The 56,616-nt window shown below is 65.3% G+C and carries 53 protein-coding genes (1 of these 53 cut by a window edge); 19 read left to right on the top strand and 34 right to left on the bottom strand.

Features of this window, described 5'->3' with window-relative positions; all coding sequences use genetic code 11:
• Positions 1-607, top strand: the final stretch of a protein-coding gene (locus B047_RS16240) for an insulinase family protein (RefSeq protein ID WP_018465694.1). The gene continues 2,330 nt to the left of window position 1, outside the view; the window shows 607 of its 2,937 coding nt (coding positions 2,331-2,937); its start codon lies beyond the left edge, outside the window; it ends in the stop codon at positions 605-607.
• On the opposite strand, the gene B047_RS0104135 is transcribed toward B047_RS16240, so the two are convergent.
• From B047_RS0104135 to B047_RS16235, 12 genes are all read right to left on the bottom strand, one after another.
• Positions 604-1,353, bottom strand: coding sequence for an ABC transporter permease (locus B047_RS0104135; RefSeq protein WP_018465693.1), 750 nt, complete (start codon positions 1,351-1,353; stop codon positions 604-606). The genes B047_RS16240 and B047_RS0104135 overlap by 4 nt on opposite strands.
• 2 nt (positions 1,354-1,355) lie before the next feature.
• Positions 1,356-2,294: an ABC transporter ATP-binding protein gene (locus B047_RS0104130; protein WP_018465692.1), complete on the bottom strand. Its 939-nt coding sequence runs from the start codon at positions 2,292-2,294 to the stop codon at positions 1,356-1,358.
• Positions 2,291-3,595: an ABC transporter permease gene (locus B047_RS0104125; RefSeq protein WP_018465691.1), complete on the bottom strand. Its 1,305-nt coding sequence runs from the start codon at positions 3,593-3,595 to the stop codon at positions 2,291-2,293. The genes B047_RS0104130 and B047_RS0104125 overlap by 4 nt, the downstream gene beginning before the upstream one ends.
• A 9-nt stretch (positions 3,596-3,604) precedes the next feature.
• A complete protein-coding gene (locus B047_RS0104120) occupies positions 3,605-4,513 on the bottom strand; it encodes an ABC transporter substrate-binding protein (protein WP_018465690.1) in 909 nt (302 codons plus the stop codon).
• A gap of 129 nt (positions 4,514-4,642) precedes the next feature.
• Positions 4,643-5,713 carry a calcium/proton exchanger gene (gene cax / locus B047_RS0104115; protein WP_018465689.1) on the bottom strand — a complete coding sequence of 357 codons (1,071 nt, stop codon included), beginning with the start codon at positions 5,711-5,713 and terminating at the stop codon, positions 4,643-4,645.
• 69 nt (positions 5,714-5,782) lie between these two features.
• A complete protein-coding gene (locus tag B047_RS0104110) occupies positions 5,783-6,895 on the bottom strand; it encodes a zinc-dependent alcohol dehydrogenase (protein ID WP_026234565.1) in 1,113 nt (370 codons plus the stop codon).
• A 129-nt stretch (positions 6,896-7,024) separates the two neighbouring features.
• On the bottom strand, positions 7,025-7,459 hold the full coding sequence (locus tag B047_RS0104105) for a hypothetical protein (protein WP_018465687.1): 435 nt from the start codon (positions 7,457-7,459) through the stop codon (positions 7,025-7,027).
• Positions 7,460-7,562: 103 nt separating this feature from the next.
• A complete protein-coding gene (locus B047_RS0104100) occupies positions 7,563-8,525 on the bottom strand; it encodes a VWA domain-containing protein (protein ID WP_018465686.1) in 963 nt (320 codons plus the stop codon).
• Positions 8,526-8,597: 72 nt separating this feature from the next.
• Positions 8,598-9,644, bottom strand: a complete 1,047-nt coding sequence (locus tag B047_RS0104095; protein WP_018465685.1) for a VWA domain-containing protein — start codon at positions 9,642-9,644, stop codon at positions 8,598-8,600.
• Positions 9,641-10,561 (bottom strand): DUF58 domain-containing protein, encoded by a 921-nt coding sequence (locus B047_RS0104090; protein ID WP_018465684.1) that lies wholly within the window; start codon positions 10,559-10,561, stop codon positions 9,641-9,643. The genes B047_RS0104095 and B047_RS0104090 overlap by 4 nt, the downstream gene beginning before the upstream one ends.
• Before the next feature lie 59 nt (positions 10,562-10,620).
• Positions 10,621-11,676, bottom strand: a complete 1,056-nt coding sequence (locus B047_RS0104085) for an AAA family ATPase (RefSeq protein ID WP_018465683.1) — start codon at positions 11,674-11,676, stop codon at positions 10,621-10,623.
• Positions 11,677-11,779: 103 nt separating this feature from the next.
• Positions 11,780-12,274, bottom strand: a complete 495-nt coding sequence (locus B047_RS16235) for a hypothetical protein (RefSeq protein WP_018465682.1) — start codon at positions 12,272-12,274, stop codon at positions 11,780-11,782.
• Positions 12,275-12,447: 173 nt separating this feature from the next.
• Between B047_RS16235 and B047_RS0104075 the strand changes: the two genes are divergently transcribed.
• Positions 12,448-14,088 carry an N-acyl-D-amino-acid deacylase family protein gene (locus tag B047_RS0104075; protein WP_018465681.1) on the top strand — a complete coding sequence of 547 codons (1,641 nt, stop codon included), beginning with the start codon at positions 12,448-12,450 and terminating at the stop codon, positions 14,086-14,088.
• Here the strand turns inward: B047_RS0104075 and B047_RS0104070 are convergent.
• From B047_RS0104070 to gmk, 5 genes are all read right to left on the bottom strand, one after another.
• The gene (locus tag B047_RS0104070; RefSeq protein WP_018465680.1) at positions 14,081-14,953 is read right to left on the bottom strand and encodes an NAD(P)-dependent oxidoreductase; all 873 of its coding nucleotides are present in this window, start codon (positions 14,951-14,953) and stop codon (positions 14,081-14,083) included. The genes B047_RS0104075 and B047_RS0104070 overlap by 8 nt on opposite strands.
• A gap of 117 nt (positions 14,954-15,070) precedes the next feature.
• The gene (locus B047_RS0104060) at positions 15,071-15,688 is read right to left on the bottom strand and encodes a MarC family protein (protein ID WP_018465678.1); all 618 of its coding nucleotides are present in this window, start codon (positions 15,686-15,688) and stop codon (positions 15,071-15,073) included.
• Positions 15,689-15,694: 6 nt separating this feature from the next.
• Positions 15,695-16,153, bottom strand: a complete 459-nt coding sequence (gene argR, locus B047_RS0104055; protein WP_018465677.1) for an arginine repressor — start codon at positions 16,151-16,153, stop codon at positions 15,695-15,697.
• A gap of 153 nt (positions 16,154-16,306) precedes the next feature.
• On the bottom strand, positions 16,307-16,630 hold the full coding sequence (rpoZ, locus tag B047_RS0104050; protein WP_018465676.1) for a DNA-directed RNA polymerase subunit omega: 324 nt from the start codon (positions 16,628-16,630) through the stop codon (positions 16,307-16,309).
• A 31-nt stretch (positions 16,631-16,661) separates the two neighbouring features.
• A complete protein-coding gene (gmk, locus tag B047_RS0104045; RefSeq protein WP_026234563.1) occupies positions 16,662-17,330 on the bottom strand; it encodes a guanylate kinase in 669 nt (222 codons plus the stop codon).
• A 182-nt stretch (positions 17,331-17,512) separates the two neighbouring features.
• Here gmk and B047_RS0104040 point away from each other — a divergent pair, with 182 nt between their 5' ends.
• The 3 genes from B047_RS0104040 to lpxA are packed head-to-tail and all read left to right on the top strand — an operon-like array spanning position 17,513 to position 19,723.
• Entirely contained in the window at positions 17,513-18,484 is a 972-nt protein-coding gene (locus B047_RS0104040; RefSeq protein ID WP_040779310.1) for a Gfo/Idh/MocA family protein, read from the top strand.
• 15 nt (positions 18,485-18,499) lie between these two features.
• On the top strand, positions 18,500-18,928 hold the full coding sequence (gene fabZ, locus B047_RS0104035) for a 3-hydroxyacyl-ACP dehydratase FabZ (RefSeq protein ID WP_018465673.1): 429 nt from the start codon (positions 18,500-18,502) through the stop codon (positions 18,926-18,928).
• Positions 18,929-18,934: 6 nt separating this feature from the next.
• The gene (gene lpxA, locus B047_RS0104030; RefSeq protein ID WP_018465672.1) at positions 18,935-19,723 is read left to right on the top strand and encodes an acyl-ACP--UDP-N-acetylglucosamine O-acyltransferase; all 789 of its coding nucleotides are present in this window, start codon (positions 18,935-18,937) and stop codon (positions 19,721-19,723) included.
• Between the two features lie 34 nt (positions 19,724-19,757).
• On the opposite strand, the gene B047_RS0104025 is transcribed toward lpxA, so the two are convergent.
• The 8 genes from B047_RS0104025 to B047_RS0103990 form a co-directional block, all read right to left on the bottom strand.
• Positions 19,758-21,029 carry an NAD(P)/FAD-dependent oxidoreductase gene (locus B047_RS0104025; RefSeq protein ID WP_040779307.1) on the bottom strand — a complete coding sequence of 424 codons (1,272 nt, stop codon included), beginning with the start codon at positions 21,027-21,029 and terminating at the stop codon, positions 19,758-19,760.
• Between the two features lie 122 nt (positions 21,030-21,151).
• The gene (locus B047_RS0104020) at positions 21,152-21,778 is read right to left on the bottom strand and encodes a rhomboid family intramembrane serine protease (RefSeq protein ID WP_018465670.1); all 627 of its coding nucleotides are present in this window, start codon (positions 21,776-21,778) and stop codon (positions 21,152-21,154) included.
• Between the two features lie 78 nt (positions 21,779-21,856).
• Entirely contained in the window at positions 21,857-22,276 is a 420-nt protein-coding gene (locus tag B047_RS0104015; RefSeq protein WP_026234562.1) for an Hsp20/alpha crystallin family protein, read from the bottom strand.
• A 118-nt stretch (positions 22,277-22,394) separates the two neighbouring features.
• On the bottom strand, positions 22,395-23,549 hold the full coding sequence (locus tag B047_RS0104010) for a VLRF1 family aeRF1-type release factor (RefSeq protein WP_026234561.1): 1,155 nt from the start codon (positions 23,547-23,549) through the stop codon (positions 22,395-22,397).
• An 86-nt stretch (positions 23,550-23,635) separates the two neighbouring features.
• Positions 23,636-26,200, bottom strand: a complete 2,565-nt coding sequence (clpB, locus tag B047_RS0104005) for an ATP-dependent chaperone ClpB (RefSeq protein ID WP_018465667.1) — start codon at positions 26,198-26,200, stop codon at positions 23,636-23,638.
• 284 nt (positions 26,201-26,484) lie between these two features.
• Positions 26,485-27,027: a hypothetical protein gene (locus B047_RS0104000; RefSeq protein ID WP_026234560.1), complete on the bottom strand. Its 543-nt coding sequence runs from the start codon at positions 27,025-27,027 to the stop codon at positions 26,485-26,487.
• 43 nt (positions 27,028-27,070) lie between these two features.
• Positions 27,071-27,808, bottom strand: a complete 738-nt coding sequence (mobA, locus tag B047_RS16230) for a molybdenum cofactor guanylyltransferase (protein ID WP_018465665.1) — start codon at positions 27,806-27,808, stop codon at positions 27,071-27,073.
• A 32-nt stretch (positions 27,809-27,840) separates the two neighbouring features.
• Complete coding sequence (locus B047_RS0103990; RefSeq protein ID WP_018465664.1) at positions 27,841-29,349, bottom strand: carboxypeptidase M32; 1,509 nt, start codon at positions 29,347-29,349, stop codon at positions 27,841-27,843.
• A gap of 110 nt (positions 29,350-29,459) precedes the next feature.
• Here B047_RS0103990 and B047_RS0103985 point away from each other — a divergent pair, with 110 nt between their 5' ends.
• Positions 29,460-30,791 carry a cytochrome P450 gene (locus B047_RS0103985; RefSeq protein ID WP_018465663.1) on the top strand — a complete coding sequence of 444 codons (1,332 nt, stop codon included), beginning with the start codon at positions 29,460-29,462 and terminating at the stop codon, positions 30,789-30,791.
• A gap of 48 nt (positions 30,792-30,839) precedes the next feature.
• Here the strand turns inward: B047_RS0103985 and B047_RS0103980 are convergent, their stop codons facing one another.
• Positions 30,840-31,184, bottom strand: coding sequence for a DUF4342 domain-containing protein (locus tag B047_RS0103980; protein WP_018465662.1), 345 nt, complete (start codon positions 31,182-31,184; stop codon positions 30,840-30,842).
• A gap of 80 nt (positions 31,185-31,264) precedes the next feature.
• On the opposite strand from B047_RS0103980, the gene B047_RS17160 reads away from it, so the two are divergent.
• On the top strand, positions 31,265-31,762 hold the full coding sequence (locus tag B047_RS17160; protein WP_018465661.1) for a hypothetical protein: 498 nt from the start codon (positions 31,265-31,267) through the stop codon (positions 31,760-31,762).
• Here the strand turns inward: B047_RS17160 and B047_RS0103970 are convergent.
• Positions 31,755-32,486, bottom strand: a complete 732-nt coding sequence (locus B047_RS0103970; protein WP_018465660.1) for a hypothetical protein — start codon at positions 32,484-32,486, stop codon at positions 31,755-31,757. The genes B047_RS17160 and B047_RS0103970 overlap by 8 nt on opposite strands.
• Positions 32,487-32,637: 151 nt before the next feature.
• Positions 32,638-34,782 carry an ATP-dependent helicase gene (locus B047_RS0103965; RefSeq protein ID WP_018465659.1) on the bottom strand — a complete coding sequence of 715 codons (2,145 nt, stop codon included), beginning with the start codon at positions 34,780-34,782 and terminating at the stop codon, positions 32,638-32,640.
• 184 nt (positions 34,783-34,966) lie between these two features.
• Here B047_RS0103965 and B047_RS0103960 point away from each other — a divergent pair, with 184 nt between their 5' ends.
• The 4 genes from B047_RS0103960 to B047_RS18185 all read left to right on the top strand — a co-directional run bounded on the left by B047_RS0103960 (position 34,967) and on the right by B047_RS18185 (position 38,777).
• A complete protein-coding gene (locus B047_RS0103960) occupies positions 34,967-35,218 on the top strand; it encodes a hypothetical protein (protein ID WP_157205803.1) in 252 nt (83 codons plus the stop codon).
• 12 nt (positions 35,219-35,230) lie between these two features.
• A complete protein-coding gene (locus tag B047_RS0103955) occupies positions 35,231-36,628 on the top strand; it encodes a phosphoglucomutase/phosphomannomutase family protein (RefSeq protein WP_018465657.1) in 1,398 nt (465 codons plus the stop codon).
• 293 nt (positions 36,629-36,921) lie between these two features.
• Complete coding sequence (locus B047_RS16220; RefSeq protein WP_245533693.1) at positions 36,922-37,527, top strand: 3-oxoacyl-[acyl-carrier-protein] synthase III C-terminal domain-containing protein; 606 nt, start codon at positions 36,922-36,924, stop codon at positions 37,525-37,527.
• On the top strand, positions 37,527-38,777 hold the full coding sequence (locus B047_RS18185) for an isoprenylcysteine carboxyl methyltransferase family protein (RefSeq protein ID WP_084784935.1): 1,251 nt from the start codon (positions 37,527-37,529) through the stop codon (positions 38,775-38,777). The genes B047_RS16220 and B047_RS18185 overlap by 1 nt, the downstream gene beginning before the upstream one ends.
• On the opposite strand, the gene B047_RS16210 is transcribed toward B047_RS18185, so the two are convergent.
• Positions 38,753-39,844 (bottom strand): lipocalin family protein, encoded by a 1,092-nt coding sequence (locus B047_RS16210; RefSeq protein WP_018465654.1) that lies wholly within the window; start codon positions 39,842-39,844, stop codon positions 38,753-38,755. The two genes, B047_RS18185 and B047_RS16210, sit on opposite strands and share 25 nt — an antisense overlap.
• An 84-nt stretch (positions 39,845-39,928) precedes the next feature.
• Here B047_RS16210 and B047_RS0103930 point away from each other — a divergent pair, with 84 nt between their 5' ends.
• The 5 genes from B047_RS0103930 to B047_RS0103910 all read left to right on the top strand — a co-directional run bounded on the left by B047_RS0103930 (position 39,929) and on the right by B047_RS0103910 (position 45,574).
• A complete protein-coding gene (locus B047_RS0103930; RefSeq protein ID WP_018465653.1) occupies positions 39,929-40,693 on the top strand; it encodes a TatD family hydrolase in 765 nt (254 codons plus the stop codon).
• A 32-nt stretch (positions 40,694-40,725) separates the two neighbouring features.
• Positions 40,726-41,202 carry an HRDC domain-containing protein gene (locus B047_RS0103925; RefSeq protein WP_018465652.1) on the top strand — a complete coding sequence of 159 codons (477 nt, stop codon included), beginning with the start codon at positions 40,726-40,728 and terminating at the stop codon, positions 41,200-41,202.
• Positions 41,203-41,382: 180 nt separating this feature from the next.
• Positions 41,383-42,654 (top strand): aspartate--tRNA(Asn) ligase, encoded by a 1,272-nt coding sequence (aspS, locus tag B047_RS0103920; RefSeq protein WP_026234559.1) that lies wholly within the window; start codon positions 41,383-41,385, stop codon positions 42,652-42,654.
• A gap of 71 nt (positions 42,655-42,725) precedes the next feature.
• Entirely contained in the window at positions 42,726-45,200 is a 2,475-nt protein-coding gene (locus tag B047_RS0103915) for a hypothetical protein (RefSeq protein WP_018465650.1), read from the top strand.
• 86 nt (positions 45,201-45,286) lie between these two features.
• Positions 45,287-45,574: a hypothetical protein gene (locus tag B047_RS0103910; protein WP_018465649.1), complete on the top strand. Its 288-nt coding sequence runs from the start codon at positions 45,287-45,289 to the stop codon at positions 45,572-45,574.
• Position 45,575: 1 nt separating this feature from the next.
• Here the strand turns inward: B047_RS0103910 and murJ are convergent, their stop codons facing one another.
• The 4 genes from murJ to B047_RS0103890 all read right to left on the bottom strand — a co-directional run bounded on the left by murJ (position 45,576) and on the right by B047_RS0103890 (position 52,081).
• Positions 45,576-47,054: a murein biosynthesis integral membrane protein MurJ gene (gene murJ, locus B047_RS0103905; RefSeq protein WP_018465648.1), complete on the bottom strand. Its 1,479-nt coding sequence runs from the start codon at positions 47,052-47,054 to the stop codon at positions 45,576-45,578.
• A 139-nt stretch (positions 47,055-47,193) separates the two neighbouring features.
• Positions 47,194-49,926, bottom strand: a complete 2,733-nt coding sequence (locus tag B047_RS0103900) for an AAA family ATPase (RefSeq protein WP_018465647.1) — start codon at positions 49,924-49,926, stop codon at positions 47,194-47,196.
• Positions 49,927-49,996: 70 nt separating this feature from the next.
• Positions 49,997-51,151, bottom strand: a complete 1,155-nt coding sequence (locus B047_RS0103895; protein WP_018465646.1) for a metallophosphoesterase family protein — start codon at positions 51,149-51,151, stop codon at positions 49,997-49,999.
• A 201-nt stretch (positions 51,152-51,352) separates the two neighbouring features.
• Positions 51,353-52,081 (bottom strand): hypothetical protein, encoded by a 729-nt coding sequence (locus B047_RS0103890; RefSeq protein ID WP_211209125.1) that lies wholly within the window; start codon positions 52,079-52,081, stop codon positions 51,353-51,355.
• A 130-nt stretch (positions 52,082-52,211) separates the two neighbouring features.
• Here B047_RS0103890 and B047_RS0103885 point away from each other — a divergent pair, with 130 nt between their 5' ends.
• The gene (locus B047_RS0103885) at positions 52,212-52,664 is read left to right on the top strand and encodes a DUF1999 family protein (protein WP_018465644.1); all 453 of its coding nucleotides are present in this window, start codon (positions 52,212-52,214) and stop codon (positions 52,662-52,664) included.
• Between the two features lie 5 nt (positions 52,665-52,669).
• Positions 52,670-52,879, top strand: a complete 210-nt coding sequence (locus B047_RS0103880) for a heavy-metal-associated domain-containing protein (RefSeq protein WP_018465643.1) — start codon at positions 52,670-52,672, stop codon at positions 52,877-52,879.
• Positions 52,880-52,955: 76 nt separating this feature from the next.
• Here B047_RS0103880 and B047_RS0103875 read toward each other — a convergent pair whose 3' ends face one another.
• Positions 52,956-53,468 carry a hypothetical protein gene (locus B047_RS0103875; RefSeq protein WP_018465642.1) on the bottom strand — a complete coding sequence of 171 codons (513 nt, stop codon included), beginning with the start codon at positions 53,466-53,468 and terminating at the stop codon, positions 52,956-52,958.
• 323 nt (positions 53,469-53,791) lie between these two features.
• Between B047_RS0103875 and acnA the strand changes: the two genes are divergently transcribed.
• Positions 53,792-56,530 (top strand): aconitate hydratase AcnA, encoded by a 2,739-nt coding sequence (gene acnA, locus B047_RS0103870; RefSeq protein WP_018465641.1) that lies wholly within the window; start codon positions 53,792-53,794, stop codon positions 56,528-56,530.
• Positions 56,531-56,616: the final 86 nt, after the last annotated feature.

Raw genomic sequence — 56,616 nt, 5'->3', positions numbered from 1 at the left:
AAGCCAGCGCAAGCTGCCGGAGCGTAACCTACTCCCTCAGGCCCGCACCACCGCCGTGGCCGTGGCCTACGACGCCAAGCTCTTCCAAACCGTGCCCTACACTCACCCCGACGCGCCCGCACTGCAAGCTCTGGCCAACTTGCTGCGCTCGGAGTACTTGCACAAGGAAATCCGCGAGAAGGGCGGGGCTTACGGGGGTTTCGCCGTCTTCAACCCCGAGAGCGGCTTGTTCGGCCTGCTCTCCTACCGCGACCCCCACATCGTGCGCACCTTCGAGGTCTTCGCGGGAATCCACGACTTCTTAAACCAGGGCATCGAGGCTGAGAAGGTCAAGGAGGCGATCCTGGCTGCGGCGGGCGATATCGACCCCCTGCTCTCCCCCGACTCCAAGGGCCGCACCCGCTTCTTCGACGACCTGAGCGGGTACACGCTGGAGAAGAAGCGGCAGTACAAGGAGCGGCTTCTGCAGGTGAGGCCGGAGGATTTGCGCCGGGTAGCCCAAGAGTACCTCTCGGGCGAGGCCGCGCTGGCGGTGATCGGCAGCGAGGAAAAGGTTAAGGAAGCCAATCAATCCATGCTGAGGCCCTTCGAAGTGGCGGCAATTTAGGCCCGCCAGGGCGTGAGTATCGCTTCCAGCCGGGCGAAGGTCCAGTCCAGGAGGATCGCCAGCAAGGCCACCGCAATCGCTCCCTCGCTCACGAAAGCCTGGTTGCCAACCGCCAGCCCCGCCACGATAGGCACTCCCAGACCTCCCCCGCCGATCAGCGGAGCCACCGTCGCCGTGGCTAGGACGAGCACCACGCTGGTGCGGATACCGGAGAGGATGACCGGGAGGGCCAGGGGAATTTCGACCCGCCAAAGGCGTTGGAGGGGAGAATAGCCCACGCCGCTGGCCGCCTCGAGCACGTCCTGTGGCACGGCGGCGAGCCCCTCGAGGGTGTTGCGCACCACCGGCAGCAGCCCGTAGAGAAACAGTGCCAGGATCGCTCCGTTGGGGCCGAAGCCCACGAAAGGCAGGGCCAGGGCCAGCACCGCCACCGGAGGAAAGGTCTGGCCTACGGCCACCAAGTTCTCGACCAGGGGCCGAAACGCCGCCCCCGAGGGCCGGGCAACCCAGATCGCCAGCGGCAACCCTACCAGCAGCACCAAGAACCCGGCGGTTGCGGTGATGGCGAGGTGCTCCAACGCCAGAGCCAGCAGGGTCTGGCGCTCAAAGAGCGGGGTCTGGTTGGGAAACAGCGCGGCCAAGGTTTGTTTCCAGAGGTCTTGGTAAGCGAACAACCCCATCGACAGTCCCCAGGCCATCGCCGGGGCGATCAGGGAGGTGATCTTTAGGGGGCGGACCCAGGGCACGCTCAGTCCTCCGAAGCCACCCGCAGCAGGGTCTCCAGCCGCACTTGCCCCACCGCATTGCCTTGCCCATCGGTCACGGCAACGCTGCGGGTTCCCTGGGCCAGCAACGCCGAGAAGGCTTCGCGGGCCATGGCGCCCAGCGGAACCGAGACCGCCGGAACTTGGCCGTTGAAGGGTTCGACCAACCCCTCCAAAGGGATGCGCGAAAGCCGCAGCAGGGTGCGCGAGGGACCGATGAACTCCCGCACGAAGGGGGTCTTGGGATCGCGCAACAGGGCGTCGGGATCGTCGTACTGCTCGACTTTGCCGTGGTTCATCAGACAGATCCGGTCGGCGAGCTTGACCGCCTCCTCGAGGTCGTGCGTTACGAACAGCACGGTCTTCTTGAGGCTGGCCTGGAGCTTGAGGAACTCGTCTTGCAGGCGTTCGCGGGTGGGCGGGTCCACCGCGCCGAAGGGCTCGTCCATCAACAGCACCGCCGGATCTGCCGCCAGCGCCCGCGCCAGCCCCACCCGCTGGGCCTGCCCGCCGGAGAGTTCGCGGGGGTAGCGGCTGGCGAAGACCGCAGGCTCCAGACCCACCAGCCCCAGCATCTCGCGGGCGCGCGCCTCACGCCTCGAGCGCTCCCAACCGAGCAGGCGCGGCACCACCAGCACGTTTTCCAGCACGCTCATGTGGGGGAAGAGCCCGATGCTCTGGATCACGTAGCCGATCCCCCGACGCAGTTCCTCGGGGTTCAGCCGCCGCACGTCCTCCCCACCCAGGTAGACCCTTCCCTCGGTGGGTTCAACCAGGCGGTTGACCGTGCGCAGCAGGGTAGTCTTGCCGCAGCCCGAAGGGCCCAGCAAAACCACGACCTGACCCTGGGCAACCTCGAGGCTCACCCCCCCGAGGGCCTCGAAGTCCCCGTAGCGCTTGACGACCTCCTCAAAGCGAATCATGCCAAAAGCCCCAGACGACGGCGCAGCACCAGCCCGATACCCCGCAAAAGCCCGTCGGCCAGCAGGGCCAGGGCAATCACCGGCAGCGCACCCACCAACACCATGTCGTCGGCTCCGCTCTGCACGCCTTGCAGGATGAAGTAGCCCAGCCCCCGCGCCCCGATCAGCGCGGCCACCGTGGTGATGCCGATGGTGAGCACCAGCGCTCCCCGGATGCCCTCGAGGACCAGCGGCGAGGCCAAGGGCAGCTCTACCCGCCAGAAGAGCTGGCGGCTGCTCATGCCCATGCCCCGGCCCGCGTCGCGCACGGCTTCGGGGACCGCCCGCAGGCCGGTGTAGGTGCTGACCACCACCGGCAGCAGGGCATAGAGGGTGAGGGCCAGCACCGCCGGGGCCGCCCCGATGCCCCGCACCCCGGCAGCGGCCAGGGGCTGAGACAGCGCTAGCCGCAGAGGTTCAGGCCCCAGCAGGTTGAACAGCAGGGTTCCGCCCAGCGCCAAAGCCAGCAGCCCCGCCGGGAAGGCCACCACCAGCCCCAGCGAGGGGCTGACAGCCCACAGCAGGCGGCTGAACAACAACCCCGCCGTGATCACCCCCAGGGCCAGCCCGAGGCTCACCCCCTGCCCGAGCTGAGCCAGGATGGGCAGCAGCAGGCCAAAAAGGGCCAGCGAGGGAATGGTCTGCAAGAAAGCGCTCAGGCTCAGCACCCAGCCGAAGCGGGCGCTGCGGGCAGCCAGGACGCCGAGGGGGATACCCACCAGCAGGGCCTGCAACACCGCGCCCCCAGCCATCGCCAGGTGCCGCCAGGCCTCGAGAGCGAGCTGCTCTCCATAAGCCGCCCCCTCGACCACCGGGGCCAGGGGCTGGAAGCTTCCCGCTAGCAGGGCCATCAGAAGCGCCAGGGGAAGGGTCAGAGGAATCCAGCGCCGGGCTTCAGGGGGCGTGCCCACCGAGGCCGAGTACAGCGCCAGCAAGGTCAGCCAGAAACCCGCGGCCAGGCTGGCCCGCGCCACCCCGGACTCCCCCTCGAGCAAGTCCCTGGCCACCGCCCCACCCAGCACGGCCCAGCCCAGCGTGAGCAGACCCAGCAGCAGCGGATAAGCCACCCGGCGCAGCCAGGGCAGCGCCAGCCAGCCTGCGGCCAGGACCACGGCGAGGCCGGGCTCGAGGCCCCATACCCCCACCCCTGTCCCCTCGAGCAACCGGTTGGGTTTGAGGGCGATCCAGGGCAGCACCAGGGAAAGCAGGCCTAACCCGGCAGCCAGCAGGGCTACCGGATTGGGCTCACGCGAGCACAGCACGCAGCGCTCCTACTTGATCAGGCCCTTTTTCTTGAGGTACTCGGCGGCCACGTCGGCGGCCCTCTTACCCAGGGTCACCTGAGCGTTGAGGTCGGAGAGCACCTCCTCGCTGAGGGAGGCGAAGAGCGGGTTGATCAGGGTGGCGAGTTCAGGGTACTTGTCAAAGATGGCCTTGCGCACGGTGATGGCTGGCTGATAGACCGCAACCGCGCCCTGGGGATCGGTGAGGGCCACCAGGCCCAGCGTGGCGATGGCTCCGTCGGTGCCGTAGGCCATGGCCGCGTTGACGTTGTTGGTGCCCCGTGCTGCCGCGGTCTCGGTCTGGGTAGTGTCGCCGCCGGGCAGGATGAGGAGCTGTTCGGGCTTGAGCTTGAAACCGTAGACCCGCTCGAAGGCTTTGAGTGCATCGTCGCGCTCGACGAACTCCTGGCTGGCGGCGAGCTTGAGTGGCTTGCCGGCGTTGACGTAGCGGGCGAAGTCGGCCATGGTCTTTAGGCCTTCCTTCTCGGCCAGGGTCTTGGGCACGGCAATGGCCCAGGTGTTGTTGGCGGGAGCCGGGTTGAGCCAGACGATGCCATTCTTTGCGTCGAGTTCCTTGACCTTTTCGAAAGCCCTCTTGGCATCACGGGTAAGGGCCGCGTCGATCTGGGCTTCGGGGAAGAATTGCGTCAGGGCAGTGCCGGTGTACTCGGGATAGAGATCGATTTCACCGGAGGTGAGGGCCTTGCGCACGATGTTGGTGGTACCGGTGCGGCAGCGGTCGTTGACCCTGAACCCGGCGGCCTCGAGCCGCAGCTTGACCATCTGGCACAGCACCTCTCCCTCGGTATCGATCTTGGAGCCGATGGTGATGGGGCCCTTCTGGGCCAGCACGAGACCCATCCCCAGAGCGATCAACAACGCGAAGACACCCTTCACTTAAACCTCCTCGAGGTACTGCTTAGGTTTGTAACATAACACTTCAGCCTCAGTAGTATGTCAGCGAGCTTACTCAACAACCGCTTGATGAACAGCCGAATAAGAACGTACCCCTTGTCTCCTGGCTCATTAGTGCGGCGTGAAGAAGAAGGCAAAGCCCAGCAGAGCATAAACACCCAGCAGCAAGAAGCCCTCCAGCCAGTTGCTCTCCCCGTCGCGCACCACCGCGTTGGTTGCCAGGATGCTAGCGGCGAGGGCGGCGAGCTCGAGGGGGTTGTGGAAGACCAAGTCCATGGGCTGCCCGGCGAAGTAGCCCACCAGCACCAGGATGGGGGCCACCAGCAAGGCGATCTGCAGCGAGGAACCCACCGCGATCTGCACCGCCAGGTCCATCTTATTCTTCACGGCGAAGAGCACCGCTGCGAAGTGCTCGGCGGCATTGCCCACCAGGGGAATGAGGATGATGCCCACGAAGAACTCCGAAAGCCCCAGCGCCTCAGTGGCAGCCTCGAGGCTGCCCACCAAAAACTCGGCCATCACCGCCACCCCCACCGTGGCCGCCCCCAGTACGCCGACGGCGAAGGGCGCGCTCCAGGTGGCCTCGTGCTCGAGGTGGGATTCGTCATACCCGCTGAGCAGGTCCTTGTGGGTGCGCAGGGTGAAGTAGATGTTGGCCAGATAGATCAGGATCAGCACCCCCGCCGTGGCCAGGCTGAATAGCTCGTCGGGCAGGCTAGGATCGAGCACTTTGAAGAAAGCGCGCTCGGCAAGGTCGAAGAAGGTGGGCAACATGAAGGCGATGAGGGTGAGGGTCAGCAGCGTGGCGGAGAGCCCGGCGGCATGGGCATTGAAGTTCTGGCGCAGGTAGCGTAGGCCACCCAGGAAGATGGATAACCCCAGCACCAGCAGCAAGTTGGAGAGGATGGAACCGGTGATGCTGGCCTTGACGACCTCGAGCTTGCCCGCCAGCAGGGCTACGACCGCGATGATCAGCTCGGCAGCGTTGCCGAAGGTGGCGTTGAGCAGCCCCCCCACCGTGCTCCCGGCCCGAGCGGCCAGCTCCTCGGTGGCCTGGCCCATCCAGCTCGCCAGGGGCAGCAGCGCCAATGCCGAGACCAAAAAGATCCAGACCGCCGGAGCGTGGGTGAACTCGAGCGCGATGGCCAGGGGAATGAACACCAGCATGCCGTAGCGAAACACGGGCGCATTCTACCCGTTCAGCGTTTCGCATTTTGCATACGACCCGTTTTTGGCTATGCCCTCAACTATTCAAGGCTTAAATACGATCTTGGCCCCCCCACGTCTGGCTGCACGGATGGCCTCGGGCCAGGCCTCGAGGCCGAACTGCCGGCCTACCAGGACTTCAATACCCTCCATCTCGGGCAGCAGTTTGACTGCCGTGGCAAAGGCATCCCAATTGTAGGCGTAGCTGCCCATGAGCCGCACCTCGCGAAACCAATAGGGCGAAAAGTCGTGCAACGCACTAGCGGGTGAGCCCAGGAGCAAGATGCGGCCCCCTTCGGCCACGGCCCAACTCGCCTCCTGCAAGGCCGCAGGGTTGCCGGAAGCCTCGATGACCGCACCGAAGCCGCCGCGCCAACCCCGCCGACCCAGCACTCCCCGATAGCTCTGGTACTTCTGAGCTTTCTGGGCCTCACGCACCGAGAAATAGATCACGCTGGCCCCGAAAGCCCTGGCCCACTGCGCAGCGTGGCTGCGCCGAACCACGGCGTGGATGGGGCCTTCGAAGCCCAGCACCCGCAAAAGCGCAATCGAGAGCAGGCCAATGGTTCCCCCCCCAATCACCAGGATTTCCTCGGGCCAGTCCTTCGCCAGGACCTGCTGGATGCCGTGCACCGCAACCGCGAGCGGCTCTGCCAGCACTGCCCGCTCGTCCGGAACGCTCTCGGCGATGGGGAAAATCCGTTCACGGTGGGCCACGATGCGCTCACTCCAGCCGCCGGGCAAGTCGGAGCAGTAACCCAGCATGCCAGGGCGAAAGTTTCCCTCGCTGAGGTTGCGGCAGCGGTGGTCCTCGCCCTTGGCGCAGGCCGGGCAGTCGGGCAGACCCCGCTCGAGGCAGGTTAGCAGGGGATTGACCACCACCCGCACTCCGCCCAACTCGGCCAGGATCTCATGGCCCAACACCGCCGGGAAGGAGTAGAAGGGCGACAGCGCGGGGGAAGTCCTCCCGTAGATCAGGTCCAAATCGGAAGCGCATATGCCTGCCAGGCGCACCTTAAGCCGCTCGAAGCCCCGCGGAGGAATTGGTTCGGGCAGGTAGACGAGGTGTAGGGGCAGCCCCCGCACGGGATAGCGCCGACCCATGAGCCTGGCAAAGGCGTAGCGGGGAAGCGAAGGGGCAAAACTCAGGGCGCGCATCATGGCCCGGCTGCCACTGGCTAGCTGTGTGGTGGCTCGAGCGGGCAAGGCAGGGGCCTGAAGCATAAACCTGGTTCTAGCTTACCGCTTCCCGCTAAAGGCCAAGCCAAAACCCCAACGCGGCAGGCATCACAGCGCGTAGCGCAGCATGGCCCAAGCTACCAGCAGCCCCCGGGCCGACCAGGCAAAGGTGCGGACCCAGTTGGCCTGTATAAGCAGGCTGAGGTCCCGGGGGTCGAAGCGCCGTGCGAGTCTTTTCTGCAGCGGAGCCTGCACCAGCAGCCCCCACGCCCAGATCAGCGCCAGCAGGGCCATCCCCAGGGCAAACACCCACGATGGAATCCAGCCTGGCGGGAAGATCAGCAAGAAGGCCCCGGTAAGGAGTTCAATCATCATCAGCGTTCCCATCACCTGGGGCAAAAGCACGCTGTGGTTGGCCTCGTAGGCCGAAAAATCGTCCTTGCCTACCTTGGCGAAGAGGGGCAGGTACACGATCTGAAGTACCCAGATCAGACCCACCAGCGCCCAGGTGGCGCAAAAGTGCGAAAGGATGATAAAGCGCATACCCGCAACCCAGTTAAGCTGATTTTCCTTTGCCTGGGGCCCCCGCGGGAAGCGTATCGGGATGGCCGAACTCAACCATGTTGCGAAGCTTCCCGTGGGGTACTTAAATCACCCTTCGCCGCGCCTCGCTCAGCAGCAAGCTCGCCACCAGGCACAGCGCTGCCGCGATGACCGCATAGCCGGTGGCCTCGTCACGGCGGTAATGCCACACCAGCGAATGACTGAGGCTGCTGTAAAGCTGCTTGAGCTTATCGGCGGAATCGACGAAGTAGTAGTTGCCGCCGGTCTTACGGGCGATCGCGCGCAGCGTTTCCTCGTCGAAACGGGCGGCCCACCACAGGCGGGGCTCGATTCCCTCGATTGGCCCGTCGCTGGCCGTACCGACGCCGACGGTGTGCACCACGACCTGTTGCCGCGCGGCCTCATCGGCGGCCTCGAGCGGGTCCATACCGCCAAAGTTGCGCCCGTCGGAGAGCAGGATGATGGTCGTGAGCTTGCGGGGGTCCTCGCCGGTGGCCAGGCGCTCTGCGAGACTGGGCAGGGCGCGCAGGCTCTCCATGATGCCGTCGCCGATGGTGGTGCCGTAATCCATGTTCAACAGGTTGACCGCCTCCATCACCCGGTAGTGCTCGCTGGTGAGCGGAACCACCAAGCGGGCATAGCGGGCGAAGATCACCAGGCCCACCCTCGCCCCCTCGGGCAGCTCCCGCACGAAGGTTTTCACCGCGTTCTGGGCAGCGATGAAGCGGCTGGGCTTGACATCACCTGCCGCCATCGAACGGCTCACGTCGAGGGCGAGCATCACGCCAGCCCTGGGGTCGGCCTGGGGAATGGCCAGGCTGGGACGAGCCAGGGCCACGATCAGCAAGCCCAGCGAGGCCAGGTACAGCAAAGCCGGTAAGTAGCGCGACCACCGGTGACCCTCAGACGAGGCCCGCAACAGCAAGGCCAGGTCGGGGTACAGAGCCACCGTCTCGGCCCTCAGACGCAGGTTGTGACGATAGACCCACACGAACAGCGGCAGCAGCGCCAGCAAGAGCAGTGCCCAGGGCCAGGTCAGGCTCATTCACACCACCCTTCTACGAGAAAACGCCGTCAGGAGCAGTCCCAACGGGTTGAGAAAAGCCATCCCCCACCCCTAGGGCACCCTGCGCTGCCAGTGCAGGTTGAGCGCACCGGCCAGCATCAACAGGACCAGGGCCACCCCCGAGAGCAAGGCCGAGATCTCGGTGCGGGTGGGCTCCCAGCGAATCACCGTGCCCACTTCAGCAAAGACCTCCCGCAGCGCCTCCTGGCTGGGGGCGTAGGTGTATTTGCCATCGGTTTCCTGCGCCAGGGTTTGCAGGGTTCGAGGCTCGAAGGGCACGAAGTAGTTCTGGCCATTGAGCTGCATGATGGCCCCACCCTCGCGCCCTACGCCCACGGTGTAGACCCTCACCTTCCACTGCGAGGCGAAGCGGGTGGCGATGCGCAGCCCGTCGCCAGCCGAGATCTCCGGGTTGGGGCTGGTATTGTTGACCCCGTCGGAGATGATCAGGATGGCTCCCGGCGGCATCTTCTCGGGTTGTGGGGCCGGCGGGGTGGAAGGCTGAGCGTCGGGAAGGCTGAACATGCGCGGGGTGAGCTCTTCGGGGGGCCTGACGTCCTTGCGCCCCGGCAACATGCGCACCCCGGTCACCACCGCCGAGGCCAGCGAGGTGTTCTGGGCGATCTTGAGCTGGGCGATGGCCTCGCGCAAGCGCTCGCGGTCGGTGGTGGGAGGTACCAGCACCGTAGCTACGTCGGAGAAGCTCGCCAGCCCGATCTGGGTGGTTGGAGGGGCCAGTTTGAGGAATTCCAGTGCGATGGCCCGTGCAGCCTCGAGGCGGTTGGGGTTGAGGTCGCTGGCCAGCATTGAGCGGGAGGTATCTATGGCCAGCACCACCGCCGCCTTGTTCACCGGCAGGGGCAGCGGGGCGACGGGGCGGGCTGCCGCGAAGAGCAGCACCCCCAAAGCCAGAAGCTGGAGGGCCAGCGGCCAGCGGCGGTGAGCCCTGGAGGCCGGGCGCAGCACACTCCCCAGCAGATGCGCATCGGCGAAGGCCTGGGCAGTGCGTTCACGGCGGCGCTCGAGGCCCCACAGCACCAGGGCGGTGAGGGGCAACAGCAGCAGCGCCAGCAGCAGCGCAGGCCAGGTGAAGCTCATACGGACCTCCTCCCCTTGCGGCGAAGGGTGAACCTCAGCAGCGGCTGCACCAGTTCCTGGGCCGTGGAAAGCTCGAGGTAATCCACCCGGGCAGCCCTGAAGGCCCGCAGCAGGCCCTCCTCACGCTGCTTGACCAGCGCCGCGTGGGCCGCGCGCACCCTGAGATCGTCGGTGTCGAGCCAGACCTCTTCGCCGCTCTCGGGATCGCGCAGGCGGATCTCGCCCGCTTTGGGCAGCTCCCGCTCGGCAGGATCGAAGATGCGCACCGCGATGGTCTCGTGGCGCTGAGCCAGGCGGCGCAGGGCACTTTCCCAGCTCTTATCCTCGTCGAGGAAGTCGGAGACCACGAAGATCAAAGCCTTCCGCCGCAAGCTCTTGCTGAGGTGCTCGAGCCCCTCGCCCAGGCTCGAGCGCCTTCCCTCGAGGGAGGACATACCCATCAGCGAGTCCAGGATGCGCAAGGTCTGCTGGCGACCACTGCGCGGGGGGATCAGGTGAAGGCGGCCATCGCCCAGGGCCACCGCCCCCACCTTGTCCCCGTGGCGGATCACGATGGAAGCGGCTGTGGCGGCGAATTCCAGCGCCAGCTCGCTCTTGAGCACCCGGCGGGTGCCAAAGCGCATCGAGGCTGAACAGTCCACCACCAGCCAAGCGGTGATCTCACGTTCCTCGCGGTACTGCCGCACGTGCAGGGTACCGGTGCGGGCGGTCACGTTCCAGTCGATCCGGCGCACCTCGTCGCCTGGCTGATACTGCCGTACCTCGGCCAGGTCGAGGCTGGGACCGTAGAACACCCCGCTGTAATCCCCGAACAAGAAGCCATCCAGTCGCCGCAGCACGGTGAACTGCAAGCGCCGCAGCAGCTCGGCGGCCGGCGGCTTCACCCGCAGGCCCGAAGGGGGCGGGGGGCCGGCCATCGGGGGTGGTGGGATAGAAGAGCGTCTGAACCGTCTGAGCATCACGGGACCTCTGGGGCTCAGGCAGTGGGGTTGTTGGGCTGGCCCAGCAGACGCCCGTCGCGGTGGGGATCGCCCAGGTGGACGCGGGGCAGCGGCACGGCGGCGATAAGCTTGGCCAGCAGGGCCTCGAGCTGCACCCCATCGGCTAAGGCTTCGTAGGAGAGGATGATGCGGTGGCGCAGTACCTCGGGAGCCAGGTCACGCACGTCCTCGGGCAAGGCATACTCGCGCCCACGCAGGATGGCTAAAGCCTTGGCCCCCAGGATCAAGTTAACGCTGGCGCGAGGGCTGGCCCCGAAGCTGATGTAGCGACGCTGCTCGGGCTGGCCTACCTCGCCGGGTTCACGGGTCGCCCGCGCCAGGTTGACGGCGTACTCGGTAACCAGCGGGTGCACGTAGACCTGATCGGCCATATTCTGCAGCTCGAGCAGCTCCTGGTGGCTCAGCTGCACCTCGACCGGGGGGAATTTCGCGGAAACCCGCTCGACCACCGTGATCTCCTCGTGCAAGCCGGGATAGCCCACTACCACCTTGAACATGAAGCGGTCTACCTGGGCCTCGGGCAGGAAATAGGTACCCTCCGACTCGATGGGGTTCTGTGTGGCCAGCACCAAAAAGGGGTCGGGGAGCTTGTAGGTCTCCTTGCCGATGGTCACCTGCCGCTCCTGCATGGCCTCCAGCAGCGCGGACTGGATCTTGGCTGGCGCGCGGTTGATCTCGTCGGCCAGGATCAGGTTGGCGAACACCGGCCCCAACTCGACCTCGAAGGCGGCCTCCTTAGGGTTGTAGATGCGGGTGCCGATGAGGTCGGCAGGTACGAGGTCGGGGGTGAACTGGATGCGCTTGAAGCTCGCACCGATGGCTTCGGCCAGGGTCCTGATGGCCAGGGTCTTGGCCAGCCCCGGCACCCCCTCGATGAGGATGTGCCCCCGGGCCAGCAAAGCTACGAGCATGCGCTCGAGCATCAGGTCCTGCCCCACGATGATCTTCTTGACCTCGAAGAGCAGGGTGCGCAGCCTCGACGAGGCGTCTATGACGGCCTGGGGCTCGAGGGGGGTAATCGGCTTATCCATTGAGAATCCTCCTGGAGATCGCGCGAAAGGGGGTGTTTACGCAGAATCTTCGTCCGTGGGGGGCGAGCCAAAGGTGACTCAGGTGTCAATCCCCGAGGCCGCCTCAGGTGCGATTGTTCGGCTGGGGACTGGGGGGCTCGAGTGGCGTGGTCGGGGTGGGGCCAGGGTTGATGGGCTCGAGCGGGATGAGCTCGGGCGAGCCTCCGGGCTGGCCGGGCAGCGGGCCCATGCCGGAGCCGGGCTGCTGCTCCTGCCCCGGACGCGGAAGCTGGTAGAGCCGCCCGTCCTGGTAGATGAAGATGGGGCACTCCTGCGGCTGCTGCCCCTGGCCCGGCTGCGGCTGCTGGCCCTGACCCGGCTGGTTGCCCCGGCCCGGCCCTGGCAGCGGGATCAACTCCTGCGCCCCCTGATCCGGTGGGGTCTGGGGGAACTGGAACTGAACGGGCCGAGCAAATTCGGCAGCAGAAGAGGCAACATTAGACGCGCTCGAGCCCTGCGAAAGACGCCCGGCGAAAAACCCCGTAAGCAGCAGGCCCACTCCAGCCACAACCAGACCGGAGAGCCGGAGCCAAGGAAATTTCCCTGCGATGGTTGCCATGGCTCAGTGTAGGCGCCTTCGAGAGCGGCGATCAACAAAGCAAGGCACAGTGTTTGTGAAGATGCACTGAAGAGCCTCCCAGGCTCGAGGGCTGCCGACTCGGTGGGTATCAGCTTTCAGCGTCTTGCGTTCAGCGCTCTACGGACGACGCAAGGCCCCAATACAATGACCCCGTGCACTTCGACGAACTCATTCGCAAAGCCCGCGTGGTCGATGGCTGCGGCAATCCCTGGTTCTACGGAGACGTGGCCATCGCAGGGGAAAAGATCGCGGCCATCGCTCCGGCAGGACAACTTTCTACCCGTGAAGCCAGGAGGGTGCTCGAGGCCGCGGGCCGGGTACTGGCCCCGGGTTTTATCGACATCCTCTCCCACTCCATCCAGCCCCTCATGCGCGACGGGCGCTGCCTGTCGAAGATCACCCAGGGCGTGACCACCGAGATCATGGGTGAGGCCTGGACTCCGGCCCCCCAAGGCGGGCTCATCGGCTCACGCAAGCTCGCGCCCTACGTACCCGAGGTGTGGAACGAGCGCATGAAGACTTGGAGGCGCTTGGGGGACTGGCTCGAGAGCATGCTCGAGCACGGCGTATCGCCCAACGTGGGCAGCTTTCTGGGCGGGGGCACCCTGCGGGAGTACGCTTGTGGGATGCGGATGGGCAGGGCTGGCCAGGGTGAACTCGAGACCATGCGCCGCGTGGTGCGTGAGGCCATGGAAGACGGAGCCTTCGGGGTGTCTTACGCGCTCATCTATCCGCCAGACGACTACGCCGACACCGAGGAGATCGTGGAGGTCTGCAAGGTCGTGGCCGAACACGGCGGGCTCTACATCACCCATCTGCGCTCGGAGAGCGACCGGCTGCTCGAGGCGCTGGAGGAGGCTTTGGAGATCGGGCAGCGGGCCAATCTGCCGGTGCAGATTTACCACCTCAAGGCTTCCCGCGAGGACAACTGGCCCAAGATGGCCCAGGTGATCGCCCGGATCAACCAGGCCCGGAAGGCCGGGCAGGACGTGAGCGCCGACGTATACCCCTACACCGCCAGCGGCACCGGTCTGACGGCCATGCTGCCCAACTGGGTCGCGGAAGGGGGCGAGCTCTACGAGAAGCTGCGTGAGCCGGGGGTACGGGCGCAAATCCGGGCCGAGCTCGAGGGTCCCAACCCCAACGTGGACACCCGCTCCCGCCCTGAGTCCGTCATGCCCGTGGGCTTCCAGAGGCCTGAGAACCAGGTCTACGTGGGCAAGCGCCTCTCCGAAATCGCGGCCATGCGCGGCCAGGACTGGCTCGAGACCGTCTTCGACCTGCTGGTGTCGGAGGGGCAGCGCATCAGCACCATCTACTTCAGCATGAGCGAGGACAACCTACGGCTCGAGCTTTCCCAGCCCTGGACCATGATCTCCACCGACGCGGGCGGCTTCGACCCTGAGTGGGCCAGCGCCTACGGGCCGGTCCACCCCAGGGCCTATGGCAGCTATCCCCGCGTGTTGGGGCGCTACGTGCGCGAGGAGGGCCTGCTGAGCCTGGAGGAGGCCATCCGCAAGATGACCTCGCTGCCCGCCAACCGCCTGTGCCTGTTCAACCGGGGCCGCATCGCCGTAGGCTGCCAGGCCGATTTGGTGCTCTTCGACCCCGCCGTCATCGCCGACCGGGCCACCTTCGAGGACCCCCACCGGCTCTCGGTGGGCGTGCAGGAGGTGTGGGTCAACGGGGTGCGGGTGCTCGAGGGAGGCCAGCACACCGGAGCCACGCCGGGGCAGGTCGTGCGGGGGCCGGGCTGGAGGGGCGTTCGGCTATCGGCTGGCGAAACTACCTGATCTCTACCCCCGCCCACCGCTCGAGCAGCCTCGCCACCGCCGTATGGTCCACGTCAGCCGAGCCCACCTCGCGTCTGGCGACCTCGAAGAACTCGCGCAGTTGGCGCAGCAGAGGGGCAGGTGTGCCGGCGGCCTCGAGCACCTTCACGCAGATGCCCATGTCCTTCGCCAGCAGCCCCAGGGCAAAGGTGTTGGGGAATTCGCGGCTGAGCACCCGCTGCCCGAAGAGGTTCTCCGAGACATTGGAGCGGCCCGAGGAGGCATTGATGACCTCGAGGGCCAGCTCCAGGTTGATGCCCTGTTTGGCCAGCGCCACCATGCCCTCGCTCAAGGCCCACAGGTTGACCGCCAACAAGCCCTGGTTCACCGCCTTGACCGCGTGACCCGCCCCCAATGGCCCCACGTGCACGATCTTGGCCGCGTAGCTCTGCATGACCGGTTTGGCCCGTTCGAAGTCGGCCTCGGACCCGCCGCACATCACGGTAGCCCTGGCGTTGATGGCCCCAGCCACCCCGCCCGACAGGCAGGCGTCGAGGTAGCTCACGCCCTTGCTCGCCAGCCGGGCTGCGGTCTGCTTGGCCAACTCGGGTTCGCCCGAAGTATGGTCTACCCACAATGTTCCTGGGCGCAAGTGCGGCAAAAGCGCGCAGGCTAGGTCATCGACGTCCTTGGAGACGGGGACGCAGGTGAAGATGATCTCGGCCTCGGCGGTCTGCTCGAGGCCCACCGCTTTGCTGCCGAACTCGAGGGCATGCTGCTGAGCCTTGCTTGGGGTCCGGTTGTAGACCAGGGTCTCATAGCGCTTGGCGAGGTGCCCCGCCATGGGGTAGCCCATCGCGCCCAGACCGATAAATGCCACCTTCATAGCTCCTCCTCAACGATTGCGTCTGTCTTAATCTCCACCGGCGTCTCGGGGTCGATGAGGGCGCTGCCTTGCAGCATGGGGATGTCGTGGCGCATGGAGAGAGAATACAGGATGCAGCTAGCCCTCCAAAAAAGCCCGTGCCCCATCGGCGACGTACTGCACCGCCAGGGCAGCCAGCAGCAGCCCCAGCACCCGTGTGACCACGTTGATTCCGGTGCGACCCAGCAAGAAGCGCAGGCGACTCGAGGCTCGCAGCAGGAAATAGGCGATCACCAGCACCACCGCGGCCATACCCAGCACAATCCACAGCCCGAGTTCGACCCTGCGCGATTCGCCCGCCAGGATCAGCACGCTGGCTAGGGTTCCCGGCCCGGCGATGAGGGGGATGGCCAGCGGGAAGACCGAGACATCGGAGCGTTCCCTGGCCTCGTCCTGCTCTTCCTTGGTCTCGCGCTCCCACTGAGCAAACACCATGTCCACGGCGATGCGGAAAAGCAGGATCCCTCCAGCAATGCGCAGGGCCTCGAGGCTGATCCCCAGGTGCTCGAGCAAAGGCCCTCCGACCAGAGCGAAGAACAAGATCACCCCACCCGCGACCAGGATGGCCTTTCGAGCGATGCGAAGTTGCTCAGAACGGGGGCGGTTTCCCGCCAAGGCCACAAACATCGGCACCATCCCCACCGGGTCGATGACCACGAAGAGCGTCAGAAAAGCCTTGCTCGCCAGCTCCAGCATATGGGCCTACTCGAGGTAGCCCTCGAGGTCGTCCTGAAGCCGCTCGGCGTCTTTGGCGGTGCGGGTTACGATGAAGATGGTATCTTCCCCGGCCAACGTCCCCACAATTTCGTCCCGCGCGAGGCGGTCGAGCAGCAAAGCGATTCCCGTGGCGTGTCCGTCGGCAGTACGCAACACCAGGATGTTCTCCCCCCGGTCCACGTCGTGTACCATCTCGCGAAACATACGCCGCAGCTCCTCCTCCACGTCCTCGGCCAAGGTCACCGCCGCGAGCGCATACTTATGCCGACCCCGGCCCATGGGCATGCGCACCAGCCGCATCTCGTTGATGTCCCGGCTCACGGTAGCCTGGGTCACCGCATAACCACGCTTGCGCAGTCGATCGACCAGTTGAGCTTGGGTAGAGATATTCTCCTGGGAGATGATCTCCTGAATAGCTCGGTGACGCTGTTCTTTGCTCGCCATAACAATCCCTCTGCAGTTTGCGCAGGTGAGTATACATCATTTTTATGCAGGGAGGATGCTTTCCGGGTGCAGAAGGCCAAGCGCCGAGCGCCCTTCGATCACGGTTTTGGGCGCTCAGCGTTTTGCGTATTGCGCTTTTATTCGCAAAAGGCCCTAATCCCGCTCACGCTCAGCGACGGGTTCGGGGACTTCGCGGGGATACATCTGGTCGAGCATGCGCGAAAGGCGGTCCTCGGGTACCAGGCCCTCACCGATGCTCAGGCGACCAGTCCGCAGTTCCTGCATGGCCCAGGTTACCGCGTTGGGGTCGGGTTTCTCCCCCTCCAGGGTGCGCATCTTGGGCCACTCGGGGGGCTCGAGGACGGTGTTCTTGAACTGGTAGCGCAGCAGTTGCTGGGCGCGCTTGGCTACCACGACGGTGAGTCGGTACTTGGAGTCGGTTAGGCTCAGCAGATAATCAATACCAGGTTCGGCCACGCCCCGATTTTGACCACCCCTCCTCAGCCTGTCAAGACCCCGCCTTGCGAATTTTTTCCTCCAGGACAGCGTTTTTTGCGTCAATTTCCGAGTCGTGGGTCAGGGCTTGCGCGATGGCCTCCTTCATTCGGGGATAGCGCAGGCGTTCGGCACGGATGATAGACATGAAATCATTCACCGCGCTGCCCAGCTCATCGTTGACCACCACGTAGTGGAAGTTGTGGGCGGCCTCCATCTCACGCTTGGCCTGGGCCAAGCGCTTCTCGATCTTCTCCAGGCTCTCGGTGCCTCGCAAGAGCAGGCGGTGCTTCAATTCGGAGAGCGAGGGTGGGACGATAAAGATCATCACTGCCTCAGGCGCTTGCTTGGCGACTTGCAAGGCTCCCTGCACCTCGATTTCCAGCAGGACGTCGAGCCCCTTGTTCAAGGCTTCCTCCACCGGCTCGCGGGGGGTGCCGTAGTAGTTGCCCACGAACTCGGCGTACTCGAGGAAGCCACCTTGTGCGATGCGAGCCTCGAATTCCTCCTTGCTGACGAAGTAGTAGTCCTGGCCGTTCTTTTCACCAGGGCGCGGCGCGCGAGTGGTCATCGAAATAGAGTAGTGCAGGCTTCTGTGCAAGTACCCCATTACCTGGGCTCGGATGGTGCCCTTGCCCACCCCCGAAGCCCCTGTCATCACGAACAGCGTTCCTCTTGCCACAGCCCTCTCCTCCGGAGAACTACTGCAAACCACGGCATCCTACCAGAGGCTCCGCGGTCACACAAGGCGGATTGAGCCACGCATGGAGGCAATTCAGGCATTCAGGCCTAATTCAGACCAGTAAGTTTAAATGTGGGTGCTATGATGCTGGCGATGTCAGGTATGCCCCTATTGAGGTGGCCATGGAACTAAAAGTCGGTGTGGTTGGCGTGGGGGTTATGGGAACCTACCACGCTCAGATCTATGCAGGCCTGCCGGGGGTCAAGCTGGTGGGCGTGGTTGATCCCGACCCCATGCGGCGGCGGGTTATCGAGCAAGACCTCGAGGTGCCTGCCTATGCCGATCCCGAAGCCTTGCTGGGTCGGGTACAGGCGGTAAGCATCGCCTCTCCCACCTCCCATCACTACCAGCAAGCGCGGCTGTTCCTGGAGGCTGGCGTTCACGTGCTGGTGGAAAAGCCTATGACGCCTTCCCTCGAGCAAGCCCGCGAGCTGGTGCGCCTGGCCGAGCGCCGGGACCTGGTGCTCCAAGTAGGGCACATCATGCGCTTTTACCAGGCGGTAGCAGACTTGCCCAACCTGGTGGGAAATCCCTGGGTGATCGAGGCCAGGCGGGTGAGCAACAACCGCCGCATCCGGGACATCGGCGTGATCCTCGACCTGATGATCCACGACCTGGACCTGATCCTGCTGCTTCTACGGGAAAAACCCCTGCGCTACACGGTGGTGGGTCAGGCCCTCGACGGGCGCGACGAGTACGCCCACGCCGTGCTCGAGTTCCCCTCCGGAATCCAGGCCGTGCTCACCGCCAGCCGAGTCTCTCCCCAACCCGAGCGCTCGCTGACCATCACCCAGCCGGGTGAGGTGGTGCGCATGGACTTCACCAACGACCCCTACACCGAGCTGTCCATCCACCGCGCCATGAGCAACGGCGAGCTGGGCAGCCCTACCCACGTGCACGTCGAGCGCACCTCCATCCACAACGAGAACCCGCTGCGCCGCCAGCTCAAGCACTTCGTCGATCGCATCCAACGCGACGATCCCCCCCTGGTGACCCTCGAGGACGACCTGTTGGCCCTCGAGATGGCCCTCGAGCTTTCCAAGATGCTCAACTCCCTGCCGCAGGACCGGAGGGTGCTGCCCTACCCCAGGTGAACCTGTCTCCTGTCTATGGATATCACGCAAATTCTGCAGTTCCTGCCCCATCGCTACCCCTTCTTGCTCATCGACCGCGTGCTCGAGGCCGACGAAAAGCGCTTCAGGGCCCTCAAGAACGTGAGCTTCAACGAGCCCCATTTCCAGGGTCACTTCCCCGGCTACCCCATCATGCCGGGGGTGCTGATCCTCGAGGCCATGGCCCAGGCTTCGGTGGCGGTGGTCACCAAGCAGCCGGAGTTCAAGCCCGGAGGCCTGGTATTTCTGGTCGGGGTCGAGGAGGCACGCTTCCGCAAACCGGTAACGCCCGGCGACAGCCTGATCCTCGAGGGCGAGCTTTTGCAGTACCGCCGGGGCCTGGGCAAGGTCAGGGTCGAGGCCAAAGTGGAGGGTGAAGTTCGGGCCGAGGCCACCCTGACCTTCGTGTTGCGCAACGAGGGCTGAGCCGTTATGACCCAAACCCTCATTCACCCCACGGCGGTTGTCTCACCCAAAGCCCGGTTGCTTGGCCGGGTCGAAATCGGCCCCTACGCGGTTATCGAGGGACCCTGCGAAATTGGCGACGGGGTTCGGATTGCGCCACATGCGGTCATCCTGCCCTACGTGCGCCTGGGCGAAGGGGTCGAGGTGGGTGCCCACGCGGTGCTAGGTGGCGAACCCCAGGATCTGAGCTTCAAGGGGCAGGAAAGCTGGCTCGAGGTCGGCGCACGCACCATCCTGCGCGAAGGGGTCACCCTGCACCGCTCAACCCGCGAGGACCGCCCTACCCGTATCGGCGCGGGCTGCTACCTGATGGCCTACAGCCACGTGGCTCACGACTGCCAGATTGGCGATGGGGTGATCCTAACCAACAACGTCATGCTGGCCGGTCACGTCAGCGTGGGCCGGGGTGCGGTGCTCGGTGGCGGTGCAGCGGTACACCAGTTCGTGCGCATCGGGGCTGGCGCGATGCTCGGGGGCATGGCGGGCGCCCGCAAGGACATCCTACCCTTCACCCTAGCCACCGAGGTTCCGGCCATCCACTACCGGCTCAACACGGTGGGCCTGCGGCGCAGCGGCGTGAATGGAGAGCGCTACAAGGCCCTCGAGCGGGCTTTTCGCGCCCTGCGCGCCGGCGACCCCCTCCCCGAGGATCTTCCCGAAACCCCAGAGGTGCTCGAGCTTCGCGCTTTCCTCGCCAGCCCCAGCAAACGCGGCATCGCCCGCTTCGTGCAGCACATGGCGGAGTGGGAGGGGTAGGGCCCGCGGCGTCGGTGTTCGGAGGCCGGCCTCCTCAAGCACTCACCCTCTCCCCCGCCACCGGGAACTCGTGGCGGTGGTGCATGACCCGCACGGCGTAGTCGTAGGTGAAGTAGCTGTAGGCCCAGTTGCCCAGCACCATCAGGCGGTTGCGGAAACCGACCAGGTAGTAAAGATGCACCCCCAACCAGGCGGCCCAAGCCGGGAAGCCGTTCAGGCGCAGTCCCTTAATCTCGGCAACCGCGGCATTGCGGCCCAGCGTCGCCATGTTTCCCTTGTCGAAATAGCGGAAAGCCCTCTTCTCCTCTCCACGCAGTTCACGCAGGATGTTCTGCGCGGCCAGGCGGCCTTGTTGCATGGCCGTGGGGGCTACTTGCGGGTGAGGGCGACCATCTTTGTACTCTAGGAAGTTCATGTCACCCGCCACGTAGATCTCGGGGTGCTCAGGCACGTAGAGTTCAGGGGTAGTGGCGACGCGGTTGCCCCGCACGACCTGCAAGCCGGGTATCCCCTGCCCGGTTACCCCGGCAGTCCAGATGGCGGTAAAGGTGGGTATGAACTTGCCGCTCTCCAACCTGACCCCATCGGGCCGAATCTCCACCACCCGCTCACCAAGCCATACCTCCACGCCCAGCCGCTCGAGGAAGCGCTGGGCATAGCGGGCTGAGGAGGGCGCGAAAGCATCGAGTAGCCGGCTGCCGGTTTCGATGAGGATGACCCGCACCTCACGCAGATCCACGCCGGGGAAATCCCGGGGGATCACGTGGCGGCGCACTTCGCCCAGCGCCCCGGCCAGCTCCACGCCGGTCGGTCCGCCTCCCACGATCACCATGGTCAAAAGGGCCCTACGGCGGTGTGGGTCTGTGGTGCGGCTGGCCTCCTCGCCAGCCGAGATCAGACGATCCCGAATGCGCATGGCATCGTCGAGGGTCTTCATGGCGTAACCATATTGCGCCACGCCCGGCAGGCCGAAGTCGTTGGTCTTCGTGCCCAACCCCACGATCAGGTAGTCGTAGGGCACCGGCCGGCCCTCGACCATCAGCACCCTGGCCTTGGGATCGATCCCCTCGGCACTTCCCAGCAAGAAGCGGGCGTTCTTGTGCCGTCGCAGGAAAGCCCGAATCGGGAAAGCAATCTGGGGGGCCTCGAGGCCTGCCGAAGCCACCTGATAGAGCAGGGGCTGAAAAAGGTGGTAGTTGTTGCGGTCTACCAGCGTCACCCGCACCGAGGGCTCGCGCGAAAGCTCCCGCACGGCGTTGAGACCCGCGAATCCAGCGCCCAATACAACTACGTGTTTCTCGGCCATCTGGCCTCCCCCTTCTTCGTGGCCTTCCCCGGGTTCTGGGGACATTGGTCCCCTCAAGGACAAATGTACTTCTTTTCACAAGATGATGAGGGGTTCTGTGACACAATTCACAACAACTCCCCTCAGCGCCGCCAGCGAGCAGGAGCCATCGCCCGAATCAGCAGCACGCCCACGATAAAGCCGCCGATGTGGGCCCAGAAAGCGACCCCCGGAACCCCACCGAAGGACTGGAGCAGTTGCAGCAAGAACCATAGCCCCAGGTAGATCACGGCTGGAATGAGGATGGGGAAAAAGCCCAGCAGGCTCACGATCAGCGCGCCGGGATAGAGCACGATGTAGGCCCCGAGCACCGCAGAAATCGCCCCCGAAGCCCCGATCATGGGCGCATCGCTGCCATAGGAAACGAGGCCCTGGGTCAGGGCCGCTCCTACCCCCCCCAGCAGGTAGAACAGCAGGAATCCCCCATGCCCCAGGCGATCCTCGACGTTATCCCCAAAGACCCACAAGAACCACATGTTCCCCACCAGGTGCCCAATTCCGCCGTGCAGGAACATGCTGGTAAAAAGGGTGGGCCACTCGGCCAGGGGGTCGGCGAAAAAGTTAGCAGGAATGAAGCCGTAGGTGTAGATGACGGCCCCGGGATCGTTGAGTACCCACTCCCACACGAAGGCCAGCAGGTTGGCAACGACCAGGGCAGGCACCAAGACCGCACGGCGGCGCGGGCGGTTGATGTCGTAAAGGGGGAACATGGGCCAAGTTTACAGGCTCACGTGCGGAGCAAAAACAAAAAATCCCGGCAGAAGTCGCCGGGATTGAAGGCTCGAGGCTCAGTCCACCAGCACGTTAATCTTGCGGGGCTGAGCAGCTTCGGCCTTGGGGATGTCTACGTAGAGCACGCCGTGCTTGAAGTTGGCGCTCACCTTGGAGAGGTCGTAGGTGTTGGGGATGGTGAAGCTGCGGGCGAAGGTGCCGTAGGCCCCCTCGAGGCGGTACTGCTGCACCCCCTCGGGCCGGTTGAAGGGCCGCTCGGCCTTGACGCTGAGGGTGTTGTTCTCGGCGGTCAGCTCGACGTTGTTGGGATCGACGCCGGGCAGGTAGATGGCGAAGTGCAGGCCCTGGGCATCGTCCATGACGTCAACCAGGGGGGCATAGGTGCGGTTACCGTTCTCGGGGCGGGTCAGGCCGAAGTTGCGGAACAGGCGTTCTTGAAGCTCCTCGATTTCTCTGAAGGGATCGAAGCGTACCATCATTTACCTCCTGTTTGAATAATAAAACTTGAGTACTATATTGTCAAGTTTATTAATCATCGCGAGTTATAAAAGTTAAGGCCGGGATAGTCTCCCGACCTTGAAACGAAGCGGGCTCTCACCAACGAACGAGGGCCGCCAAGCCGCCCAATTCCTCACGCAGGCGGGCCTCAGCTTCGCCGCGAACGATCTCCAGCCGCACGTTGTAGGCCTGGGCCAGGGCAGGCAGGATCTCCTTCAAGGAAACTTCCTCCAAGCGCTCCCCAGGGCAATAAGCTTCGGCGGCCTCGCGGGTGAGTTCCACCCTGCCCGAGGCGCAGCGAAACACCCTCACCTCCAGACCCCAGGGCACCACCAGCAGATGCAAGCGTCCTTCTTGCAAAGCCTCCAGCACCCCCTGTAAGCCCCAGATGCCCCGCTCACGAATGGCGTCGAGCAGCTTTTCCTCGCGAGCGCGCTCGAGCGGAGGCAACTGCTGCTCGAGGGCCTTGAGAATCTCCCCTGGGCCGACCCTAGAGTGCGGCATGGAGGGCAGGATGTAGGGTTCGGGGAGGCCGTCGGGCAGGTGGGCGGCGAAGTTCTTGGTGTCGGGGTCTGGCCCCATCAGGATGAGCCGTCCGATCCCTCTGGCCTTCATGACCTCAGCCAGCCTCTGGGCCATCTCCCGGTAAAAGCGCTCGGTCCACTCGCTCATGCGCTCATTGAAGTGATCCTTGCCACTGCCCCCCGAGGCCCGGCCCACATACCCAACGGCTCCGGGACCAGCGCTGCGCCCTCCGGCTGCCGTAGCATCCTCTCCCAGGTCGCGCCATTCGTTGGCAGCGACTGCTCGAAAGGCCCCCTCGAGCTCCTCCACCCGCCCCATGTGCAACTCGAAGAGCCGCCATTTTTCCCGGTCTACCAACACCACCGCGTAGCGCTCGTACTCGTCGAGGGCGTAGATCAAGGGGGTCAGGTAAGGTTCGCCCCAACGGAGCTCGACCCCATCCGGCAGGGGCAGCTCGGTCTGGAGGTCATAAGCCTCCACCCAGTCTTCCCCGGCAAAAACCACCCGCAGACGCCCTTCCGGTAGCCTCTCCATCGCGCTCAGAGCCCGCTCGAGCACCTTTTCAGGCACCCCCAGAGCCTTCATGGCTTCCCTGGCCCTGGTCACATAGGCCTTGCCCGAGTTGCTGGGGTTGGCCGGATTGATGTCAAGGTAGAGCGAGAGTATGGGGGCGGGTTTCACGGCGATCTGCTGGTGAATGCGGCGAATGTTCTCCCGGTTGAGCATGCAGGCCTCCTCAAGTTCGCACCCTCCTGCGATCTGCTGGTGCATCGCATCTCGCGTCTGGCCTTGTGTGCCCTCAGTGTACCCCTTCAAGCCTGAACAGCCTTCTTGAGCTCAAAGGTCAGGCCCAGCGGCCCGACGTCAACCCACACGTTGGCCCCCTCGCCCACTTCGCCCGAGAGGATCTTGCGCGAGAGCGGGGTCTCGAGCTCGCGCTGGATGACCCGCTTCAAGGGACGCGCGCCGAACACCGGATCGTAGCCGCGCTCGGCCAGGAAGGCCAGGGCTTCGGGGGAGAGCTCGAGGCTGATGCGCTTCTCGGCCAGGCGCGCGCGCAGGTTCTTGAGCTGGATTTCCACGATCTGAGCGATCTGCTCGCGCGAGAGCGGGCGGAAGACTACGATCTCGTCGAGGCGGTTGAGGAACTCGGGGCGGAAGCTCTGCCGCAGCACGCCCATGACCCGCTCGCGGATGCCTTCGTAGCTCAGACCCGACTGAATGCCCTCGAGGATCAGCGACGAGCCGAGGTTGGAGGTGAGGATGATGACGGTGTTGCGGAAGTCCACCGTATGGCCTTGCCCGTCGGTCAGGCGCCCATCGTCGAGGATTTGCAGCAGGATGTTGAACACGTCGGGGTGAGCCTTCTCTACCTCATCGAAGAGGATGACGGCGTAGGGGCGGCGGCGGATGGCCTCGGTGAGCTGACCGCCCTCCTCGTAGCCCACGTAGCCGGGCGGGGCCCCCACCAGCCTCGAGACCGAGTGCTTCTCCATGTACTCGGTCATGTCGATGCGCACCATGGCCTCCTCGGTGTCGAAGAGGGTGGCCGCGAGGGTCTTGGCCAGCTCGGTCTTGCCCACGCCGGTAGGTCCTAAGAACAAGAACGAGCCGATGGGCCGTTTAGGGTCGCTAAGCCCGGCCCTGGCCCGGCGGATGGCGTCGGCCACGGCAAGGATGGCTTCGTCCTGGCCCACTACCCGCTGGTGCAGCTCGTCCTCCAGGCGCAAGAGCTTCTCGCGCTCGCCCTCGAGCAGTTTGCTCACGGGGATGCCGGTCCAGCGGGCCACGATCTCGGCGATGTCCTCCTCCGAGACCTCGGGGCGGGCAAACTTCGCGCTCTGCATCTGTTGCGAGAGCTGCTGCACCTCGGCCTCCAACCGCGGCAGCTCGCCGTAGCGCAGCTCGGCGGCCTTGTTGAGGTCATAAGCCCGCTCGGCCTGCTCGATGCGGGTGCGCACCTCGTCGAGCTTCTGCTGGGCCGCGCGCAGCCGGTTCATCACTTCGCGCTCGGCCTCCCACTGCGCGCGCTGCTTGGCGATCTCCTCGCTCAGCTCGGCGATCTCGCGCTCGATGTCGGCGAGCCGTATACGCGACTCGGGGTCGGTCTCCTTCTTCAGCGCCTCGCGCTCGATCTCGAGCTGCAGCTTCTTGCGGTCGAGCGAGTCGAGGGCCTCGGGGCTTGACTCCAGCGCCATGCGCAGCCGGGCGGCGGCCTCGTCCACAAGGTCGATGGCCTTGTCGGGCAGGCGACGGTCGGTGATGTAGCGGTGCGAGAGCTGAGCGGCGGCGATGAGGGCGGAGTCGGTGATGCGCACCCCGTGGTGCACCTCGTACTTCTCCTTGATACCGCGCAGGATGCTCACGGTCTCCTCGAGGCCGGGCTCATCGACGAACACCGGCTGGAAGCGGCGCTCGAGGGCAGCATCCTTCTCGATCTCGCGGTACTCGTCGAGGGTGGTCGCCCCGATCATGTGCAACTCACCCCGCGCCAGCGCGGGTTTGAGCATGTTACCCGCGTCCACCGCGCCCTCGGCCTTGCCCGCGCCCACGATGGTGTGCAGCTCGTCGATGAACAGGATGACCTCTCCGGCGCTCTGGGTGGCCTCCTGGATCACGGCCTTGAGCCGCTCCTCAAACTCACCGCGGTACTTGGCCCCCGCCAGCAGCGAGCCCATCTGCAAGCTGACGATGCGCTTGCCCTTGAGCCCCTCCGGCACGTCGCCCTTGACGATGCGCTGGGCCAATCCCTCGACGATAGCCGTCTTCCCCACCCCCGGATCACCGATGAGCACGGGGTTGTTCTTGGTGCGGCGCAGCAGGATTTGGATGGTGCGCCGGATCTCCTCGTCGCGCCCGATCACCGGGTCGAGCTTGCCTTGCTCGGCCTGCTTGGTCAGGTCGATGCCGTACTGCTCGAGTGCGTTGTAGGTTCCTTCGGCGTGTTCTGAGTTCACTTTTCTCCCCCCTCTGGCCTCGAGCATGGCCGCTTTGACCCTGGCGGCCTCGAGGCCTGCGAAGCCGGTCTCGGCCAGCGCCAGCAGCAGGGTATCTACCGCCACATAGCTATCTTTGAGTTCGGCGGCTAGGGCCTCGGCCCGCCCAAGCAGGCCGTTCAGCTTGCTCGAGAGGTATTGCCCCGCCTCGGCCCCGCTGATGCGCGGCAGCCTGCCCAGCTCGGTCTGGGCGGCCTTGTACACAGCATCCGGGCTGAGTCCGGCCTTGCCCACGATCTTCGCCGGCAGCCCCGCCGAGTCCCGCAGCAGCACCGCCGCCAGGTGGGGCACGTCGATCTGCGAGTGGCTCATCTCCCGCGCCAGCACCTGGCTCTGGGCCAGAGCCTGGCGCGCCTGTTCGGTCCACTTCTCCAAATTCATGCCAACCCCTCCATCGCAGTAGTTCTATCATGATACTTGAGCGTAATATTGTCAAGTCTAATGAGCGAAATAACTCGATATAGGCTGGAGGTGGTGGGATTGGAGGGAATTAGCTCGCCCCGTACAAGCCAACCAAAGCCTTCGCCGTCACACTTACGCTGCAGGCGTAGGCGGTATTCGTTGAACCCGAACCCCCTTGCGCTCGCGAGGCGCGGCTGGCCCAAACTATGGCCGCATTCTCCACGCCCTGGGGAGGGCCTCGAGCTAATCCGGCTGGATTCCCCTCAGGCGCCGAGGTACTTGAAGTAAGCCTCGCGGCGGATGGCCCCGTGGATGGTGTCACCGTCGGCCACGATGACCACCGGGTACTTGCGGAACATCACCGAGAGGTCGTTGGCGGCGATGTCGCCACCCACAACGGGCGCTTCTTCCCACGGAACCAGAGAGTCCTCGAGGCCGATCACCCCGATGGGCACCCCACCCTCGCGGATGACGGCGAATTGGGTCTCCAGCGAGTCGGTGCCCAGCCCATCCAGCACGGGGATGGGCCTGGCGAGGGCCTTAGCCGAAGTAGGCACGAAAAGCCCCGCCGAGAGCAGGGTGGTGGTGGTCACCCGCACCGCCCGCTTGAACACCCACAGCGAGATGGTGAAGACCAGCAAGAAACAGAGGCCCTCGAGCAGGCCGAAGAAGTTCAGGCCATCCCAGCCGAAGGCCCCCCTTCGTCCGAAGGCCAGGTGAACCAAACCGGAAGCCAGAATTCCGGCGATGAGGGCGGCGAGGTAGGCGATCAAACCAGCAAGGCGTAGCTCTCGAACCGTTCGCATGTCGTCTTCCCTAGAATACCCCGAGCGGCCCCGGCCCACACCCCTACAGGCCCTGACCCCTTTGCACTGCGCCCCGCTCCAGCCACACCAGGTCCTCTTCCTTGTCGATGTCCACACCCACCCCGGCAAAGGGCACCACCAGAGCCCGTGCAGGCATGCCCAACAAGCGCGAGACCCTGGCCTCGAGTTCCGGGATACTGAGTCGGCCCAGCAGCAGTTTGAAGAGCACACCCCAACCGACCATCTGGGCCAAGGCAAGGGGATTTTTGCGCAAAGCCACCACCTTGCGGGCCAGCCCCAGCGCCGAGCTGAAGAGCTGCTTGTCGAGCAGGATCACGTTGCCGCCGGTGAAGCTGCCCTCTTTGAGCCGGGCGTAAGTGCGGCGCATGCCAGGGAAGGAGCGCTCGATCTCCTCCTTGCGCACCACACAATAGACCAGCCCGGCCTTGGGAGCCTGCCCCAGGATGTAGCGGATGGCCTCGGCGCTCAGGAAGGGCATGTCGCCCGAAGCGACCAGGACCTTGTCCGAGTGCGCAACCTCGAGCGCGGCCTCGAGGTTCTCCAGCATGCCTCCCCGGTCGGGCAGTTGGAGCCTGGGGGCGGGCTCGAGGGGCTGCTCTGGCCCCACCACCAACGTGGTGAGGCCGGAAGCCGCCAGGGCCTCTAACACGCGCTCGACCAGCGGACGCCCCCCAAAGGGCACGAAACACTTGCTGGGTACGTCAAAACGCTTCGCCAGCGGATCGTCGGGGCGTCCCCCTGCCAGCACAATGGCTTCCACGGCAGCCACAATATTTGGCCGAAGGTCGGACGTCAAACCCCGTACAGGCTTCTGAACTTGCCGTGGAGGTAACGGATGAGGTACTCGGGGTTTAGGTCTTCGCCGGTCACGTTCTTTAGCAGCTCGCGCGGCCAGTAGCGACTGCCCTGGTGGTGGATCTTGCGGCGGGTCCACTCCAAGAAGGGGGCGAAGTCGCCCCGCCCGAACTGGGGCTCGAGCGCCCCGAGTTCCTTCTCGGCCTGCTGGAAGAACTGAGCGGCGTAGAGGTTACCCAGGCTGTAGGTGGGGAAGTAGCCGATCAGGCCCGCCGACCAGTGCACGTCCTGCATCACCCCGTCGGCCAGGGTGGGCGAACTGATGCCCAGGTACTCGCGGTACTTCTGATCCCAAGCTTCGGGGGCGTCGTCCAGCGAGAGTTCGCCACGCAGCAGGGCCAACTCGAGCTCGAAGCGGATCATGATGTGCAGGTTGTAGGTCACCTCATCGGCCTCGACGCGGATCAGACTGGGCTGAACCTGGTTGATGGCGAAGTGGAAGTCCTCCAGCCGCACATCGCGCAAAGCCTCAAAGTGCTGCTGAGCCAGGGGCCAGAAGCAGCGCCAGAACCCCAGACTGCGGCCCACCAGGTTCTCCCAAGTGCGGCTTTGCGACTCGTGGATACCCAGCGAGATTTCGCTGCCCATGGGCGTACCGTAGTGTTCGGCCAGCAGGCCCTGGCCATAGAGGCCGTGCCCCATCTCGTGGATGGTGCCGAAGAAGGCCGGGTTGAAGTAGTCCTCGAAGTAGCGCGTGGTCAGGCGCACGTCACCGGGGCCGATGCCCATCATGAAGGGGTGGGCTACCGGATCGAGCCGACCGGCCTCGAGATCGAAACCTAGCCTGGCGATGACCTCCTTGGCGAAAGCTTCCTGAGCTGTGCGGGGAAAATGGCGGTGGAGGATGGAGGCATCGGGCTTGCGCGGAGCCTGCTCCAGGCGGCGCAGCAGATCGACCGTGGCCTCGCGCAAGCGCTTGAACACGGGCTCGAGCTGGGCCGCAGTAGCCCCCGGCTCGTACTGGTCGAGCAGGGCGTCGTAGCGCTCCTTTTCGTAGCCCAGGGCATCGGCCACCTCGCGGGTAAGCGCGAAGATGCGCTTCAAAATGGGCTTGAACCCCTCCCAGTCATTTTTGGGCCGGGCCTCTTCCCACACCGCCTGCCCCTCGGCGGTGGCCTGGGCCAGCTCTACCGCAAGTCGCTCGGGGATTTTAATCTGCTGCTCGAAGCTGCGTCGCCACTCGCGCACGTTGACCGCCTCGACCGAGCTGGGATCGGCCACCAACTCAGAACCCTCTACCACCGCCAGCATCTCGCCGATGCGGGGGTCGGTGGCCCGCTGGTGCAGCAGCTTGGCCAGGGTGCCTTGCATCCTGGCCCGGTGCGGGTGCCCCTTACGGGGGGTGTAGGTGGCCTGATCCCAATTAGCCAGGGCTCCGAAAGCTCCCAGGTAAGCCGATTCCTTGCTGTGGCTCTGGAGCCACTCGTAGGCTTCTCGCGCAGTCATGCCGCTCATGATATGGAGGGCTGAACTTCAAAGACTATGACCCAATTCGAGTTGATGAGCGCGAAAGCGGCGGATTGCAACCCAGCAGAATGCGTTATCATCCGGGACGGATGCGCCAAACCGTGCCCGGTCCAACCCTCCGCGAACTCCTGCCCCGCCTGCGTGAGCTCCAACAAGGCCCCCTCGAGTTCCTGCTCGAGCTCACCCAGCGCTACGGCCCCTTCGTGCGGATCCCCGTGCCAGGCTTAGCTGTTTTCAGCATCGCCCAGCCCGACGCCGTCAAGCACGTGCTGCAGGACAACGCCAGGAACTACTCCAAGCGCACGCTACAGTTCGCCAACCTGGCCCTGGTAACCGGCCAGGGCCTCCTCACCAGCGACGGCGAGTTCTGGCTGCGCCAGCGACGCATGGCCCAGCCTGCCTTTCACCGCCAGCGCATCGCGGGCTTCGGTGAGGCCATGACCACTGCCGCGGTGCGGATGCTGGAGGGCTGGAAGGCCCGGGAAAGCGAGGCAATCGACGTCGACCACGCGATGATGGAGATGACCCTGGAGGTCGTGGGGCTCACCCTTTTCTCCAGCGACTTCTCGGCCGCCGCCAAGCGCATGGTCGAGGCCACGCTCACCGCCCTCGACTACGTGATCCACAAGGCCCAGAACCCCTTCGGCCCCCCGGCCTGGCTGCCCACGGCGCGCAACCGCCGCTTCCGGCAAGCCCTGGGGGTGCTGGACCGGGCCGTTTACCGCCTCATCGAGGAGCGCCGGGCCCGGGGCCAGCCCCACGACGACCTGCTCTCCATGCTGCTCGAGGCCCGCGACGACGACGGCCAGCCCATGACGCTGCGCCAACTGCGCGACGAGCTCATCACCGTCATCATCGCCGGGCACGAAACCGTCGCCAGCGCCCTCACCTGGACCTGGCACCTCCTGGCCCAGCATCCCCAGGCCGAGGCCACGCTGCACGCCGAGCTCGCTCAGGTCCTAGGAGGCCGCACCCCCACCATCGACGACCTCCCCCGCCTCCCCTATACCCGCGCCGTCTTCGAGGAGGCCCTTCGCCTCTACCCCCCCGCCTGGCTCATCACCCGTCGCGCCATCGGGCCCGATACCATCGGCGGCTACCCTATCCCCAGGGGCTCCCTGCTGGTCCTGAGCCCCTACATCACCCACCGTCAGGCTGAGGTCTGGCCCGAGCCCGAAAGCTTCCGCCCCGAGCGCTTCCTCGAGGGCGCCCGCCCCCCGCGCTACGCCTACATCCCCTTCGGCGGCGGCCCCCGCCTGTGTATCGGCAACACCTTCGCCTTGGTCGAAGGCCAGCTGATCCTGGCAACCCTCGCCCAGCGCTACCGCCTGCGCCCCGCCGAAGCGAAGCCCGTCAAAATCGCGCCCCTGGTCACAATCCGCCCTAAAGGGGGCCTGTGGATGCGGCTCGAGCGGCGCTGAAGGAGCCGGGCGTGGACGCCGGTGGTCCTGCCCTCGTGGAGGGCACTCTCAGAGGGGCTTGTCCTCAGGTTTGACTTCGGCGATGGGTTCCTCCCTGATCTCGGTGGTGGCCCCCTCTTCGCGCTCGATCTTCAGCCGCACGCGGGTGACGATCCCGGCAATCACGCCCAGCGCCGCCAGCACGGGCAGGGCCACCGTCACCACGCCGCCCACCAGCACCCCCACCGTCAGGGGCACCGAGAAGATCTCCTCCCCGTTCTCCTTGCACACGGTTACCCGGCGGGCGTTGCCCTCTTGCACGAGTTCGCGCACCTTATCGACGAGTTGGCCGCCCGAAATCTCGATCTCCTCGACCCAGGTCTTGCCTTTGGGCCCCTGTGGATTCCCTGCCATGGATGCACCTCCTATGCTTCAGTGTACCCATCGATCGGTATTCCCTCACGCCCACCCCCGACACGATAGACTCAAGGGCGATGAAAAGCGTTCGCAGCCGCAAGGCACCCACGGCTTATCTGGTGGGAGTGAGTTATCTGTTCTGCGCCCTTTTTCTGTTCTGGAGCCTCGTCGCAGGGTACTGGCAAGGGGTTGATCCCCTCTGGGCAGCTTCGGTCGTCGTAGTGGGAATGGTGTTCTACTTGCTGCGGATGGGCCTCGAGCTGCTCTTTTTCGATCGGGTGGAGGTCACCTCCGAGCGGCTCATCCAGCGCAGGCTGTTAGGGGCCCAACACACCGACCTCGCCCAGCCCAACCTAGCCGACCTGAGCCGCGACCTAGGGGGCAACCGCTATCTGGTGCTGGCCCGCGTCGGCGACAAGCTTCCACTGGCGGCTGTCAACTTGCGCTACCTGGGCAACGCACGGGAAGTGGTCCAGGCCATCCTCGAGGCCGTACAGCGCAAGAACCCCCAGCTCGAGATCAGCCCCAGGCTGCTGCAGCGCTTTGGGCAACCCCCCTACGGAACTTTCAACTGACCGCGAAGGCTTCCGGCGGCAGGGCGAAGCCCAGCGCCTCGAGGATCACCGAGAGGTGAAAGCGCTGGAGTTCCTGGGGGCCGATGTACTGGCCGATGAGGCGGTGGGCCTCCCTGGGCACGCTCTGCAAAGCCAGCAAAGTGTGGTAGGGCTGGAGCATCTCCAGCGGCAACGGCCCGCCGGTATAGAGGAGCAGGTCGCAGTGGCGGGCGAGGGCTTCGGCCCGCTCGAGGCCCACCACCACGTCACCCCGCTGGGGCGAGGGGATGCGGGCCATGAAGACATCGCCTTCGGGAAAGCTGGGGGCCACCAGCGAAACCCGCGCTACGCTGCGCAACCCGGCGGTGAGTTCGGGGCGCAGCGGCCCCAGCCATAGCAGCCGGTCGCCGAAGGCGTAACGGTGGAGCAGGTTGGCCAGCGCCATGGCCTCGAGGTAGTAGCCGCGCAGCCGGGTTCCCTCGGGCACCACCAGGTCTACCCGCGCAGCCTCACGGGCCTCGGGCTCGAGCGCCCCTACCAGCTTCAGGGCATCGATGCGGGCCTGAGGGTCCTCCAGCACCGCCCCGGCGAAGCCCAGCGGGACCAGCCCGGCCAAGGCCGCCACCAGACCGCTGCCCACCTCTGCCGCGTAGACGTGCAGGGGCAGCTTGTGGCCCACCGTAGCCGTGAGCAAGGGCGAGAGAAGCTGGCTCGAGCGCTGATGCAGGACGACCAGGGGCTTCACGAAAGGCTAGTGTATCCCTTTGCCCCTATCCTGCCTAGCCGAAATCGAGCCCGCCGGCGAAGGAAATACCGCAGAAGGCCAATAGCACAATCACATTCGTGGTTCAACCCTCGTACAAGCCCCCGCGTGCCGAGCCGGGAAAACCATCGACTCAGTCTATACGCTCGAGCCCCGCGAACTGAAGGGCCAATTTCTTTAATCCAACGCCGGGGAAATGCACGGTGACCTCAGCCCCCAGCGCCGCGACCACCGTTCCCTGGCCAAAGCGGGGGTGCCGGACCTTCTCCCCGCCCTTGAACACGCCCAGAGGCTGCTTCTCCTCCGCTTTGGCCGGGCGGATCACCACCGCCGCGCCCGCGCTGCCAAAGGCCGAGACCTCCTCGAGCAGCTCCGGGGGCACGTCGGCTAAGAAGCGGCTCTCGCGGGTGTACTCGCGCTTGCCGTAAACCTCGCGCTCCTCGGCATAACTCAGATAGAGCGTCTCCTGGGCGCGGGTGATGCCCACATAGAACAAGCGGCGCTCCTCTTCGAGGTCCTCCAGCCGGGAGAGGCTGTTGCGGTGCGGGAGCAGATTCTCCTCGACCCCTACCAGAAACACCACGGGGAACTCCAGGCCCTTAGCGTTGTGCAACGTCATGAGCGTGACCTCATCTCCCCCGGCCTCGGGGCCCGCGAGCTTGCCGTCCTGTACGCGCTTGGCCGGCTCCTCCGCCGAGGCGGTGAGGGCAATGGTGTCGAGGAAGTCGGCCAGGGTACCCCCCACCTCCTCCTCCCAGTCGCCCGCCGCGCGCAGCAACTCCTCCACGTTGGCGATGCGCTCCTCGCCGTCGGATTCGGAGCGCAGGGCCTCGAGGTAGCCGGTGTCCTCGAGCACCCGCTTGAGGAACTCGCGGGGGCCGGTGTCGTAGGCAGCCTCGATCAGGTCGTCCACCAACCGGACGAAAGCCTCGACCTGCTGGGGTCGGCTGATGACCTGCTGAGCGTGGCGGAAGGCTTCCAGGGCCGAAATCCCCTGCTTCTGGGCATACTCCAGCAGCTTGCCCATCGTGCTGGCCCCGATGCCGCGCGGAGGGGTGTTGACGATGCGGCGCAGCGAGAGGGTATCGAGGGGGTTGACGGCCACGCGGGCATAAGCCAACAGGTCCTTCACCTCCCGACGCTCGTAGAAGCCCACCGCCCCCACCAACCTGGCCGGGATGCCCGCGCGGCGCAGGTGCTCCTCCAGCACCCGCGACTGGGCGTTGGTGCGGTAGAGTACCGCGATCTGACCGAAGTTGCCACGCTTGGCGATCTCGCGAGCCACGAAGGCCGCCTCCTCGCGGGCGTTGGGAGCCCGGAAGAGCTTGACCTTCTCCCCGCCGCCCTTCACCGGGCGCAAGCTCTTCTCCAGCCGCGCGGTGTTCTTCTCGATGATCGCGTTGGCGACTTTGAGGATGGCCGCAGTGGAGCGGTAGTTGGCCTCGAGGCGGAAGACCTTGGCGCCGGGGTAGTCCTTGGTGAAGCTCAAAATGTTGTTGATATCGGCATTTCGGAAGCCGTAAATCGACTGATCGGGGTCACCCACCACCACCAGGTTGGGCTTCTCCCCCGCCAGCAGCCGGGTCAGCCTGTACTGCACGGGGTTGGTATCCTGGTACTCATCGACGTGGATGAAGCGCGCGCGCTGACGCACCTTGGCCAGGACTTCGGGGTGTTCCTCGAAGAGCTGGATGGCCAGCAGCAGCAGGTCGTTGAAGTCCACGGCTCCCTGGCCACGCAGGGCTTTCTGGTAAAGGTGGAAGACCTCGGCGGCCTGCTCCTTGGGCACGCCCGCTACGAAGTCGGGGGCCTCACGCAAAAACTCACCCACCCCGCCCAGGCGGTTCTTGATGCGGTCGAGCACCGCCCGAAACTGCCCCGGCCTGGCCTCGATGCCCAGATCCTTGAGGATCTCCTTGAGCAAAGTGCCCTGGTCGTCGTCGTCATAGACCACAAAGCCCGGCTTGAGCCCCACCCACTCGCCGTATACCCGTAAAACGCGCAGGGCAGCGGAGTGAAAGGTCGAGACCCACAGGTCGCCAGCCAGGCTGCCCACCATCTTCTCCAGGCGCTCCTTCATCTCCCCGGCGGCCTTGTTGGTAAAGGTCACCGCCAGGATTTCGCCCGGATAGACCCGGCGCTCGCGCAATAAGTAGGCGATGCGGTGCACCACCGTGCGGGTCTTGCCCGAGCCGGCCCCGGCTACCACCAGTGCTGGGCCCTCAAAGTGCAACACCGCCTGTTGCTGGGCTTCGTTGAGCGAGGAAAGCAAATCCATAACAGCCCCCGAAGTCTATCACCTGCCCCGGCCCTCAAAGGTAAGGTAGCGGTGGGCACCCGACCCAAGGGTAGACCGAACCCATGAAAAAGAACTCCGGCTCTGCTGGCGCGGCCGCAACCTCTTCATCTTCCGGCTGACCGTAAGCTCAATGGCTCTGTTCACAGCCCCCGTGATCTGCTCAGTGCGCACCCAAGCAGGCGCTTCCCTGCCCCATGGCCTGAGCGCCACCTTCGAGGGAGAAGCCCTCAACGCGGTACTCAACGTCAAAGCCGCAAAGAGCCTGGACCCGACCATCGCCCCGCTCGAGGCCCAGCTTTACTGCGAATCCGGCGCACTCTACAACTACGACAACTTCACCCTCGACATCAAGCCTAAAGCGTCGATCATCGACGACCTGGGTGCCCAAGCGCCAGTAGTCACCACGCAGCCTTAGAATGTCCCAGGTATGGCAGCTATCAAGTTCGGCACCGACGGATGGCGCGGGGTTATCGGCGCGGATTACACCTTCGACAACGTAGCGAAGGTGGCCCAGGCGTATGCGGATCACCTGAATTCCCAAGGCGCGAAGCGGGTGGTAGTAGGCCACGACACCCGCTTCCTGGCGGCTAAATTCGCCGAGCGAGCCGCGCAGGTGTTGGCAGCCAACGGGCTCGAGGTACTGCTCTCCAAGAGCTACGTGCCCTCTCCGGTGCTCTCCTTCGCCGTCAAGCATCTGCAAGCCGATGGCGGGGTGATGATCACCGCCAGCCACAACCCCCCGGAGTACCTGGGCTTCAAGATCAAGGGCAGCTACGGCGGAGCAGCGGTGCCCGCCCTGATCGCCGAGGTGGAGAAGAAGCTGGGCGCCGAAGCAAAGCCCTTCGACCCCTCCCGGCACAAGATCGAGCGCTTCGACGTGCGCAAGCCCTACTACGACCACCTGATGAGCCTGCTGGACATCGAGGCCTTGCGCAGCTACGAAGGCGTGCTCTACCACGACAGCATGGGCGGAGCTGGGGGCGGCTGGATTTCGGGCTTCGCCAAGCACGCCGGGCTCAAGCTCGAGGTGCGCGGCCTGCACGAAGTCCCCGACCCCATGTTCTACGGGGTCAACCCCGAGCCCATCCCCGCCAACCAGTTCACCGTCATGACCGTGCTCAAAGCCGAGGAGGGCACCACCTTCGCCGCCGTCACCGATGGCGACGCCGACCGTATCGGGGCCGTGCTGGCGGGAGGGATCCACTTCAACAGCCACCAGATCTTCGTGGTGTTGCTCAAACACCTCGTCCAGCGGCGGGGCCTGAGCGGGCGGGTGGTCAAGACCTTCTCGGTCTCGCGCGTGGTCGAGTTGCTGGCGAAAAAGCTGGGGACCGAGCTCCTAACCACCCCCATTGGCTTCAAGTACATCACCGACGAGATGCTCAAGGGCGGCGTGCTCATCGGCGGGGAGGAGTCCGGCGGCATCGGGGTGGACATTCACCTGCCCGAGCGCGACGGGATCTTCAACGCGCTGCTCTTGCTCGAGGCCGTGGTGAAGAGCGGCAAGAGCCTGGGCGAACAGTTCGCCGAGATCGAGGCCGAGGTGGGCTTCAAGCACAACTACGACCGCCTGGACTTACACCTGCCCAGCATGGACCACATCCGCGCCGTGATGGAGAAGGTCGCCAGCCCCCAGCCCATCGCAGGGCAAAAGGTGGTGGGCACAGAGGGCCTCGACGGGGTGAAGTGGCTCTTCGAAGACGGGGGTTGGCTGCTTTATAGAGCCTCGGGCACCGAGCCGGTGCTCAGGGTTTACTGCGAGGCCCAGAGCGAACAGGCCGTAAAAAGCATTCTGGCCGAAGCCAAAAAGCTGGTCGAGGCTTGAACCGAGGATCAGCCGCTTCTTTGGGACCTGCGCACCCGCTCCATCGCCCAGCAGATCGTACTGCGATAAGCCCGCATTCGGAGCCACTGCCCCCGCGTATCTAGGGGTGTAGGTGCGCCAGCGACGGCCTTCGGTTTCTACCTGCTTATACCAGATTCGATCAGTTCGTTCCCGAATGGGAACGCCGCCCCGCCAAGGCGGGGCGGTCGACCGAAGGGAGTGCTCTAGGATTCAAAAAGATAGCCTCTGAAGGTCTTTGGTTTGGGTGATTATCTTTTTGAATCCGGTATTACGTGTATTGGGCCAGGGCCGCTGAGTTGGCCCGGCTCTACCCAAAAGATTGCGTGCTGATGGTGGCGGTGGAACTGTGCAGCCTGACGTTCGTCCGGGGTGACCTCTCCAGGGCCAACCTGGTCGCCACCAGCCTCTTTGCCGACGGAGCCGCAGCGGTGGTGCTGGGCAGCGGCGAGGGTCCCGAGGTAGTGGGGGGATTCTCGAGACTGCTGCCCGAATCCTACGAGGTAATGGGCTGGGAGGTGGTCGAGTCGGGCTTGCAGGTGCGCTTCGCCCAGAGCATTCCCCAACTGATCACGGACAAGCTGGGTGCTTTGATTAAGGATGGCTTAGCAAGCCACGGCCTGAAGGCCCAGGACGTGGGTGTGTGGGTGCTCCACCCCGGAGGTCGCAAGGTTCTGAGCGCTTACCGCCAGGCCCTGCCCATCGACGATCGCAGCTACGAAGCCTCCCGAAGCACGCTGCGTGAGTACGGCAATATGTCAAGCCTGACGGTGCTCTTCGTGCTCGAGCGGCTGCTGGGGAAGGTCGAGGGCAAGGTGACGGGGGTGCTGCTGGCCCTGGGTCCGGGCTTCGCCACGGAGGGTGTAGTATTGCGTTGGTGATGCTCACGCTGGTGCTTTTTGCTGTGGGGGTCGTGTTAATCCAGCGACTCCTCGAGTTGGGGCTGGCCTATCGCAACCTGCACTGGGCCCTCGAGCGGGGCGGGGGCGAGTACGGGCAGGAGCACTACCCCTACTTCTTCCTGCTGCACGGCGCGTGGTTGCTGGGGGTGCTGTTCGAAGGCGGCACGCGCCAGAACCTGAGCCCGCTGTGGCCCCTGTGGCTCTTGCTGTTCCTGGCCGCGCAGTACCTGCGCTACTGGTCCATCTACACCCTGGGGCGCTACTGGAACACCCGCATCGTCCTTATGCCCGGGGCCCCCGCCATCGAGACCGGCCCCTTCCGCTACCTGCGCCATCCTAACTACGTGGCGGTGGCCCTGGAACTGCTCACGCTGCCCCTGATCTTCAACGCCTGGGTCACCGCCGTGCTGGCCACGCTCTTCAACGCCATCCTGCTGCTGGGGGTGCGCATTCCGCTCGAGGAGCGGCTGATGGAGCAAAACCGCCGCTACAAGAGCAGCGCCAACCCCACCCTCCACGACCTCTCTCGCCCCTTCCCCGGCTCGGCCCTGGCCGACCGCCTGCTGATCGGCCTCTACCGCACCCCCCTGCCGGGGTTGGTTCACCATGCGGTAACCAGCGTGCGCCGGCTGATCGAGGCGAGCATCAAAGCCTTCACACAGAGGCGCGCACCCAAACCCCAGCCCGCCGACACGCCACCTCCCCCAGCCCCCAATCCCGTAGCCCCGGTAGCTACTGCCAAAGCCCCCCTTTCGGCTCCAGCCCCAGCACCACGCCTTCAACAACCCCGGCAGCCGACCACCGACCCCGACAGCCTGTGGCTTCAGGGGCTCCTAGAACACCATCACCGCCTGGTCAAACAGGCCCTACGGGAGTTACGGCCCATCACGGCGGGGCTCGAGCTTACCGAAGCCCTGGCCCAGGGGCTGCTGCCGAGGATGGGCCATGCCGGAAACATCGAGTATGTCATCAAGGACAACGTGGCCCGCGCGCTGGTGCAGGGGTATTTCATCCAATGGGACATCCGCACCGGAGGGCTGATTCCCGGCGCAGAGGCCCAGACACTGTGGTACATGACCCGTGACCACCAGGAGCAGTTTGGCGACTCGAGCGAGCTGAAGGTGCTCGAGGAGCTGATCCAGCGCCTGCGCAAAGCGGGCAAGCTCGAGACCCTGCTGATCCAAGCCCGCACCCGAGCCGGTCTTTACGGCTCCGGCCTGCGGGGCTGAACCCCAAGCGCCCCAGAAGTGGGGTCTACCAGGCCCGCGGTGGTGGGGGAGTACGTACCCGCCACGAACTCCCCCATGCCCCTGGCCTCGATGGGCTGCCCCTGCCAGCTTCCCCTGCCCAGCACTGGCCCCTCCCAGTAGGCCACCCTGGTGGAGGCGGTGAGGAGTTCTTGGTCTTGGCGCACTGGGGCGAGCTCGAGTTGCAGTCCCTCGGCCTCAACCTTCCAGGAAAGGACGTAGCTGCGCCCACTGGGCGAGGTCCAGCGCCCCAGCGGGGTCATGCGCAGGTCCCTCAGCTCTGCGATCCGGCCCTGGGGGTCGGTGCGGCTCCCCGCCAGCTGCACCACCTCACCGTCGGCCTGCCCAGGGCGCGGCGGCTTCTTGACCCGGTAGAGCATGAGGTCGCTACCGTCGGAGAGGTGCAGACCGAACCAGTCCCACAAAGCCTCTCGTCCCGAAAGCTGCCCGCCCCACTGGTGGTCCATCCAGGCCTCACCCCACACCTCGCGCCCGTGGATGCGGCCCTCGAGGGCAAGGCGGGTGTAGGAGACGTAGTACATGCGCCCCACCTCCTCGGTGCCCGAGTACCCCGGCGGATGCACCACGGCAGGCTTCCTGGGGGTGAGCCGCAGGTCGAGGGGCCCGGCCATGAGGTGGTAGCTGGCCCCCTCCTGGATCAGCTTCCAGTCCCCCTGCTCGATACGCAGGGGCGGAAATTCGATGATGGCATCGCCCCGGGGAGCATCCTGGCGAAAGTCGAAGCGCTCGTCGAAGAACTTACGGTCCTCCCGCAGATCGGTGACGGCCAGGTGTGAGGCATGGAAGGGGCCGGGGTAAAGCAGGCCGAGAAAGGCCGGTCCTATGCGGGGGGTAAAGTACCCCTTGAAGATGGCCCAGTGGAAGGCAATTCCCGCCTCGGGCAGGTAGGCTGAGACGTACCACCACTCCACCGGCGAGGGATTGGGGCCCCAGTTGTCGGCTTGCGGTGCGCGGGTGGGATCTACCTCCTGCAAGGCCGGCATACAGGCAGCCAGCAACAGCACGAGACTGAGCCACAATGGCTTCATAGGGCTATGGTAGCGAAGAGCGGGTATCGGGTCGTAGGGGATGTCGGTAGAGGCTGCATACGACGTCGCGTTAGGCTATTGAGCGTGACCGACACCCACTGCCACCTCGACTATCTCGAGCCCTCCGAACTCGCCGCGGCCCTCGAGGCGGCCCAGGGCTTCGAGGCGATGCTGAGCATCGGCACCGAACCCGCGAAATCGCGCCGCAACCTCGAGATCGCCCACTCTGCCCCCAACGTCTGGGTCGCGGTGGGCATCCATCCCACCGAGGCCGCGCGCTGGCGGGAGCTCAGGCAAGAAAGCCTCGAGCTCGCCCGCCACCAGCGGGTACGGGCCATCGGCGAGAGCGGGCTAGACTTCTACTGGGCTCCCCAAAGCCGCCAGGCGCAGTACCAGGCCCTGGATTGGCAGGCCGAACTCGCCGCCGAGCTCGATCTTCCCCTCGTTTTGCACGTGCGCAGCGCCAAAGAAGACGATCAGGCCGAGCGGGAGGTGGCCGAGTGGCTAAAGCACAACCGACCCCCTAAGGTCGTGTTGCACGCCTTCGGCGGGCACCCGGCGCTGGTAGAGGCGGGGCTCGAGGTCGGCGCCTACTTCAGCTTCGCGGGGCCATTCACCTACAAGAAGAACACCCTGGTGCGCGAAGCGGCCCGTCAACTGCCCCTCGAGCGCCTGCTGGTCGAGACCGACACCCCTTTTCTGCCCCCCGAACCCCACCGGGGCAAGCGCAACCAGCCGGCCTACGTGCGACACACCCTCGAGAAGCTGGCCGAGGTGCGCGGACTGAGCGCCGCCGAGATGGAGCGAATCACCGACGCCAACGCCCGAGGCTGTTTTGCCTTCGCCTGACGCCGCGGCCCACGGAGAGCTAGAATGTCTCCATGCGTTGCCAAAGCTTCACCATCCGCCTCGACGAGCGGCAGAACCTGGACTTGAGCCGGCTCAACGACTTCCTCGAGCACGTCCAGCCCATCCAGGTCTCCAGCGCCCTGGTCTCGGGCTCCTTCCCGGTGTGGTCGGTCCTGGTGTTTTACGAGGGCGAAGCCCCCAAAGCTACGGAGCGGCTCGAGAAACCCCTGCCCGAAGCATCTGCAAAACCCCGCCCTACCGCCACCAACGACGGGCTCTATCAGGCTTTGCGCGAGTGGCGCTGGCAAAAAGCCAAAGCCGAGGGCGTGCCCCCTTACGTCATCGCCCACGACGCTCAGCTCGCCGCCATCGCCGACGCCCTACCCTCCACCCCTGAAGAGCTCACCCGGATCAAGGGCTTCGGCCCCCGTAAGGCCGAACGCTACGGCGAGGAAATCCTGGCACTTGTCCGCAAGGCGAGAGCGGATAGACCCCAAGCGGGGGGCTAGTGACCCGTCAAGCGTCTGGCTACCGACCTTGACCTGGTGAGAAGTGGCACTTAGACTATCGGGCAAGATGTTGCGCCGTTGGGACAACAATCCATAGCGGGGGTAGCGACACTGCCCCCCGGTACTTGCCGTTGTACCGGGGGGTTTTCAGTTCCCGCCAGCGGCGAAGGAGAGAGGCAGATGTCACGTACACTGGTCAAGGAAGTGCCCAACAAAATCGGCGAGAAGGTCACCCTGCAAGGCTGGTTGCACTGGAAGCGCGACCTCGGCGGCATTCAGTTTGCCCTGCTGCGCGACCGCAGCGGCATCGTGCAGGTGGTGGTGGAAAAGGGTGTGGACCTCCCCCTGGCCGAGTCCTGCTTGCGCGTCAAGGGCCAAGTGGTGCAAAACCCCAAGGCCCCCGGCGGCTACGAAGTACTGGCCAACGGCCTCGAGGTGCTGACCCCGGCGCTCGAGCCCTCCCCCATCGAAATTCCCAAGGAGGAGTGGCGCGTCAATCCCGAGACGCTGCTCGAGTACCGTTACGTGAGCCTGCGGGGGGAAAAAGCCCGCGCCGCGCTCAAGGTGCAGGCCGCGCTGGTGCGGGGCTTCCGCAACTTCCTCGACGCGCAGGGCTTCACCGAGATCTACACCCCCAAGATCGTCTGCGCCGGAGCCGAGGGCGGCAGCAACCTCTTCGCCATCGACTACTTCGAGCAGCGGGCCTACCTGGCCCAGTCCCCCCAGCTTTACAAGCAGATCATGGTGGGCGTGTACGAGCGGGTCTATGAGGTGGCCCCGGTCTTCAGGGCCGAGCAGCACGCCACCAGTCGCCACCTCAACGAGTACCTCTCCCTCGACGTGGAGATGGGCTTCATCGAAAGCGAGCACGACGTGATCGACCTCGAGGAGGCCCTGCTCAAGGCCATGCTCGACGAAGCCCGCGAGGTGGCAGCCGATGAGGCGGCAACGCTGGAGGTAGCATGGCCCAACACCGCCGAGATGCCCCGTCTGGAACACCCCGAGGCCCGCCGGATCCTGCGCGAGGAGCTGGGTATGTCGGTGGGCGCCGACTTCAACGAGGAAGCCGAGCGGATGCTGGGTCAGTGGGCTAAGGAGAAGTGGGGCGTGGACTTCCTCTTCATCACCAAATACCCCCAAGCCGCACGCCCCTTTTATGCCTATCCCGAGGAAGGGGGCGCGACCCGTGGCTACGACCTGCTGTTCAGGGGCCTCGAGATCACCAGCGGCGGGCAACGCATCCACCAATACGACCTGCTGATCGAAGCCCTGAAGAAAAAGGGCAACGACCCGGCCAGCTTCGCGGGTTACCTCGAGGTCTTCAAATACGGCATGCCTCCCCACGGCGGCTTCGCCATCGGGGCGGAACGCCTGACCCAAAAACTCCTAGGCCTACCCAACGTGCGCTATGCACGAGCCTTCCCCCGCGACCGTCACCGCCTGACGCCTTGAAGCGCTATCGCCTTGCGAGGGGATGTGCGTATTTGCGGACCGCGGGTTAATGTTTTATTTAGAATTGTAGCGTGCCAGGTCTGCGGCCCGGCCTCTATTCTTTGCTGCGTACCGCACCGCGGGTGGTGGTCGCTCCTGTCGGGGTGGGCTTCGGACAGCAGGCGCTGGCCCGGTGGGCGCAGCGCAACCATCGCCTGGTGGTGAGGGATCCTTCCGGCCTTGGCCGGGAGGCGTGCTTGTTCATTCCCCAAAGGCGCCGCCAACTCGAGTCCATCCACCTCGACCACCCGGATGAGGGCTTGTTCTTGCACGAGGCCGACCTCACCTACACCAAAGGTGAATGGCTCGCAGCCCTCGGCACAGCCCGCGAAGCTTACGCCGAAGAAAGCTACCACCTGAGCCAAGGGTGGCCCGAGGGGCTGCTCATAGCGCTGCAGCTCTCCCAGCGCCAAGACGCCATCCCCCTGCTCCACCATCCCCTCGCCCAAGCCCACCTCGGGCGCTTCATTCCCAAGGACGTCAGCCGCGACACCCTCAGTCGCCTGGCCTCGAGTCCGCTCCTGATCCCCGAACTCTACGACTTCCTCGGCCTCACCCCCGGCCTCGTCGCCGAGTTGTACGACCGCGGCCTGCTCTATGCCGCCGATCAGGGCTACCGCCTGCCGGCGCTGTTGCGCCGAGCCCTTCACCAGCCCATGCCGCCGCAGCGAGCGCTCGAGCTCGCCCAAATCCTGGCCTCGAAGCACCTGCACAGCCCCGCCCTGGAAATCCTCCGCGAGCACCGGCTGTGGGAAGCGTATCTCGAGCTCATCGTCGAAACTTACGCCCCCAGGAGCGGAGTCCAGGCCCTGCGCGAGCACTTGAGCCAGGTTCCGCCCAGCCACCGGAACCTCGAGGCCTACGAATACCTCACCGCGCTGTTGCGGCGCTCTTCGGGGGACATCGCAGGCGCAATCCAGCGACTGCAAAGCCTCCAGCAACGGGCCTCTCCCAGGCTTCAGGCGTGGGTCATCAACGCCCTGGGGGTTGCCTATGGAATGCAGGGAAACTATTCCATAGCCGCCGAATGCTTCAAAAGAGGCCTGGCCCAGACCCAAGTCTCCCCGGTTCACGGGCGCCTGCTGCACAACCTGGGAATCGCGCAGCTCCACCTGCACCGCTACCGAGAGGGAGCGGAGGCTTTAGCGAAGGCCGCATCCTTGTACCGTGACCTCGGAAACCCTGTCGAAGAGGCCATGAGCGCCGAGAACCTGGCAAACGCCAAGGTCTTCGAGGGGTATCCCCTCGTGGCTTTAGCCGAGTTCAGCCGCTTATCTCCCATCTGCCCGGGCTCGCTGGCCCAGGTCAACATGGGTCGGGCTTACATCCAACTCGGCGAGCTCGAGAAAGCCAAGCAGACCCTGCAGACGGCTAGGCTGAAGGCCAGCGAAGCGGGCAATCAGCGCACCGTGAAGTACTCCGAGGTCGTCCAGGCGCAGGTGGCGTTGCTGGAAGAACAGCCAGAGCTGGCCTATGGCCTCGCCAGCGGCGTGCTCCACACAACCCAGGAAGCCGACCTACGCAGAGAGGCCCACCTCGTGCGCAGCCAGGTCGAGTTCCGGCGCGGCAACCTCGAGGCCGCACGGGAAGAGCTGGCCCATGCCGCCAACATCACCTTCAGCCATAAAACCGAGGCCGTGCGCCAAGGTCTGAGCCCGCTCGAGCCCACCCTCGAGGAAGCCCGCGAAGCCGGGGCGACCTTCGACGTAGCCCAGTTGCTCATGCTCAAAGGCGACCTGGCCTCACTGAGGGAGGCCCTCAGCCTCTGTCAGCACAACGGCTACGGGCTGCTCTTGCAGCATCCCTTCTACAGCCATCACTGGCTGCCCCTGATCAAGGCCGATCCATCCTGCTGGGCGGCCTTCCCCCTCAGCATCCAGACCTTCGGGGGGTTCAGGGTCTCCTTCTTGGGCAAGACCCTCGGCCTCCGCGACTTCCCGACCAAAAAAATCGCCGCCCTGCTACTGGCCCTGGCCCTGCACTCCCGGCCACAAAAGCGCGAGATGCTGGCCGAGTGGTTGTGGACAGAGCTGAACCATCCACTCGATTCACTCCAAAACGCCGTTTCCAAGCTGAGGAGCCTGTTCCTCCCCCAGCTCATCAGCTCGAGCAAGCACCAACTGTCGCTCAACTTCCCCGTCGTGCTCGACTATGTGGAGTTTGTCAAGCAGGCCAGGGCATTTTTGGAAACCCCCGGGCCGGGGCTCGAGGATTTCATCCAGCGTCACAGCGAACCCTGGCTTCCCGAGCTGGCCGAGCTCTTTCCCCTCGAGCGCTCCGAGGTCGAGCGTTACCAGCACGAGCTGTGGGCGACGCTGGCCGAGCAGCAGCAAGGGGAGAACACGTCCTTGGCGCTGGTGGCCTACCGCCACGCCCTCGCCCTCGATCCATACTCCGAGCGTGCCTGGCAGGGGCTCATCGCCGCCTATGAAAAGCTCGACAACCCGGAGATGGCGGCCAAGGCGCGGCGCAGCATGGCCGAAGCTCTGCGAGAACTGCGCGGCTGAGCGATTTTGGCTTCATTTTAGCCTCGAGTCATAAGCTCTAAAGCAGTAGCCCCCCGAGCTACCGCTACCGCTTTTTGGAGGAGGCAATGGGTTCGGATCAAGTCAGCTTCGTGATCTGCTTCGAGAACGCCGGTGAGCCGTTTGAGGTCTTACTCTCCCACAGGGAAGCCCCACGGCTTTCCAAAGCCCTGTGCTGCGCCGAACAGCTCTGCGAGAAGACGGGCTGGAGGTTGCTTCGGGTCAAAGACTGCCTCAGCGGGGAGGTGCTCGAGCCCTGCCCCAAATGCCCGGAGGAAGAAGCCCAGGGCTTCGTATGTCGCCACTGTCAGGGGAAAGCCTACGTCAGCGCCTCCCCCACCGAGCAGGCCGCCTGAATCAGCCCAGGCGCAGGGGCAAGCGCAGCAAGCGCGCAAACGCGACGAACACGCCCACCCCCACCAGCCCCCCCAGCAGCAGGGGGGGCAAGTTGTTGAGGAAGAGTTCGGGCGCGCCGAAGGGACGGGCCGCCACATGGGCCAGCAGCCCCGCCGGAGCCGCCGCACCCACAACCTTCAGCAGCAGCCTCAACAACCAGCGCACCGAGAGGATCGACATCCGCTCGAGCCGCCCCACGTAAGCCAGAAGGCCCACCAGACCGGCCACCGCCGTAGAGAGGTTGAGCCAGAACAACCCCGCATCGCGCAGGAGCCAGTAACCTAGGGTGTTGAGGGCAAAGATGGCCGCCGAAACCTGCACCGCTCGCCGGATCTCGCCCGTGGCGTAGAAGGCCCGCAGCATGAGCTGGTTGATCCCCCAGGGGAGCAGGGCAAAGCCATAGGCCCACAACACCGCTACCGTGAACTTCCGCACCGTGGGGTCGAGCCCGCCGAAGGAGAAGACCGCACCCACGATCCAAGGAGCCAGCGCCACCAGCATGGCCCCGGCGAAACCCAGCAGCACGCCCAGGCGCCCGATCGAGCGCTCGAGCAGGTTTCTTATCCCCGCATAGTCCTGAGCATTGCCCATCTGGGCCAGGCGGGGGTAGAGGGCCATGGCCGGGGATACGGCCAGGATGCCCAGCGCCGTCTGGAAGATCACCTCCGCGTTGATGAACGCGGTCTGGGCCCCCACTGCATAGCGGGTGAGGACGTTGGTCAGCACCAGGTTGAGGAACTGACGCAGGCTGGTGGTGAAGGCAAAGGGCCCCATGCGCCACAGGGCGTCCCGGATGGCGCTGTGCCCCTTCAACTCCAGCCGAAACCCCTTGAGCGAAGGCAGCAGCACCGCCGCCTGCACCATCGCCCCGAGGGTGTAAGACAGCGCCAACGCAGTAGCGCTCCCCGGCCAGATCAGCATGATGATGATCGAAACCACGTTGAGCGCCAGCGGGGCGAAGGCCACCAGCCCAAAGCGCTCTTGAGACTGCAGAAAGGCCGAGAACAAGGCGGCCATCGAAATGAACAGCAAGAATGGCATCACCAGGCGAATCTGGTAGACCAGCAGTTCGAAGTTGGAGCCATGGGCGAAGGGGCTCGAGGAGTCCACCAGCCAATCCGCGACCCAGGGGGCCAGCAACAGCCCCAGACCCAACAGCAACAGGTTGAGGGTAAACAGCAGCGCAGCGAAGCGCCGCTTGAAGACCTCGCCTTCTTCGGCTGGGAGGGCGCTCAGGACCGGTACCAGGGCGTTGGTAACCGCTCCCTCGGCCACGAGTTCGCGAAAGAGATTGGGAACCCGCGTAGCGATGTTGAAGGCGTCGGTCAGGAGGGGCGCAAACAGGTTGTTGATGACGATCTGGCGCACCAACCCCAGCACGCGGCTCGAGAAGGTGCCCAGCATGGTGATAGCGGCATTGCGCAGGATTCGACTCGACAAGGCAGCACCAACCCAGGCGGCTATTCTAATACCGGATTCAAAAAGATACTCTTCAAAACCAAAACCCAGAGCACTCCCTTCGGTCGGGTTAGTTCGTCACCATTCGGTGACAAACTAACCGAATCTGGTATAAGGCCACTCAGTCGTCCGACCAGCGAAGCCTACTCCCGGCAGGGCTCTTCTCCACCCTGAGCCTGGCGGGTAAGCGCTCGGCGAGGGCTTCTACGTGGGTTACCACCCCCACCAACCGGCCCCGTGTGGGCAGGGCTTCCAGCACCCCCGCGACCTGCTCGAGGGTCTCCGCGTCCAGCGTACCGAAGCCCTCGTCGAGGAACAGCGCACCCATGCGCCCTTTGGAGAGGTGTTCGGAGAGGGAGAGCGCGAGCGATAAAGAGGCCAGGAAGCTCTCGCCACCCGACAGCGTGCGTACCGTGCGCACCGACTCGGTCCAGCGGTCCTCGACGGCGTACTCGCTGTCCTCCAGGCGGAAGGCGTAGCGTCCTTGCGAAAGCTCGTTCATGAGTTCGCTGGCCCGCTGGAGCAAGCCCGACTGGTAGCGCTCGAGAAGAAAGTCCTGGAAGCGGTCGCCCCGCAGGTCGCGCTCGAGCCGCTCCCACACGTCCACCTCGCGCACCAGCCCGGCCTGCTGGGCCTCGAGCTCGCGGCGGCGGCGAAGCTGGTCTTCGGCGCGCTTGAGATCGGCCTTGAGCCCTTCGGCTCTGCCGTGAGCGGCGCGGGCCTGCCGGCGCAGGGTCTCCAGGGCTTCGCGCTGAAGGCGCACGGTCGCCTCATCCACGGGCTTTAGCCCCTCCAGCTCCCGCTCCAGCCGCCTGAGCCCCTCGGCGATGAGCACGCCCTCGCGCTCGTGCTCCTGGCGACGCTGCTGGAGGGCCTGGCGCTCGGCGGCGCTCAGGCGGGCCGCGCGGACGGCCTCGAGCCCGTCGAAGCCGGTCTCGCTCAGGAGTGAAGCCAGGCTGGTCTCTAGGCGTCCGAGCGCGCGCTGGCGTTCCTGGAGCACCTGACCCTGGGCCGCAAGCTGGCGCTCGGCCTCCACCAGGCGGGCCTCGGCTTCAGCCAGACGCTCCTGAGCGGCCTGGAGTTCGGCCACCCGCTTCTGCAACCCCACCTTGAAGCGCCCCACCCCCTCTCCCCCCGTAGCCTGGCGGATTTCCTCTGCAAGGCCAGCCAGCATGCGAATTCGCTCGTCCGCCAGCGCCTCCGGCGAGCCGAAAAGGCCAGACCTGAGCTGCCGAAGCTCGTCCGCTAGCCGCTCGCGTTCCCGCAAGGGCGCCAAAAGCCGCTCCTGTTCCTCGGGCAGGCTCTGCGCAAGGACCTTGAGCGAGCCCCGCTTCTCCTGGAAAGCATTGCGAAGCTCCTGCAGCCGCTGCTCGGCTCGAGCAAGCTCGAGGCCCAGCCGCTCCAGGTCGGGCAGCTCCCTCGGCGGGGGGAGCACCGTCACCGTCTGCTCGCACAGCGGGCAGGCCTCGCCGGCGCGGAGCAGGTGGCGGTGCGCGAGGACGCCGGCTTTCTGCTGAGCCTGCTCGAGCGCGGCCTTGGCCTGCGCGTGGAGCTTGGCGGCCTCCTGTCCCTCCTCCTTCAGGCGCTCGAGGTCGGCTTCAAGGCGGGTCTTTTCCGCCTGCCGCTCCTCCAGGCGGGACTGCTCCTGGGCCAGTTCCCCTTCCAAGCGGGCGAGCTGGGCCTCGAGCTTCTTCAACTCTCCCCACCGCCGTTCGGCCTCGCGCAGGGTCTCGAGCCGGTCTTCGTCGAAGGGCAGGGGATCGGGCCTCGACAGGCTCAGGCTCCCGCCGTAGCGGGTGAGCCGGGTTTCCATGGCCTCCAGCACCGGCAGCCGGGCGAGCTCGCTCTTAGCGGCCTCGAGCGCCGCCGGGTCGCAGCGCCCGCGCAGCCCCTCCACCTCACCCCGCAGGCGCTCGAGCCCCTCCTGCCGTCGCGCCAGGTCGCCCTGGGCGGCCTCGGCCTCTTTGCGGGCCACCTCTACACCCTCCACCTGGGGCCACACCCGCTCAGCCTGATCGGCGCGCTCCAAGCGCTCCCGCAGGCGCCCCATCTCCTCCTGTTGGCCCTCCCAGGTGCGCCGCCTTCGCCGCAGGCCCTCCAGCTCGCCAAATTTCTCGTGGCGCTTCTCGGCCTCGGTCAAGGCCCCTTGGGCACGCTCGGCCTCGCGGGTGAGCCGAATCTCCTCGGCCTCGAGCTGCCGGATCTCATCGCGCATGGCCTCCAGGCGGCTTTCTTCGGCTTCGCCAAGCCCCTGCAGCTCTCCCTCCAGCCGCCCCAACTTCTCCCGAGCCTCCTTGAGGTGTTCTCCCACCCGCTCGCGCATGTCCCGCAGGCGCTCGAGGCCGTAAAGCTTCATCAGCAGCTCACGCCGCTCCCTGGGCACCCCCCGCAGGAAGAGGTCGAACTGGCCCTGCGGCAGCAGGATTGAACGGGTGAAGGTGGAGAAGTCCATCCCCCCCAGCAAGGCCAGCACCTGGTTGTTGAGCGTGCTCACCTTCTCCGAGGCGGGGTGAACACGCCACTCTCCGCGCTCGAGATACTCCAGACGACCCTGATTCTCCTTGCCGATCACCCGCACGACGCGCCAGGCCTGGATGGAGCCGGTCGGCTCGGGGAGGCTGAACTCGAGTTCGACCTTGGCCTGCTCAGCCGCCGGGTGGCGCAGGCTGTCGTGCCCCTTGGCCCCCGCCCGCGGCGTCTCGCGGTAAAGCGCGAAGGTAATCGCGTCCAGCAAGGTGCTCTTCCCCGCCCCCGTCGGTCCGGTGATGGCGAAAAGTTCGACGTCGTCGAACTGGATCTCCTGCGACTCGAGGTATGAGCCAAACCCCTGCACCCGCAACTTGAGGGGCCTCATAAGGACCTCCCCGAGGTCCGCCGAGCACCAATGCGGTTAGCGTCTTGCGTTCGGCGTTCAGCCCTCGGCGTCATACCCCTTCCCCCGCGTGAACTTCCTCGTAGACCTGCTGGAAAGCCCTGAGTAGGCTCTCATCCGGCTCGGTGGCGTAGGTCTGGCGCGAGTACTCGCCATAGGCCTCGAGCCAGTCCCATTCCTCGGGCACCGGGGCCTGGATCCCGTCACGCTCAGCCTCGGGCACTTCGAAGATCACGTCCAGCAAGTGGGGGAAGCGGCGGAACAGGTCCTCGCGCAGCCGCGGGTTGCCCCGCCCCTCGATCACCAGCTTGGCCCAACCGGGGAAGGTCTCGATCTCCTCCAGGCGGCGGTCGAGGTCTTCCAGCCTCAGGCGGAAGGTGCGTAGCGGCTTGCCCCAACGGGCTTCGACTGGGTGAACCTTGGGCGGCACCCCGGCCTCTACCTCGACGATCAGCGCTCCACGGGGCGCGGTTTCCCCCTCGCCGAAGTCGAGCTGCACCAGCGAACCCGGATACCAGGCCACCGGGGCTTCCGAAACCTGCTGCTGGCGATGGATGTGGCCCAGCGCCACGTAGGTGAGCTGCTGGGGAAAGGCCGACTTCTCCACGGCGTAGCTGTTGGTGCAGTAAAACTCAAACTCACCCCCGCCCAAGCGGCTGCCCTCGACGGTGAGGTGGGCCAACATCAAGTTGATGCCTCCTCCCAGCTCGGTGGCCAGGTTGGCGAAGACCTTCTTCATCCCCTCGGAGTAAACCCCCTTCCACAAGGTGCCGTCGCCCTCGAGCAGCATCTGGGCCTTGACCAAGCGCCGCTCGGACAAAAAGGGCAGCATGATGGCCTTCCCACCCGTCACCTCCACCACCCCGCCCCGGCCCGCCAGCCGGACCTCGCCCCTCACGGTAGCCCCGGCCAGCGAGAGCAGGGGTGCGATGGCCTCCAGGCGCTCCCTCGAGTCGTGGTTTCCCGCGACCACCAACGCCGGAACCTTCATTTCCTGAAGCCGGTAGAAAAAGCCGAAGGCCGCGGCCTCAGCCTCGGTGGTGACCTGGGGCCGGTCGAAGAGGTCGCCCGCGACCAGCACCAGCTCGATGCGCTCAGAACGAACCAGCTTGAGCAATTCTTCCAGCGCCGCCGCAATCTCGCCGGTTCGCTCGGTGCCCTTGAGCAGCTTGCCCAGATGCCAATCAGCAGTGTGCAGAATCCGCATTACCGTATTAGGTTACTTCATATGGCACTAAGTACAGCCTCGTAGAAACCCCTGTACCCCGTAGTGACCAGCCCCCCACCCTGAGGGACAGCGCGAATCCGGGGTGGATAGGGATGTACCTGTACGGGCGTTTACGCTCGAGGCCGTACAGCAAGCGCCAAACGCCGACTTACCCAAGACGCGCGGCCTATGGAGCGCTCATCACCAGCACAGCACCTCGGTGTAGGACTCGAGGCCGAAGTGGTGGATCACCCGCTCGACCCGACCCACCTTGCCGTCGAAGCCGGGGCCGCAGGCGAAGAGTTCGACCCCTGGGGTCAGGCAGGGCTGCAGGCCCTCGAGGCGGACCTTGGCCTGGTGTAGGTAATACTCAGCCAGCGGAACCTTCTCGGCATAGACGGGCCAGGTCTCCTCGCCCACCCAAACCACTCCCTTGTTGTCCATGCGCCAGGTCTTGTTGAGGTTGACCATCAAGGCCTCGAGGGCCTGGTAGGCCACGCCTTCCTGGCGGTACCAGTCGGGCAGCACCGCCGTGGTTTGCACACTGCCAATGCGCTCGTCCACCTCAGCCAGCAGGTCCTCGATCACCTGGGTGGCCCTTACCCGGCCATAGCGCCTGGCCGGAACGTCGCGCGAGAGCCCTCCACTGCCGCTCACCAACCGCAAGCGCCACACACCCTGGTCCTCCAACACCGACAGCACGCTCATGTAGAACTCGGGGCCGTACTCCATGTCCAGCACCACCGACTGCCCCACCTCGGGCCTCGAGGCCGAGGCGCTCACCTTGAGGATCATCTCGGCCACCGGGCGACCGATGCGCGGCAGGACGATCCGCCCGCTCAACACCGGACGGTAATTGAGCAGCAGCGAGGAAGCGGGGAACTCTCGAGTGGGGCTGGGGAGCTGCATAGCCTGGTAAGACCAGCGCAATTATATGCACTGGCTATATCCTCTGCATCGCAACTAAAGCATAGCTGAAGAGCGTTACGGGGGCGAGGAATTCAGAAGCGCGGTGGGAAGGGCCGATCGGCGGCCTTGCGTTTTGCGTTAGGCTGATCCCATGGTCTGCCGCGACATCCAGGAATCCGACTTCGAGCCCCTGGCGGCTCTCGAGCGCGAGCTTCTGGGCCAACAACCCGCCCACCGCTACCGCTGTACCCCGGGGGCCCTGCGCTTCTTCTCCCGCAGCGGCCACTCCTTTGTAGCCTTAGAAGCCGAGGAGATCATGGGCGTGGCCCTGGCACAGGCGGTGTGGCAGGGCGATCAGGTCACGGTGCTCATCACCCGGCTGCTCTCACGCAGCGATGCGGCTACCCGGGCCCTGTTGGGGGCGGTGGTCAAGTCGGCCTACGACGCCGGGGTCTATGAGGTGGCGATCCACGTCGATCCCGACAACCAGACCATGCGCCAGGCCCTGCAGGACCATGGCTTCCAGCTAGGTCCCCTGGTGCTGGGGGTGCGGGTGCTGGGCAGCCGGGGCGAACGGGGCGAAGTGTCGGGGGTTTTAGAATGACAGCCATGAACCGGGTCTTGATTGGCATTCGCGGCGTGGAGCTACCCGAGCAGATGGAAAAGATTCTCGGCGCCCTGCGGGCCCTCGAGGGGGTACAGCGAGCCGACCAGGCCACGCTGGGGCAGGTCGAGGTGGAGTACGACCCCTACCGGCTCACCGTCATGGACCTCATCCGCAGCATCCGTGAGCAGGGCTTCCTGGCCGGGATGTTGTGATACCGGTCTCCACGAACAGTCCCTACAGCACGGTCCACGCGGTGGGCCCTTTTGGTGCAAAGGTTCGACGATCGAGCTACTCCGGGCTATCCATACGGGTGAACTCGAGCACCCCCCGCGGAATAGGCTTCTTCCACAGCTCGCCCACACATACCTGGTTGGGCTCCCGCCCGGTGAGCTTGAGGGTCACGGCGAATTTGTCCCACTCCCACTCGGCGAAGGGATAGAGCACGCCACCGTTCGAGGAGACGTGGGGAGTACCTAACTGCCGGGAGAGGTGCTGTCTGATCAGGGCAAAAGCTTGCTGGGCATCGACCTCGAGTTGCTTGAGGTCGGGGAAGAATTGCGCGTAACGCAGGCGGCGGGGCTCGGTCTGGTCCTCATGCTCCAAACGCACGAACTTGCAGTGCAAGCCCACCGGGATACCCCCCAGAATCCGCTGCCCCTCCCACACCAGCGTACGCTTGTCGGTGCGGTAGTTCTCCAGGCCCAAGTGCATGCGGGCGGTGCCACTGACACACAACCAGGGCAGCAGGACATTGACGCTCTCAATATAGATTCCCTGATCCAGGCGGTAAGGCTGATCCATACTGCCGTCATTTTATTTCGCCCACCCAGAGGGACCCCGGCAAATCAACCTTCGCCAGGCCGAGGCTCACATCACCTCGCGCGCCGCGGCATTGCGCGCAAAGCGGCGGAGGGCTTAAAATCAGTGCGCTTGAGGTTGGGCGCACCCGCCCTGGCACCGAAACCAGACCCCCGAAAACCCATGCGGTCGTCCGCCGCGCTTTCGCCAGCCCTCTCAGGGGCTCTTACGTAATCCAGCCCAATGTGGCCGGCGAGGCAGTGGGCGTAGAATCGTGGGTATTCGGCTTGGCTTTCGTGTTGGTTTGAGCGAAGAGAGGAGTGTATATGGCTTACCGCGACGAATTCGGCGCACGCAAGAGCCTGTCCACCAAGGCGGGCGAGGTGTTCTACTACGACATCCTGGAACTCGAGCGGCAGGGCATCGCCCAGGTGTCCAAGCTTCCTTTCTCCATCCGGGTGATGCTGGAGAGCCTGCTGCGTAACGAAGACGGCTACAAAGTCACCAAAGACGACGTGGTCGCGCTGGCGAAGTGGCAGCCCGACCCCGGCGAGGTCAACGTGCCCTTGATGCTAGCGCGGGTGATTTTGCAGGACTTCACCGGCGTCCCGGCGGTCGTGGACCTCGCCGCCATGCGCGAGGCGGTCGCCAGGCTGGGGGGTGACCCCGAGATGATCAACCCCACTGTCCCCGTGGACCTGGTGATCGACCACTCGGTGCAGGTGGACTTCTTCGGCACCGCTTACGCCTTCGCCCAGAACGTCGAGCTGGAGTACAAGCGCAACGAGGAGCGCTACCGGCTCATCAAGTGGGGCCAGAACGCGCTCAAGGGCTTCCGTGCGGTGCCGCCGGGCACCGGCATCGTACACCAGGTCAACCTCGAGTACCTCGCCAGCGTGGTCATGCGCCAGCAGGGCGAGGATGGTCGCACCTACGCCTTCCCCGACTCGCTGGTGGGCACCGACAGCCACACCACCATGATCAACGGCCTGGGCGTGCTGGGCTGGGGCGTGGGCGGCATCGAGGCCGAGGCGGTGATGCTGGGCCAGCCCTACTACATGCTCGCCCCCAGGGTGATCGGCTTCAAGCTCTACGGCGAGCTGCCCGAAGGCGCCACCGCCACCGACTTGGTGCTGCGCGTGACCGAGATGATTCGCAAACACGGCGCGGTGGGCAAGTTCGTGGAGTTCTACGGCCCCGGCGTCTCCAAGCTGCCCCTGGCCGACCGCGCGACCATCGCCAACATGAGCCCGGAGTACGGCGCGACGATGGGCTTCTTCCCCATCGACGAGGAGACCCTGGCCTATCTGCGCCTCACCGGGCGGCCCGACGAGCTCGTAGACCTGGTGGAGCGCTACGCCAAGGCCACCGGGCTGTGGCGCACCGACGATGCGGCCCCGGTCTACAGCGAACACCTCGAGCTCGACCTCTCCACCGTGATCCCCGCCCTCGCTGGCCCCAAGCGCCCGCAGGACCGCGTCAACCTCTCCGACGTCAAGCGCTCCTTCCGCGAGCACCTGACCAAGGACGTCAAGGAACGCGGCTTCGGCCTCTCCCCCGAGCAACTGGGGCGCAAGGTGGTGGTCCGGCGGGGCCGCGACGAGTTTGAGCTCACCCACGGCTCGGTGGTGATCGCCGCGATCACCTCTTGCACCAACACCTCCAACCCCTCGGTGATGCTGGGCGCGGGCCTGCTGGCCAAGAAAGCGGTGGAAGCCGGTCTCTCCACCCAGCCCTGGGTCAAGTCGAGCCTGGCCCCTGGCTCCAAGGTGGTCACCGAGTACCTCGACGCCGCCGGGCTCACGCCCTTCCTCGAGGCCCTCAAGTTCCACACCGTGGGCTACGGCTGCACCACCTGCATCGGCAACTCCGGCCCCCTACCCGAGGAAATCTCCAAGGGGGTGAAGGAGGGCGACCTGGTGGTGGCGGCGGTGCTCTCGGGCAACCGCAACTTCGAGGGGCGCGTGAACCCCGACGTCAAGGCCAACTACCTGGCCTCGCCCATGCTGGTGGTGGCCTATGCCCTGGCCGGGCGCATAGACATCGACTTCACCAGCGAGCCTTTGGGCTACGACCCCAACGGTAAACCGGTCTTCCTCAAGGACATCTGGCCCAGCCAGGAGGAGATCAGGGAAGTCGTCCACAAGACCCTCGACGCCGAGATGTTCCGTCGCCAGTACGCCACCGTCTTCGAAGGCGACGAGCGCTGGAAAGCCCTCCCCGCCCCCACCGGCCAGCTTTACCAGTTCGATCCCTCCAGCACCTACATCCAAAATCCCCCCTTCTTCGAGAACCTGGGCGCCACCCGCGAAATCTCCGACATCAAAGGTGCCCGCGTGCTGCTGCTGCTGGGCGACTCCATCACCACCGACCACATCTCCCCCGCCGGCAACATCGCCAAGAACTCCCCCGCTGCCCGCTACCTCATGAGTCATGGGGTAGAGCCCGCCGATTTCAACTCCTACGGCAGCCGGCGCGGCAACCACGAGGTGATGATGCGTGGCACCTTCGCCAACATCCGCATCCGCAACCTGATGCTCGAGGGCGTGGAGGGCGGATACACCAAGAAGTTGCCCAAGAGCGAGGTGGGTAGCGAGCCCGGAAGCGGCGAGCAAATGTTCGTCTACGACGCGGCCATGCAGTACAAGGCCGAGGGCGTGCCGCTGATCGTGATCGGTGGGATCGAGTACGGCAACGGCTCTAGCCGCGACTGGGCCGCCAAGGGCACCTACTTGCTGGGCGTAAAGGCCGTCATCGCCCAAAGCTTCGAGCGCATCCACCGAAGCAACCTGGTGGGCATGGGCGTGCTGCCTTTGGAGTTCAAGGCCGGAGCCAACGCGGCTTCCTTAGGCCTCACCGGCTACGAGGTCTATGACATCCTGGGCCTCGACGACCTCACCCCCGGCAAGGAGCTCACCGTCGTCGCCCGCAGAGCCGATGGCAGCGAGGTCAGCTTCAAGGTGACCGCCCGCATCGACACCCCGGTAGAGGTGGACTACTACAAGAACGGCGGCATCCTCCAAGCGGTGCTGAAGAACATGCTCGAGGAAAAAGCCAAGGCCTAGAGCGCTTCCCACGAATACCGCCTACAGCCGCATGCGGCTGTAGGCGGTAATTTACGCCGCACACCGCGATCGGATTCAAAAAGATA

The sequence above is a fragment of the Calidithermus timidus DSM 17022 genome, from assembly GCF_000373205.1.
Classification (GTDB): domain Bacteria; phylum Deinococcota; class Deinococci; order Deinococcales; family Thermaceae; genus Calidithermus; species Calidithermus timidus.
This window is presented reverse-complemented; position numbering and strand designations above follow the sequence as displayed.

Excerpts from the sequence above, each read along its gene's own strand:
- B047_RS0104130 (WP_018465692.1), bottom strand. The coding sequence starts at position 2,294 with ATGATTCGCTTTGAGGAGGTCGTCAAGCGCTACGGGGACTTCGAGGCC.
- B047_RS0104110 (WP_026234565.1), bottom strand. The coding sequence starts at position 6,895 with ATGCGCGCCCTGAGTTTTGCCCCTTCGCTTCCCCGCTACGCCTTTGCC.
- B047_RS0104105 (WP_018465687.1), bottom strand. The coding sequence starts at position 7,459 with ATGCGCTTTATCATCCTTTCGCACTTTTGCGCCACCTGGGCGCTGGTG.
- B047_RS0104100 (WP_018465686.1), bottom strand. The coding sequence starts at position 8,525 with ATGAGCCTGACCTGGCCCTGGGCACTGCTCTTGCTGGCGCTGCTGCCG.
- B047_RS0104095 (WP_018465685.1), bottom strand. The coding sequence starts at position 9,644 with ATGAGCTTCACCTGGCCTGCGCTGCTGCTGGCGCTGCTGCTGTTGCCC.
- B047_RS0104090 (WP_018465684.1), bottom strand. The coding sequence starts at position 10,561 with ATGGCCGGCCCCCCGCCCCCTTCGGGCCTGCGGGTGAAGCCGCCGGCC.
- B047_RS0104085 (WP_018465683.1), bottom strand. The coding sequence starts at position 11,676 with ATGGATAAGCCGATTACCCCCCTCGAGCCCCAGGCCGTCATAGACGCC.
- B047_RS16235 (WP_018465682.1), bottom strand. The coding sequence starts at position 12,274 with ATGGCAACCATCGCAGGGAAATTTCCTTGGCTCCGGCTCTCCGGTCTG.
- B047_RS0104070 (WP_018465680.1), bottom strand. The coding sequence starts at position 14,953 with ATGAAGGTGGCATTTATCGGTCTGGGCGCGATGGGCTACCCCATGGCG.
- B047_RS0104060 (WP_018465678.1), bottom strand. The coding sequence starts at position 15,688 with ATGCTGGAGCTGGCGAGCAAGGCTTTTCTGACGCTCTTCGTGGTCATC.
- argR (WP_018465677.1), bottom strand. The coding sequence starts at position 16,153 with ATGGCGAGCAAAGAACAGCGTCACCGAGCTATTCAGGAGATCATCTCC.
- B047_RS0104040 (WP_040779310.1), top strand. The coding sequence starts at position 17,513 with ATGGAACTAAAAGTCGGTGTGGTTGGCGTGGGGGTTATGGGAACCTAC.
- fabZ (WP_018465673.1), top strand. The coding sequence starts at position 18,500 with ATGGATATCACGCAAATTCTGCAGTTCCTGCCCCATCGCTACCCCTTC.
- lpxA (WP_018465672.1), top strand. The coding sequence starts at position 18,935 with ATGACCCAAACCCTCATTCACCCCACGGCGGTTGTCTCACCCAAAGCC.
- B047_RS0104025 (WP_040779307.1), bottom strand. The coding sequence starts at position 21,029 with ATGGCCGAGAAACACGTAGTTGTATTGGGCGCTGGATTCGCGGGTCTC.
- B047_RS0104020 (WP_018465670.1), bottom strand. The coding sequence starts at position 21,778 with ATGTTCCCCCTTTACGACATCAACCGCCCGCGCCGCCGTGCGGTCTTG.
- B047_RS0104015 (WP_026234562.1), bottom strand. The coding sequence starts at position 22,276 with ATGGTACGCTTCGATCCCTTCAGAGAAATCGAGGAGCTTCAAGAACGC.
- B047_RS0104010 (WP_026234561.1), bottom strand. The coding sequence starts at position 23,549 with ATGCTCAACCGGGAGAACATTCGCCGCATTCACCAGCAGATCGCCGTG.
- clpB (WP_018465667.1), bottom strand. The coding sequence starts at position 26,200 with ATGAATTTGGAGAAGTGGACCGAACAGGCGCGCCAGGCTCTGGCCCAG.
- B047_RS0104000 (WP_026234560.1), bottom strand. The coding sequence starts at position 27,027 with ATGCGAACGGTTCGAGAGCTACGCCTTGCTGGTTTGATCGCCTACCTC.
- B047_RS0103990 (WP_018465664.1), bottom strand. The coding sequence starts at position 29,349 with ATGACTGCGCGAGAAGCCTACGAGTGGCTCCAGAGCCACAGCAAGGAA.
- B047_RS0103985 (WP_018465663.1), top strand. The coding sequence starts at position 29,460 with ATGCGCCAAACCGTGCCCGGTCCAACCCTCCGCGAACTCCTGCCCCGC.
- B047_RS0103980 (WP_018465662.1), bottom strand. The coding sequence starts at position 31,184 with ATGGCAGGGAATCCACAGGGGCCCAAAGGCAAGACCTGGGTCGAGGAG.
- B047_RS17160 (WP_018465661.1), top strand. The coding sequence starts at position 31,265 with ATGAAAAGCGTTCGCAGCCGCAAGGCACCCACGGCTTATCTGGTGGGA.
- B047_RS0103965 (WP_018465659.1), bottom strand. The coding sequence starts at position 34,782 with ATGGATTTGCTTTCCTCGCTCAACGAAGCCCAGCAACAGGCGGTGTTG.
- B047_RS0103955 (WP_018465657.1), top strand. The coding sequence starts at position 35,231 with ATGGCAGCTATCAAGTTCGGCACCGACGGATGGCGCGGGGTTATCGGC.
- B047_RS18185 (WP_084784935.1), top strand. The coding sequence starts at position 37,527 with ATGCTCACGCTGGTGCTTTTTGCTGTGGGGGTCGTGTTAATCCAGCGA.
- B047_RS16210 (WP_018465654.1), bottom strand. The coding sequence starts at position 39,844 with ATGAAGCCATTGTGGCTCAGTCTCGTGCTGTTGCTGGCTGCCTGTATG.
- B047_RS0103925 (WP_018465652.1), top strand. The coding sequence starts at position 40,726 with ATGCGTTGCCAAAGCTTCACCATCCGCCTCGACGAGCGGCAGAACCTG.
- aspS (WP_026234559.1), top strand. The coding sequence starts at position 41,383 with ATGTCACGTACACTGGTCAAGGAAGTGCCCAACAAAATCGGCGAGAAG.
- B047_RS0103910 (WP_018465649.1), top strand. The coding sequence starts at position 45,287 with ATGGGTTCGGATCAAGTCAGCTTCGTGATCTGCTTCGAGAACGCCGGT.
- B047_RS0103900 (WP_018465647.1), bottom strand. The coding sequence starts at position 49,926 with ATGAGGCCCCTCAAGTTGCGGGTGCAGGGGTTTGGCTCATACCTCGAG.
- B047_RS0103895 (WP_018465646.1), bottom strand. The coding sequence starts at position 51,151 with ATGCGGATTCTGCACACTGCTGATTGGCATCTGGGCAAGCTGCTCAAG.
- B047_RS0103885 (WP_018465644.1), top strand. The coding sequence starts at position 52,212 with ATGGTCTGCCGCGACATCCAGGAATCCGACTTCGAGCCCCTGGCGGCT.
- B047_RS0103880 (WP_018465643.1), top strand. The coding sequence starts at position 52,670 with ATGAACCGGGTCTTGATTGGCATTCGCGGCGTGGAGCTACCCGAGCAG.
- B047_RS0103875 (WP_018465642.1), bottom strand. The coding sequence starts at position 53,468 with ATGGATCAGCCTTACCGCCTGGATCAGGGAATCTATATTGAGAGCGTC.
- acnA (WP_018465641.1), top strand. The coding sequence starts at position 53,792 with ATGGCTTACCGCGACGAATTCGGCGCACGCAAGAGCCTGTCCACCAAG.